Source organism: Propioniciclava sp. (assembly GCF_036744435.1).
GTDB lineage: Bacteria > Actinomycetota > Actinomycetes > Propionibacteriales > Propionibacteriaceae > Propioniciclava.
Genome location: NZ_DAIOIA010000001.1, coordinates 1 through 56,959, shown reverse-complemented (window position 1 = coordinate 56,959; position 56,959 = coordinate 1). Strand labels below are relative to the sequence as shown.

Genomic DNA, 56,959 nt, shown 5'->3' with positions numbered 1-56,959 from the left:
CGTCGCCATCATCACCTCGCCCTCGCAATACACCGCCCTCGAGGAGGCGCTGGTGGCAGGCGGCTTCACCGCTCACGAGCGGCGCGTGCTCGCCGCGCAGGCCTTCGCGCACACCGCGTCCTACGACACGGCGGTGGCGAGCTGGCTGACGTCGCAGACGGGCGAGGAGACCTTCCCGGGCTGGCTGGGCCGCGACTGGGAGCGCGTGGGCACCCTGCGTTATGGGGAGAACAGCCACCAGCCGGCCGCTCTGTACGCGGACGCGGGACGCAGCGCCGGCATCACCGGCGCGCGTCAGCTCCACGGCAAGGAGATGAGCTACAACAACTACACCGACGCCGACGCCGCCTACCGCAGCGCCTACGACTTCGACGCCCCGTGCGTCGCCATCATCAAGCACGCCAACCCGTGCGGCATCGCCGTGGGAGCCGACATCGCCGAAGCCCATCGTCGGGCCCACGCGTGCGATCCGGTGAGCGCCTACGGCGGCGTGATCGCCACGAACCGGCCCGTCACTCTCGCGATGGCCCAGCAGGTTGCCGACGTCTTCACCGAGGTCATCGTGGCACCCGAGTACGACGGCGGGGCGCTGGAACTCCTGGAGCGCAAGAAGAACATCCGCATCCTCGTCGCCCCTCCCTACGAGCACGAGGACATCGCCCTGCGCCCGATCTCCGGCGGCGTCCTGGCCATGGTCCCGGACCGGGTCGACGACACCGGTGACGACCCGGCGTCCTGGACGCTCGCCGCAGGCGAGGCCGTCGACGTCGCGACGCTGGCTGACCTGGCCTTTGCCTGGACCGCCTGCCGCTCGGTGAAGAGCAACGCCATCCTGCTGGCTCACGAGGGTGCCTCAGTCGGCGTTGGCATGGGGCAGGTGAACCGGGTCGACTCCTGCCGCCTCGCGGTCGAACGGGCCGGTGATCGCGCCGCAGGCAGCGTGGCGGCCTCGGACGCGTTCTTCCCGTTCGCCGACGGGCCGGCGATCCTGCTGGAGGCGGGCGTCGCTGCCATCGTCGAGCCCGGCGGGTCGATCCGAGACGACGAGACCATCGAAGCCTGCAAGCAGGCTGGTGTGGCGTTGTACTTCACCGGCACCCGGCACTTCTTCCACTGAGGGGTCTCATGACGGCACAACGACTCGACGGCAAGGCTGTCGCCGCGGCCATCAAGGCCGAACTGACCACCCGGGTGGCTGCGCTGCGAGGGCGTGGCATCGTGCCCGGCCTGGCCACCGTGCTCGTGGGGGAGGACCCCGCCTCGCAGAACTACGTGCGGATGAAGCATCGTGACTGCGACGAGGTCGGGATCGCCTCCCTGCGGGTCGACCTGCCCGGCGACGCGGATGCCGCAACCCTGCAGGCGGCGATCGCCGACCTCAACGCCGACGCGGCGTGCACCGGATACATCGTGCAGTTGCCCTTGCCGCGTCACCTCGACGAGAACTGGGCGCTCAGCCTGGTGGACCCCGACAAGGACGCTGACGGACTGCACCCGATCAACCTGGGCCGCCTGGTCCTGAACGAGCCTGGCACGCTGCCGTGCACCCCCCGCGGCATCGTGGAACTGCTGCGGCGCCACGGCGTCGCACTGGCGGGCGCGGAGGTCTGCGTGGTGGGTCGCGGCATCACGGTCGGACGCCCGCTGGGGCTGATCCTGACGCGGCGCAGCGAGAACGCCACCGTCACGCTGTGCCACACCGGGACCCGGGACCTGGCGGCGCACACCCGCCGCGCCGACATCGTGGTGGCCGCCGCCGGGGTGCCGGGCATGATCACCGCGGACATGGTCGCCCCCGGAGCGGTCCTCATCGACGTCGGCGTCAGCCGGGTCGACGGCAAGACCGCCGGAGACCTGGCCGCCGACGTGTGGGAGAAGGCGTCCTGGGTGACGCCGAATCCCGGAGGGGTCGGGCCGATGACGCGGGCGATGCTGCTGTCGAACGTCGTCGATCGTGCCGAGGCGCTGGCGGCGTCGCGGTCGTGACGCACGTTCCCGAGCCCGGCTGGAGTCCCGAGCAGGGACCCCGTGCGCCGCGTCCGTGGTGGGCGCAGATCGCGGGCCAGTGGCCGCTGGCCCTGGTGCTCCTGGGGTCGGCGGCAGGTGTGCTCTGGGCCGGGTCCGGGCACTGGAAGCGCGGCACCTTCCTCATCGGGGCGACGTTCGCGCTCGGAACACTGCTGCGCGCCGTGCTTCCCGCTGACCGGGTGGGATTGCTGGGCGTGCGATCGCGGGCCGTCGACGTCGCCTGTCTGGGCGTCGTCGCGGCCGGGATCATCGCCCTCGTCCTGGTGGTGCCCCCGCAACTGTGAGTCCGCGAGGCGCCCGCTTCAGCGGAAGTCGCGGTAGAAGAACTGGCCGACCGTGTCGCCCGTGGCGACGCGCTCCGCTTCTGCCGCCCGCAACTCCACCCTTCGGATCTTGCTGCTGACCGTCTTGGGTAGTTCGTCGGTGAACTCAAGGATGCGGACGAGCTGGTAGCCATTGAGATGCTCGCGGCCGTGGGCGAAGACCGAGCCGGCCACCTCCGCGCTGGCCTGCAGGCCGGGGCGCAGCACCACATAGGCCTTCGGGACAGCGCCACGGACGGCGTCCGGGGACGGAACCACCGCGCACTCGGCGACGGCGTCATGCAGCATCAGGGCGCTCTCCAGTTCGAACGGGGAGATCTTGTAGTCCGACGCCTTGAACACGTCGTCGGCGCGTCCCACGTAGGTGAGATAGCCGTCCGTGTCGCGCGAGGCGATGTCGCCGGTGTGGTAGAAGCCACCGCGGCAGGCGTACTCGGTGAGCTCCGGAGCGTCGTAGTAGCCGCCCATCAGCCCGGCGTTGTCGGCGGACAGGTCCAAGCAGATCTCACCCTCGCCCGGGCCTGCCACGAGGTCGCCGGTGACCGGGTCGAGCAGCGTCACCGCGTAGCCGGGCATGGGACGCCCCATGGCACCCAGTCGAACGGGCTGGCCGGGGGAGTTGCCCACACAACACGTCATCTCGGTCTGGCCGAAGCCGTCGCGAATGGTGTTGTTCCAGGCGGCGCGCACCTTGTTGATGACTTCCGGGTTGAGCGCCTCCCCGGCGCCGACGACCTCGCGGGGCGGGGTGCTCAACTGGGTCAGGTCGGCCTGGATCAACATCCGCCACACGGTGGGCGGAGCGCAGAAACTGGAGACCTTGTGATGCTCCATGATCGCCAGGAGGTCGCGGGCGTCGAACCGTTCGTAGTTCACGATGAAGACGGTGGCCTGCGCCAGGAACGGCGCGAAGAAGTTGCTCCAGGCGTGCTTACCCCAGCCGGGCGAGGAGATGTTGAGGTGGACGTCGCCGGGGCGGACGCCAAGCCAGTACATCGTGGAGAGGTGCCCGATCGGGTAGCTCGCCTGCGTGTGCCGGACCAGCTTGGGGTGCGCGGTGGTGCCCGAAGTGAAGTACAGCAACGAGGTGGCGTCGGCCGGGGTGGGCGCGTCCGGTTCGAAGGACGGGGACGCGGCGTGCCGCTCCGACCAGCCGATCCAGCCCGCCGGGACGTCGTGACCCACGCCGATGACCGTGGTCTCGGGGCGGACCAGGGCGAACCGCTCGGCCAGGGAGGTGGGGGCGATGGCCCACCCCGCGGACACCGTGTCGATGCGCCACGCCAGATCGGTTTCGCTGAGCAGCGTCGAGGTCGGGATCGCGACCGCGCCGACCTTCAGCAGACCCAGCAGGATCTCCCACAGGTCGATGGTGTTGTTGAGCATCACGACCATGAGGTCGCCCGGCTTCACCCCCAGTTCACGCAGCCAGGAGGCCACCTGATCGGAGCGGCGAGCCAACTCGCCGTAGGTCCAGGACTCGGACTGCTGGCCGGGCTGGGCGATCGTCACCGCGGGGCGGTCCGGATGCTCGCCGGCCACCACGTCGAACCATTCGAGCGCGAAGTTGAAGGTGTCGGGGTGGGGCCAGCGGAACCCGGCGACGGCGGCGTCGTAGTCGTGCGGGTGGTCCAGGAGGAAGTCGCGTGCGGCCCGCACCGCTTGCGTCGCGGGGGTCGCCGGGCGGCCGGGGTGCGTCATGAAGGCCACCCTACGCCCCTTGGCTACGGATGCGTAGGTTATGTCCAGCGACGGGGTGGCGACGCACGGGAGCCCCGCGACCCTGGCGGATCGCGGGGCTCCCGTGATGATGCGTTTGCCCTAGATGAGGCCCAGTTCGGTGACGGCCTTCTTCTCGTCGACGAGCTCGGCGACCGACGCGTCGATCTTCGCGCGGGAGAAGTCGTTGATCGACAGACCCTGCACGATCGAGTAGACGCCGTCGGCGGAGACGGTGCACGGGAAGGAGGAGATGACGCCCTCGGGGACCCCGTAGGAGCCATCGGAGGGGACCGCCATGGAGACCCAGTCACCCTCCGGCGTGCCGAGCACCCAGTCGTGCATGTGCTCGATGGTCGCGTTCGCGGCGGAGGCCGCAGAGGAGGAGCCGCGGGCCGCGATGATGGCCGCCCCACGCTTGGCGACGGTCGGGATGAAGTCGTTCTCGATCCAGGCCTCGTCGTTGACGGCCTCGGCGGCGTTCTTCCCCGCGACGGTGGCGTTGAACAGGTCGGGGTACTGCGTGGCGGAGTGGTTGCCCCAGATGGTCAGCTTCTTGACCTCGGTCACCGGGACGCCGAGCTTCGCGGCGACCTGGGAGATGGCACGGTTGTGGTCCAGGCGGGTCAGGGCGTTGAACCGCTCCGCGGGGATGTCGGGGGCGTTGCTCTGCGCGATGAGCGCATTGGTGTTCGCGGGGTTGCCGGTGACGAGGATCTTGATGTCGTCGGCGGCGACCGCGTTGAGTGCCTTGCCCTGGGCGGTGAAGATCGCGCCGTTGGCCGAGAGCAGGTCGCCGCGCTCCATGCCCGCGGTACGCGGCCGAGCACCCACCAGCATCGCGAGGTTCGCGCCGTCGAAGACCTTGTTCGCGTCATCGCCGATCACGACCTTGCTCAGCAACGGGAACGCGCAATCGTCAAGCTCCATGACGACGCCCTCGAGGGCCTTCAGGGCCGGCGTGATCTCCAGCAGGCGCAGCTCGACCGGCTGGTCGGGGCCCAGGAGTTCGCCGCTGGCGATGCGGAACAGCAGGCTGTAGCCGATCTGTCCGGCGGCGCCGGTGACAGCGACCTTGACGGGTGCTTGGGTCATGTTTCCTCCACTGTGAAGACGGCAGCGGGCAGCCCGCCCGCACGGTTCGAACCTAGCACCGAAGCGCCTGTGCGCGAGGGCGGCGCGAGCCTTCGGTGGCCGCCCCGGCCGTCGGCCCTGGCGGGAGGAGGCGAGGCGTCGCGCATCCGCCTAGGCTGGAGGCATGCGCTTGTTCCTGGTGAGGCACGGACAGACCGCCGCGAACGTGAACAGGCTGCTCGACACCGCCTGTCCCGGGGCCGACCTCGACCAGTCCGGGAGGGCCCAGGCGCAGGCCCTCGTGGAGCGCTTCGCCGGGATCAGCCTGGACGCCCTCTACACCTCCGATCGGGTCCGTACGCAGCAGACGGCGGCCCCCCTGGCGGCCGACCGGGGCTTGGCGCCGACGGTGCTGCCCGGGCTGGCGGAGATCGCTGCAGGCGACCAGGAACTGTGGCCGCGCTGGGAGGCCTACGTCGACGTGCTGACGGCCTGGGCACTGGGGGACCTCACGGTCACACGGCCCGGCGGCGAATCCGGCGAGGAGTTCTTCACCCGGTTCGACGACGCGATCGCGACGATCGCGGCCGCCGGGCACCCGACGGTCGCCCTCGTCAGCCACGGGGCCGCGCTGCGGATGTGGATCGGCGGCCGCGTCCAGGGAATCGAGCCGCGCGACGTCGCCACCCGGCACCTCGGCAACACGGCCGTGATCGAGGTGGAGGGAGACCCGGAGACCGGCTGGCGCTTCGTCGCCTGGGACCCGGGCACGGAACTGGACGATGGCCCCGACGCACCCGCCCCGCGCGGGGCGCCCGGGGCGTTCCTGCTGGACCGCGCCGAGGCGAACGGTGCCGCGCCCGGCTGGCGGCTGCTCCTGGGAAGGCTGCGCCTGGCCACCCGCTGGGCAGACCCGGCGGCCGCGCTCGCCTTCGTCACCCGCGTGGGGGAACTGGCGATCGCCCTGGACCACCCCATCGATCTCGACGTTCGCGGGACGATCGTCCTCATCGGGCTCTCCAGCACCGACGTCGGCGGCGTCACGCACCGTGATACCGCGCTGGCGTTCCAGATCGAAGCCCTCCTGCGGCGAGGCGGGGGCATCGCCGACGTGGCGGCCCTGACATCGCTGGAATTGGCGATCGACACGGCCGACCCCGACGGGCTGCGTCCCTTCTGGGCCGCCGTCCTGGGGGGCGTCGACGACGGCGAGACCGTGGTCGACCCGCTGGGGCTGGCGCCCGGGGTCTGGTTCCAGCGCAGCGACCCGGCCGGGCCGCAGCGCAACCGCATTCACGTCGACGTGACGGTGGCCCACGACGACGCCGGCCGACGCATCGAGGAGGCCATCGCCGCTGGGGGGCGCATGGTCAACGACGCCTTCGCCCCCGCGTGGTGGGTGCTCGCCGATCCGGACGGGAACGAAGCCTGCATCAGCACGTGGCAGGGCAGGGAAGAGACGGCGAACGCCTGAGGCGATAAGCGGAAACCGTCCGGAGTCGTCTCTCGCGGCACTCCTCCGCCCCGACCGCGCCCAACTCGGGGACGGCGGAACGGAGGAGCCCACAGCGGCGGGGCCCGGCCCGATCAGGCTCCGGTGCGGCGCCTGGTCACCATGAGCAGAACACCGGCCCCGACGCTCAGGACGCCGATCGTGGCGTAGGTCCACAAGGCTCCCGGTCCGGTGAAGGGAAGGGTGCCATCGTGGTGGTCGGGGATCCGGGCGTTCTCGATGGCCCCGAAGTCGGCCGTCAGATTGGTGCCGTCCACGACGACCGTGCGCTCGGTCGTGTCCAGCGCGAAGCCCTCGGGGGCCGTCCTCTCCGTCAGCGTGTACGTGCCCCACGGCACGCCGGTGAGCGCGAAGCCGCCGTCGGCGTCATTCGCGTCGATGCCCTGGTTGTCGGTGACGGTGACGCTGTAGCCGTGCGGTCCGCTGAGGCTCCACGTCGAACCGGCCAGGGCCGCACTCGTGCCCGCCTCGACCTTCGACCAGGCCAGTGATCCGGCCCTGCGCTGGTTGGCGATCGGGTCCAGCGTCACCGTCGGGTTCCCACGGTCCACCCGCGCCTGGTAGGTCCGGTCGCTGAGCTCGTACCCGGCCGGCGCCGCCGTCTCGGTCAGCGCATAGTCGCCCCAGGCCAGGCCCGACACGGTGATCGCACCGTGGGCAGGGTCGGTGTCGCCCTCACCGTTGTCGACGACGGTGGTGGTTCCCTCCGGGCCCGCCAGCGACCACGTGGTTCCCCCGAGCAGCCCTCCGGAGGTGGCGTCGATCTTTCGCCACGACAAGGAGGCGGGGATGCGGGCGTTCGTCAGGACGCCGAAACTGGGCTCCAGCGTGGAACCGCTCACCGTCGCGCTGAAGGTCGGGTTCGGGTCGGGCAGTTGGTAACCCGCCGGGGCCGTCGCCTCCTGCAGGGTGTAGTCACCCCAGCGGTCGGCGACGTTGACGCGGAACGCCCCGTCGGCCGGATCGAGGTCGTCCGCGGCGTTGTCCACGATGAGGGTCGTGGCACCACCGGGCGCGGTCAGCGTCCACGCGGATCCGCCCAGGCGGGTTCCGTCCACCGCGTCGGTCTTCTCCCACGTCAGGGCGCCGTGGCCGCGCTCGTTGAGGATCATGGGGGACGGCGGCCAGGATCTGGCCCCGGGCTCCGTCCGCGTCCCAGGCGGGCGGAGTGACGCCGCCGTGCCAGCTCGAACCCTCGATCTTGGTCTGGGTGGTGGCGTCCGCCTTCAGCCAGGAGATCAGGCCCGGGTAGGCGCCGTAGGTGACCGTGCAGTGGACGAAGTCGTAGGGGGTCAGCTTCGTGGCGTCCATGGTGAACGAATCCGCCTCGATGGCGTTCGGGAAGATGTCCTCCCTGGTTTCGCCGTTCACGTCGCACTTCCACGTGCGCGAGTAGCCGTGGAGCACATCGTTGGAGGCCTCGGTGGAATCTACGACCTGCCCCCACTGACCGACGATGGTGGCATCGGAGGTGGTGCTGCGCACGGTGGCGGACACCGTCGCCGCGGGATCGGTGGCGCTGGCCACGGCTGCGGTGGCGCTGACCCCGCTGGCATGGTCGACGCCCGTCGCGGTGGCGGCGAGCTTGCCGTCTCCGCCGAGGATCGTGGTGGTCACCTGGTTGCGCGCCAGCATGAAGCCGTACACCGACCCATTGCGGGAGGTCCCGTTGTAGGACTGCTGGATGTAGGTGGGCGAGGACGCCGCGAACAGCAGGTTGGAACTGGGCAGGTCGGGCGCGGTCTCCGACTCCTGGGTGAGGCCCTCCACGTTCGCGATGGTGCGGTCCCCGTTGTACTGCACCTTCTGGGCGAAGGAGCCGTGCACCCCCGAGTTGGGCGTGGTCAGCGCGCTGTCGGGGTGAGGGTTGACCTCATCGAGCAGCGACAGCGGCTGGTCGGAGCGGAACGAGTTGTACTCGCCGTGCTGGGTGTCCTCGGCGTCGGCGGCGACGAGGCCGAAGCTCGGATGCTGACCGTTGGGGCCGGTGACGACGATGTCGCTGATCGTCAGCTTGAACGAGGAGGCCGTCGGCTCAGCCCCGGCGTTCCAGAGGAACGGTTTGCCCGCGATGCCGGTGTAGGCGCTGTTGCCGAAGCTGAAGTCGGTGCGCACCAGGCCGCCGAAGTCGCCGGGGATCTCGTAGGCCTGAGGTGTGACGTAGGGCCCCAGACCCGGCCAGTCGGCATCGTTGACCGCGTCGGGGAAGTCGGAGAGGTCGGGGGCCATCGTCCGCACCGTCATGCTGGCCGAATAGCCGCTGCCGAGGTTGAGGGTGATCTGCTGCCCTGTCCGTCGCGGCCGTGGACACCGTGCTGAAGTCGATCCAGCAGATCGTGCTGGCGTACGTGCCGGATCCCTCGGCGGCATACGAGCAGCCCGACACGTCATCCGCAGCGTGTGCCGACGGGGCTGCGGCTCCCGCGGCGGCCCAGGTGAGCGTGAGCGCGGCGGCGGCCAGCGTGGCCCCGATTCGCCGCCACCGGGTGGTGCGTGGGCGTGTGTTCCTCACGGGTGTGCACTCCTCCGCCCGTGTCGCCGGGCGAAACCGATGCCATCGGCGGCACGCGCCACGGGTGGTCCCGGTCAGTGCGCGCCCGCGCTGTCGACGGGGAGCCGCGACCGAACCGCCTGGTGCCGGTGACGCGGTCGCGTCCCCTTCGCGCGCATGCTAGCAAGGCTGACGGCTAGGGCATTCACCGGTCACCCGTGGAGGGGACCTTCGTCGTGTGCGTCTTCGATCGCCTGTTCCAGACGCTCCAGCTTGGCGTCGATCTCGCCGTCGTACCCGGGGCGGATGTCGGCCTTGATGACGAGGGAGACGCGCGAGCCGAAGGGGAGGACGGCCTCGGTGGCGCGCTTGACTACGTCGAAGACCTGATCCCAGGTTCCCTCCACTTCGGTGAACATGGACGAGGTGCGGTTCGGGAGTCCGGATTCGCGGACGACCGTGACGGCGGCGGCGACGGCGTCGTGCACCGAACCATCCGCGCGGCCGTTACCCGAGGGGGCGACGGAAAAGGCGAGCAGCATGGTCATTCTCCTTGGCGTGGGCGCGACACCCGGTGCGCCGCGACGCCTTCACGCTAGTCCGCAGCGGACGCATGCGCGTCGGGGTCCGGCAGCCGACGCCGCCGGACCCCGATGGTCACCAAGCAGGAGGCGTCAGTGGTTGAGTGCCCCCGCCGCGCCCGCGCCGGTCATGGAACGGACCTCCATCTCGGCGGTCTTCGCCGGGTCGGATCTCTCCTTCGACAGCACGGTTCCCAGCCAGCCGGCCAGGAAGCCCAGCGGGACGGAGAACAGTGCTGGGTTGTCGTAGGGGAACCATGCGAAGCTGGCATTCGGGAACATGGCGCTCGCCAGGGGTTTCGCCGCGCCGATCGGGGTCGAGACGGCGGGGGAGAACGTGATCAGCACCAGGGCGCTCACCAGGCCCGTGTAGATCGACCACAGCGACCCGCGCGTGTTGAACCGCCGCCAGTACAGCGAGAACAGGATGGACGGAAGGTTGGCCGACGCCGCGACCGCGAAGGCCAGCGCCACCAGGAACGCGATGTTCATGCTCTTGGCGAAGATGCCGCCGAAGATGGCCAGGGCCCCGATCACGAGGACCGTGTTGCGTGCCACCTTGATCTCCCTGGCGGGGTCCGCTTTGCCGTCCTTCATCACGTTGTTGTAGATGTCGTGGGCGAAGGACGCGGAGGCGGTGATCGTCAGGCCAGCGACCACGGCGAGGATGGTGGCGAAGGCCACACCCGCGATGACCGCTAGGAAGATGGTTCCCGGGGTTCCCCCGCCAGGCAGGAAGAAGGCGAGCGCGGGGGCGGCCGCGTTCGCCTTGCCGGGCATCCCGCTGATGGCTTCCTGGCCACCGGGGACGAGCGCGGCCGCACCGTAGCCCAGGACGAGGGTGAACAGGTAGAACGCGCCGATCAGGCCGATGGCCCAGGTGACCGACTTGCGTGCCGCCTTGGCCGTGGGGACGGTGTAGAACCGCATCAGCACGTGGGGCAGCCCCGCGGTGCCCAGGACGAGGGCGATCGAGAGGGAGATGAATCCGACCGGGTCCTTGTACTTGTCGCCGGGCGCGAGCATCTGCGGATGGTTGTTGGCCTCCACCGCCTTGCCCATGAGCGCGTCGAAGTTGAAGCCGAAGAGGGCCAGTACCCACACCGTCATGATTCCGGCACCGGCGATGAGCAGGACGGCCTTGATCATCTGGACCCAGGTGGTGCCCTTCATGCCGCCGATCAGCACGTAGACGATCATGAGGACGCCCACGATGATGATGACCGTGTTCTGGGCGAACTCGCCGTTGAGCCCCAGCAGCAGTGAGACGAGGCCACCCGCGCCCGCCATCTGCGCCAGCAGGTAGAAGAACGACACGGCGAGGGTGGACAGCGCAGCCGCCAGCCGGACCGGCTTTTGCCGCATCCGGAAGCTGAGAACGTCGGCCATGGTGTAGCGGCCCGTGTTGCGCAGCGGCTCGGCCACCAGCAGCAGGGCCACGAGCCAGGCGACCAGGAAGCCGATGGAGTACAGCAGGCCGTCATAGCCGTTGAACGCGATCGCGCCGGCGATGCCGAGGAAGGAGGCCGCGGACAGGTAGTCGCCCGCGATCGCAAAGCCGTTCTGCGTCCCGGAGAACTGTGCGCCACCGGTGTAGAAGGAGGACGCCGCCTTGTTCTGGTTCGACGTCACCTTGATGACGACCGTGAGCGTGCCGACGACGAACAGGCCGAAGATGACGATGTTGAGGATCGGGTTCCCGAGGGCTTCCAGCGGCATCATCGCGCGCCTCCTTCCAGTTGGTCACGGATCTCGTTGGCCAGGGGGTCCAGGCGCGTCTTGGCCTGGCGAAGGTACAGCCAGGTGATGCCGAAGGTGGTCACGAACTGGAGCAGGCCGAGGAGGTGGCCGATGTTGAAGTACTGCATACCCGCCAGCGGCGTCGACATGAAGTCGCGGGCGTAGACGGACATCAAGACGTAGGCGAAATACCAGATGAGGAATGCCGCGGTCATGGGGAACGCGAACGTGCGGAAACGTCGCTGCAGCTCCTTGAACTGCGGCGATTGCGACATCTCGACGAAAGCCTCGGCGGGGATCTCTGCGGGGGTCGGGGCGGTGGCCCCGTGCTCCGGCGGGTCCACGGGCGTGTGATGCGGGGGAGTCGACATGAAACCTCCATTGGTCATGTGGATGCCAGCGGGCTGGCAGCGCAGACACTAACGGGTCAGCCGCACCCCGGCGCGACCCCGCTCGCGGGATCGTTGCCGAATCGTGTTGTTACTCGACGTCGAGATTCTTATTGGTCCTTGCGCCCGAAAAGGCGTGGTCAGGAGAAGATGACGGTCCGGGGGCCGTCGAGGAAGACGCGCCGCTCCGCGTACAGCCGGACGGCCTCGGCGAGGGTGCGGGTCTCCTGCTCCTGCCCCCGGGCGACGAGTTGGGGAACGTCGAGGCTGTGGTCGACGCGCGCGACGTTCTGTTCGATGATCGGGCCCTCGTCCAGGTCGGGGGTGACGAAGTGCGCCGTGGCCCCGATCAGCTTCACACCGCGTTCGTGGGCCTGACGGTAGGGGTTCGCGCCCTTGAAACCGGGCAGGAAGGAATGGTGGATGTTGATGGCGCGCCCCGCCAGTGCCTCGCACAGGCCGGGGGAGAGGATCTGCATGTAGCGAGCGAGGACGACCAGTTCGACGTCCTCGTCCTCGACCCTGCGCAGCACCTCCGCCTCGAAGGCCGCCTTGGTATCGGGGAGCACCGCGTAGTCGCGGAAGTCGATCCCGTAGAAGGTGGCCAGCGGGCGCAGATCGGGATGGTTGGCCATCACCCCGACCACCTCGATCGGCAGCAGACCGGACCGCTGCCGAAACAGCAGGTCGTTGAGGCAGTGTGCGGCCTTGCTGGCCAGGATCAGGGTGCGGCGTCGGCGACCCACCTCATCGAGGGTCCAGCTCGCCTGCAGGTACGCGGCGAGCGGGCGGAGCGACTCCTCGAAGGAGGACCGCTCGAACCCCGTCTGCACCTGGACCCGCATGAAGAAGCGACCCGTGTCGATCGAGGAGAACTGCTGCAGTTCGGTGATGTTGCCCTGCGCCGCGGCGACCGCACCGGTGACGGCATGCACGATGCCGGGGCGGTCGGGGCAGTCCAGGGTCAGCACCCAGTGGGACGAGGTAGTCACGGCGCCCGACTCTACTGGGCGTCACGGCTCAGACCCTGGACGGGTTGCCGTGGGCTCACAGGCCGGCCTCGTCGAGGGCGTGCGCCGCGGTCGTTCGCCCGATCTCGATGAGTTCCGCAGCCCGATGGAAGTCGAAGGTCGACGCCATGTCCTGGCCGAACTCGATCAGGGTGTCGGGAGGGCTGGCCGCCAGCCTGAATCGCGTGATCAGGGCTTCCGCGGTCTCCAGCGACAGCGAGACCACGTCGCCGAGCTTGAGCCCCTTGGGCAGCTCGCCGAAGTCGAAGTCGGGGCTGCGCTCGGTGGTGTCCCCGGCCTCCACCGCACGGGGTGCATCCGCGGGGAAGAACCGCTCGGTCCACCAATCGCGCCAGTTGCGCACCGCGCCGCTCTCCAACACGCCCCGGCGGAACCAGCCGGACAACTCGCCCATGAAGCCCTCATTGGAGGCCGTCTCGGTCACCGGGCGCCCCGTCAGGCCGCCGGCGCGGCGTCCGGCCAGGCTGACGGCGATGGTGCGGTCGGCGGGGACGCCGTGGAGGGGGTCCACCGGCACCGGGTTGAGCAGGCCGCCGTCGGCCAGCAGGCGGCCGTCGACCATGACCGGGGTGAACACGCTCGGGATGCCGATGGACGCCCGGATCGCCGTGGCGACGGAGCCCCGCTGGAACCACACTTCCCGGCTGTTGGTCAGGTCGGTGGCCACCGCGGTGAACGGAATGGGCAGGTCTTCGATCTGGGCGCCGTCCAGGATGTCGGCGACCCGTGACATGACGCGCTGGCCCCAGAACACGCCGGGCCCGGTCAGGGCGGGGTCCAGCAGGAGCAGGACGTCACGCTGGGTGAGCGTCGTGACCCACTCGGCGTAATCCTGCAGCTTTCCCGCGGCCTCGAGACCGCCGACGAGGGCGCCCATCGACGTCCCGGCGATCGCGACCACCTCGTGGCCGCGTGCGCGCAGTTCGTCGATGACGCCGATGTGGACATAGCCGCGGGCTCCACCGGAGCCAAGCGAGAGGGCGATCCGCATGTGAGCCAGGATAGGCGGGGGCCCCGCTAGAGTGGGATGAGCCACAGCGGATGGATAACAGGGTCTGTTCGCAGTCCAGGTAAAGGGGCAGGACAAGGTGTCAGCAGACCTCATCGTCGTCGGATCCGGGCTTTTCGGCCTGACGATCGCCGAACGTGCAGCCAATGATCTCGGCCTCAGGGTCGCGCTGATCGACCGGCGCAGTCACATCGGCGGCAACGCGTACTCCGAGAACGACCCGGCCACCGGCATCGAGGTGCACCGCTACGGTGCGCACCTGTTCCACACCAGCAACGAGCGGGTCTGGGAGTACGTGAACCGGTTCACGAGTTTCACCAACTACGTGCACAAGGTCTACACATCCCATCAGGGCGAGGTATACCCGATGCCGGTGAACCTGGGCACGATCAACCAGTTCTTCCGGGCGGCGTATTCGCCGTCGCAGGCGCGGGCGCTCATCGCCGAGCAGGCCGCCGAACTGGGGGACAAGACGCCCGAGAACTTCGTGGAGAAGGGCATCAGCCTGATCGGGCGTCCGTTGTACGAGGCGTTCATCAAGCACTACACCGCCAAGCAGTGGCAGACGGATCCCGAGCAGCTCGAGGCATCCATCATCAGCCGCCTCCCGGTGCGCTACACCTACGACAACCGCTACTTCAACGACACCCACGAGGGCCTCCCCACCGACGGATACACCGCCTGGCTGGAGCGCATGGCCGACCACCCGCTCATCGACGTGCGGCTCGGAACAGACTTCTTCGACGACTCCCAGGAGATCAACCGCGACAACGTGCGCGGCAACGTCCCCATCGTCTACACCGGCCCGGTGGACCGTTACTTCGGCTACTCCGAAGGGGAGCTGGGCTGGCGCACGATCGACCTGGAGGAGGAGGTCCTGCCCATCGAGGACTTCCAGGGCACCTCGGTGATGAACTACCCCGACGCCGACGTTCCGTTCACCCGGATCCACGAGTTCCGTCACTTCCATCCCGAGCGCGACTACACCAAGGACGCGACGATCATCATGCGGGAGTACAGCAGGTTCGCCGGCCGCGACGACGAGCCGTACTACCCGATCAACACCGACGCCGACCGCGATGGTCTGCTGAAGTACCGCGACCAGGCCAAGGCCGAACCGAACGTGCTGTTCGGCGGTCGCCTGGGCACCTACAAGTACCTCGACATGCACATGGCCATCGGTTCTGCGCTGTCCATGTTCGACAACAAGATCAAGCCGCACTTCGCCGAGGGTGTGGCGCTGGAAAGCGGAGGTGTGGACGCGTGACCGCCACGACGACCGAATCGGTGGGCACCCGCCCCTCTCCCGAGGCGAACTACCGCGTGCTGCAGCGCATCATCCTGCCTGCGGAGAACCAGCGGGACACCGTGGCGCTCTACGTCGACGGCGGCGCCGCGACCGGTCCGCTGAAGGACACCATGAACGGCAAGCGGTCGGTGCAGGCTCCGACGGTGGTGCGCGCATCCGAGGCGGTTCACGCCGAGGACATGGTGGATCGCCGGTCCATGACGGTCCGGGCCGGGGTGCGGCTGTCGTTCGGCACCTACTTCAATGCGTTCCCGGCGTCCTACTGGCGGAGGTGGACGGCGCTGGAGAGCGTCCGGCTGTCGGTGACGCTGGAAGGCGTCGGCGCGGTGATCGTCCACAAGTCGAACGCTCGGGGCGCGCTGCAGCGCGTGGAGTCCGTGCGCGTCTCCGGCGCCGAGACCGTGACCTTCGATCTGCCGTTGAAGCCCTTCGGGGATGGTGGCTGGTACTGGTTCGACCTGGTCGCCTCCAGCCAGCCCCTGAAGCTCATCGAGGCCTCGTGGCAGGGCCTGGACCACGGTCGGCCGCTGGGCGAGGTGACCCTCGAGATCACCACCATGAACAAGCCTGACTTCTGTGTGGCCAACATCACCTCGCTGGGGCAGTCTCCCGAGGCCCTGGAGCACGTCAAGGAGGTCCTGATCGTCGATCAGGGCTCGCAGAAGGTGTCCGACCAGGCTGGCTTCGAGGAGGCAGCCGCCCTGCTGAAGGGCCGGCTGCGGATCATCAACCAGTCCAACCTGGGCGGGTCGGGTGGCTTTTCGCGGGGCATGTACGAGGCCGTGCAGAATGGTTCCGACTACGTGCTCTTGTGCGACGACGACATCGTGATCGAGCCGGAGTCCATCGAGCGGCTGCTCACGTTCTCCAGCTACTGCGTCCGTCCGACCCTGGTCGGCGCGCACATGTTCGACCTCTACAACCGCACCGCCCTCCACACCATGGGCGAAGTGGTCAACCCGTGGCGTTTCCAGCCGGACAAGCCTGTCGCCGAACAGGTGACCGGCTACGACCTGGCCGTCACGAACCTTCGCTCCACGTCGTGGATGCACCGCCGTATCGACGCGGACTACAACGGCTGGTGGATGGAACTCATCCCCACGTCCGTGATCAAGGAGATCGGACTCTCCCTGCCGGTCTTCATCAAGTGGGACGACGCCGAGTACGGGCTGCGCGCCAAGGCGGCCGGCTACCCGACGGTCTCGCTGCCCGGCGCGGCCGTGTGGCACATCAGCTGGGGCGACAAGGACGACCTCGTCGGATGGCAGGCCTACTTCCATGAGCGCAACCGAGTCATCGCCGCGCTGTTGCATTCACCGTATGAGCGGGGCGGGCGGCTCATCCGCGAGTCCAACTACATGGACGTGAAGCACCTGATCTCCATGCAGTACTACACCGAGGCGGGCCGCATCATGGCCCTGAACGACATCCTCGCCGGCCCCGATCAGCTCCACGCCATCCAGCCGGAACGGATCAAGGAGATCCGTGCGCTCGCCGCCGACTTCACCGACGCCGTGTTCAAGCCGCGGGTGGACGAGTTCCCGGCCCCGGGCAGCAGCAAGCCGCCCCGCCGCGGGCAGAGCTTCCAGCAGCCGTCCGTGGCCAAGCTGGTGCCGTGGGCACTGAAGACGCTGGTGCGTCAGATCGGGCTGCCGGTCAGCGCCTCCAAGAAGGACCGCCCGCAGGCGGTCGTCGCCCATCAGGACAACAAGTGGTGGCGGATGTCGCAGTACGACTCCGCCGTGGTCAGCAACGCCGAAGGGACGGCGTCGTCGTGGTATCAGCGCGACCCCGGGGTGGTGCGCAAGAACCTGGTCGAGGCGACGCGCCTGCACGCTCGGCTGCTCATGGAATGGCCGCGGTTGCGGACCGCCTACCGTGAGGCGCTGCCGCGGATCACGTCGATCCCCGCGTGGGAAGCGACGTTCGCGGCGCACACCGATTCCGAGCTCACCCGCTAGTGAGCGCGCCCTTGGTCGCCCCCGGAAGGGGGCAAGGCCTGCGTGATGTGGTGCGGCACTGGTACCTCCTGCGGCTCATCGTCCGCAAGGAGGTCCAGGTCCGCTATCGAGGTTCGGTCCTGGGCATCGTGTGGAGCTACATCAAGCCTGCCGTGCAGTTCGCCGTGTTCTACGTGGCGATGGGCGTGTTCCTCGGCCTCAACAAGGGGATGCCGAACTACGCCGTCTACCTGTTCTCAGGCATCGCGGTGATGAACTTCTTCAACGAAGCGTTCGGCAATGCTGCGCGGTCCGTCGTCGGCAACGGCCAGCTCATCAAGAAGATCTACCTTCCCCGGGAGCTGTTCCCGGTCTCGTCGCTGTGGGTCGCAGGCATCCACTTCGTGCCTCAGCTCGTCGTCCTGCTGGCCGCCTGTCTGGTGGTCGGCTGGATCCCCGGGCCCGTCGAGCTGGCCGCGATCCTGGCCGGGGTGGCGATCGTCGCGCTGTTCTCCCTCGGGCTGGGACTGTTGTTCACCACCGCGAACGTCTTCTTCCGGGATGCGGAGAACATCGTCGACCTGATCGCGATGGTGGCCACCTGGGCCTCCCCGGTGCTCTACGTCTGGACGATGGTGCAAGCTGAGACCCCGGCGTGGCTGCTGAACCTGTACTTCATGAACCCGCTGACGGTGGCCGTGGAACTGTTCCACTACGGCTTCTGGGCGCCCACCGTGCCGCACCTGGGTAACTGGAGCATCCCGCCCCACCTGTTCACCCTCTGGACGCCGGTCGCGCTGGTCGTCTCCGCACTGCTGCTTGTGCTGGGGGACTGGGTGTTCCGCCGCCACGAGGGCCATTTCGCGCAGGAGTTGTGATGAGCGACGTCATGGTGCGGGTCCAGGACCTGAGCAAAGAGTTCGTGCTGCGGCACACGCGGTCGATGAAGGAAGCCGTCGTCTGGCTGCTGAAGGGACGCAAAGGCGACCTGTCGGCCAAGTTCAAGGCGCTGGACGACGTCAGCTTCGAGATCGGCGAGGGCGAGACCGTCGCGCTGCTGGGCTTCAACGGTTCGGGCAAGTCCACCACGCTGAAGCTGATCTCCGGGGTGATGCGCCCCGATGGCGGCGAGGTACTGGTGCGAGGCAAGGTGGCGGGCTTGATCGAGGTGGGCGCGGGATTCCATCACGACCTGCCGGGCCGCGACAACGTGTACCTCAACGGCGCGATCCTCGGCATGACCAAGGAGCAGATCGACGCCCGCTTCGACGACATCGTTGCGTTCTCCGAGATCGGCGAGTTCATCGACACCGAGGTGAAGTTCTACTCCTCCGGCATGTACCTGCGGCTCGCGTTCGCCGTCGCGGTGCACACCGACCCGGATGTCTTCCTCGTCGACGAGATCCTCGCGGTCGGGGACGAGCCTTTCCAGCGCAAGTGCATCGCCAAGATCAAGGAGCTCGTCGCGGCGGGCAAGACCCTGGTCGTCGTGAGCCACGACCTGGATCTCGTGGCGGACATCTGCGAGCGGGGGATCGTCATGGAGCGGGGGCGCAAAGTGTTCGACGGGCCCTGCGTGGAGGCCGTGGCCTTCCTGCGCGGCGTACGCGACTGACGCAGTCGCCTACCGGGGACGGACCATCCGCCGGTAGGCGCCCGACCGCAACCACACCGGCACGAGCCGGTACCCACCCCGCACGAGCACGTTGCGGGCGAACTGGCCGATGCTGGTGAATCCCGAGCGACGGAAGTGCCACTGCAGGATCAGTTCGCTGCGTAGCATCTCGAAACCGCCCCGACGATCGTAGGCGCCCGCTCCCACCCGGTACCGGACGAGGATCTGGTCGGTGTTCGCCACGGCGGCACCCGCCATGATCATCCGGGCGAACAGCCAGTAGTCCTCCATCTTGTTGAGGTGTTCGTACCCGCCGGCTGAGCGGACGGCTTCGCGGCGATACACCACGGTCGGATGGTTGAAGGGATCTCGGAAGCGGGCCATCGTGGCGATGTCGGCCGCGGCGACGGGCAGTTCACGTACGACCCCGTCGGGCCCGGTCTCCTCGGCGAACTCGACCAGGGCGCTGCCTACCAGATCCAAGCCTCCGGCCACCATCGGGACCTGCACGGCGAACCGGTGTGCCAGGGAGAGATCGTCGGCATCGGCGCGGGCCACGATCGAGTGCCGACAGGCGTCCAGCCCCTCCTCCAGAGCCAGGGCGAGCCCGACGTTGCCCGGCAGCGCCACCAGGCGGACCGGCACCGTGCCGGTCAGTTCCCCGGCCTCGACGCGGCGCAGCACCGCGGCGATCCCGGCGGGAACGGGGCCATCCACCACCAGCACCAGTTCCGACGGCGACAGGGTCTGTTCGGTGGTGACCGACGCGATGGCGGCGGCGAAGGCCGCCGGTCGGTCGCCTGCGTAGACCGACATCAGCACGCTGAACGGTTCAGCCACGCCCAGCACCCGCCTCAACCGAGGCCACATCGGGAGCCACCGGGGTCCCGGCGAGGACAGCCGTGGTGGTGCGCGGCGCCGCGGCGGCCTCGCGCAGCCCCTGGCGGCCGTACCCCAGCAGCGCGGAGCGATCCTTCGACCGGAGCACCATCCGCACCCACCTGCGCCCGGTCGCCCCGACGTAGAGGGGCCATTCGAGGGGCCCCAGCGCCCCCGAGCGGCCGAACAGCCACACCTTGTTGCGCACCTCGTGGGTGAACCGGGGACCCGGGTCGGCGTCCGAACTGCCGAACACCTTGGTCAGGTGGTAGACGCGGGAGGCGGGGACGTAGAGCCCGACGCCCTTGCGCAGCAGCCGGGCCGTGTACTCGAAGTCGTCATTCCACAGGAAGTAGTCGGCCAGCGGCAGACCGTGCGTCCGGATCGCGTCGGCATCCAGCAGGATCGACACGAAGGAGGCCGACCGGATGGGGATGCCGCCGACGAGCCGGGCCGAACGTCGCTCCAGCGTCGAGGTGCCCAGACGTTCCCGGGGCAGGTTCATGGGGTGCTCGCGGCCGTCGCGCCAATCGGCGCGGGAGGCCGCGAGCGTGACGCGACCGGGGTAGCGGACGCGGGCTCGCTGCAACTCCTCCAAGGCGGTGGGCGTCGGGACGGTGTCGTCGTCCATGATCCAGACCGCCTCGGCGCCATGCGCGATGATCGCCCGAGCGATGCCCGCGGCGAATCCGCCCGCGCCGCCGGTGTTCGTCGGCAGGGACACCACCTCGGTGACGACCGGATGCCGGGCGGCGAGCGCTGCGGAGTCGTCGGTGGAGGCGTTGTCGATGACGACGACCGCGTCCGGTGGCCGCGTCTGGGCTGCCAGCCCGGCGAGGTTCTCGGCGAGCAGATCGCGCCTGTTCCAGGCCACCACCACAGCCACGATGCGCTGGTCCACGGTCGCGTCGACACCCATGCCGGACACCCTAGACCAGGCCTACCCGCCACGCGGACGCCGGGCTCCACCCCGGCACCCGGGACGATCAGCCGGGGCCGCGAGCGGACCCCGGTACGATGACCGGGTGAACACGACCGTGTCGAACGCACTCTTGGTGCTGCTCTTCATCATCATCGGCGGTGTGTTCGCCGCGGCAGAGATGGCCCTGGTGTCGCTCCGCGACAGCCAGGTCAAGGCGTTGAGCGGCCGGGGCAAGCGCGGCGCGACCGTGGCTCGTCTGGCCGCCGACCCCAACCTGTTCCTCTCCGCGGTGCAGATCGGCGTCACGCTGGCCGGCTTCCTGGCGGCCTCGTTCGGTGCCGACAACTTCGCTCCGCTCCTGACGCCGGTGTTCCTCGGCTGGGGAGTCCCCGACGGGGTGGCCGGCGGGCTGTCGACGGTCCTGATCACGATCGTGATCTCCTACTTCTCCATCGTTTTGGGCGAGCTCACCGCGAAGCGGCTCGCCATGCAGCGCGCCGAGGCCTACTCCCTGACGCTGGGTCCGCTGGTGAATGTGATCGCGAAGATCATGCGTCCGGTGATCTGGTTCCTGGGCGTCTCGACCAACGTCGTCGTCCGGGTGCTGGGCGGGGATCCCCATGCGTCCCGCGAGGAGGTCACCGACGAGGAACTCCGCGCCATGGTGTCGAGTTCGGTGACGCTCGGCGATGAGGAACGCCACATCGTCGACGAGGTGTTCGCGGCCGGGCAGGTGACGCTGCGCGAGGCCATGGTGCCGCGCACCGAGGTCGACTTCCTGGATGCCGACATGGCGGCCAGCAAGGCGATCCGCGTGGTGCGCGACGGCGCCCACTCCCGGTATCCGGTCATCGGCACCGACGTCGATGACGTCATCGGCTTCCTGCACGTCCGGGATCTGTTCGACCTGGATCCTGCCACCCGCCAGGCCCCCATCCGGCAGCTCGTGCGTCCCATCCATTCGCTGCCCGGCACGGTGCGCATCCTGCACGCCCTGACCGAGATGCAGTCCCAGAACGACCACATGGTCATCGTGTCGGACGAGTACGGCGGCACGGCGGGCATCGTGACGATCGAAGACTTGGTGGAGGAACTCATCGGCGACATCACCGACGAGTTCGACCGGGAGGAACCCAATCCTCACGCCACGGACCTCGACGGGCTCACCACCTTGGAGGAGTTCGACGAGTCCTACGGCTACCAGATCCCCGAAGGGCCCTACGACACGGTGGCGGGCTACCTGATGGCCGAGCTGGGGCAGGTGCCCGCGGTGGGAGACCACGTGACCAGCCTGCTGTTCCACCCCGAGGGTGAGGAAGACGAGGGCGCGGAGTTCCAGTTCACCGTCACCGAGCTCGACGGCCGGCGTGTGGCCCGGGTGCGGCTCGATCGCCTCGGTGCGCTCAAGCCCGAGCCGGCGGCCGAGTAACAGGTTCGCCATGCCCGCCGACGACGGGGCGGAGCTGCTGACCGGGCCCCAGGTCGGGGGCTTGCTGGAGGCGGCGGTCCGCCACGCCGGGGGCCTGCTTCAGGAGTGGGAACTCGACCATGTCGATGCCCAGCCCCGTAGTTCGACCACCGCGACCTACGCGGCGCGCGTGGCCTGGCCCAGCGGGGAACGTCACGAACTGCTGGGCGTCAGCGCCCGGGTGCAGGGCCCGAGCGAGGCCGATGTCCGCGCCGAGATCTTCGCCGACGGGGATCGCGAGGTGGCGGTATGGCTGTACCCCAACGATCCCGAACTCCCCGGGCTTCCCCGAGCCGCCTATGCCGCCTCGATGGCCGCCATCCTGACGGACTATCGCGTCGTCGAGGGTCCGTTGGCGCCTACGGATCTGACGCTGGAGATGATGACCTACCGGCCCCGTCGACGGGCGGTCCTGCGCGACACGGTCGTCGATGGCGCGACCTTCTACACCAAGGTGCTGCGGGAGAGCACGATCGACCCGGTCGCCCGCCGTCACCGGCTCTTGCTGGACGCCGGCGTTCCCGCTCCGCCCGTCCTGGCCCGCACGCCGGACCACCTCCTGGTGCTCGGCGCCCTTCGGGGGGACTCACTGGCGCGCGCCCTGTTCCAGCCCGGCCGGTCCTGCACCGCCGAGCAACTCATCGGCATCCTGGACGCCATGCCGAGCGCCGTCGCAGGCCTGGAACGCCGCCCACCGTGGGCCGACGCGCTGGAGCACTATGCGGGCATGATCGCGACCGCGCTGCCGCAGGCTCGCTCGGCGCTGGAGTGGATCACCAAGGAGGTGCGCTCCGGCCTGCGCGGGCTGCCACCTGGCACCGAGCCCACCCACGGTGACTTCCATGAGGGACAGGTGCACGTCGCCGGGGGGAAGGTCGTCGGGATCCTCGACATCGACACCATCGGGCCCGGCCGGCGCGCCGACGATCTCGCCTGCCTGATCGCTCACATGAGCACCATCTCGGGCATGTCGGCTTCCCAGACGGCCGGTGTGCACGCACTGTTGCGGTCCTGGGTCCCCGTCTTCGACGAGCGGGTGGACCCGATCGAGCTGCGGCTGCGCGCGTCCGCGGTCGTCGTGTCGCTGGCCACCGGTCCGTATCGCGTTCAGGCGCCGACCTGGCGGGAGGAGACGCTCGCGATGATCGACGCCGCGGGGGCCTTGGTGCGTCAGGTCGCGTGACGTTACAAAGCGGTATCAACGTGGTGGTGCAGGGCTGGAAACCCTCGTCATCGGGCCCCGCAACGCTAGGATCGCTCGACTGGAAGGCCGCATCGGCCCCAAGAAAAATCCGTGCCAAGGAGGCATTCGTGAAGAAGTCCCTGATTGGTTCCGGCCTGGTAGCTGCGATGCTGCTGGCCGGTTGTGCGACCCCGCCCCCGGCCGCCACGTCCACTCCTTCGTCGTCGACCAGCGCGAGCAACTTCCTCGCCTGCATGGTCTCCGATGAGGGCGGTTTCGATGACAAGTCGTTCAACGAGACCTCGTACAAGGGCCTGAAGGACGCCGAGTCGCAGCTCGGCATCCAGATCCGGGAGCTGCAGAGCCAGACCATCGCGGACTACGCCGCCAACGTGCAGAAGATGGTGGAGGCCAAGTGCAACATCATCGTCACCGTCGGCTTCGCCCTCGGTGACGCCACCGCCGCCTCGGCCAAGGCCAACCCTGACATCGACTACGCGATCGTCGACTACTCCTACGAGGCCCCCGAGGCCAACGTGAAGGGCCTGACCTTCAACACCGCTGAGCCGTCCTTCCTCGCCGGCTACCTGGCGGCGTCCCTGTCCAAGACCGGGACGGTCGGCACCTACGGCGGCGCCCCGTACCCGACCGTGACCATCTTCATGGACGGTTACGCCCAGGGTGTGGCGCACTACAACAAGCAGAAGGGCACCTCGGTCAAGGTCGTCGGCTGGGATCGCGCCAGCAAGACCGGCTCCTTCATCCCCGGCAACCAGTTCTCTGACGTCGCCGGCGGCAAGCAGTTGGCCAGCAACCTGGTCGCCCAGGGCGCCGACATCATCCTCCCCGTCGCCGGCCCCGCCTCCGAGGGCGGGCTGCAGGTCGCGGCCGAGTCCAACGGCAACGTCGCATCCCTGTGGGTCGACTCCGATGGTGTCTTGTCGATGCCGAAGTACGCCTCCGTGATCCCCAGCTCGGTCGGCAAGGGCATGGACGCCGCGGTACTCGAGGCGATCAAGGAGTCCAAGGACAACACCTTCACCAACGAGGCCTACATCGGGACCCTCGCCAACGGTGGCGCCTACCTGGCCCCCTTCCACGAGTGGGACAGCAAGGTCTCCGATCAGACCAAGTCTGAGATCGAGCAGATGAAGAAGGACATCGAGGCCGGCACCCTCAAGGTCGAGTCCTAAGCATCCATCTGACGCAGCGGGGGGCGCGTTTGCGCGCTGCCTCCCGCTGCGTCGGCGTGAGCGCACCACACCCACAGGGGGGAACAGCATCGTGGAGCAGGACACACCCGTCGGCGGACTCGAACTGAGGGGGATCACCAAGCGATTCGGATCGTTCACCGCCGTCGATCAGGTCGATCTGGACGTCCGGCCTGGAGAGATCCACTGTCTGCTGGGCGAGAACGGCGCAGGCAAGTCGACGTTGATGAACGTTCTGTACGGGCTGCTGGAGCCCGACGACGGCGAGATCGTCATCGACGGCGCCGCGCACGTCTTCAACAACCCGCGCGAGGCCATGGCGGCCGGCATCGGGATGGTTCATCAGCACTTCATGCTCGTCGACGTCTTCAGCGTCACCGAGAACCTCATGCTCGGACGCGAGGGCGGTGCCCTGCTGAACGCGGCATCGGCGCGCAAACGCGTCCTGGAACTGTCGTCGCGCTACAGCATGCCGGTGGAGCCGGACGCCTTGATCGAGGATCTGCCCGTCGGCGTGCAGCAGCGGGTGGAGATCCTCAAGGCGCTCGCCAACGACGCGCGCTTCCTCGTCTTCGACGAGCCGACCGCCGTCTTGACCCCGCAGGAGATCGACGATCTGATGCGCGTCATGCAGTCGCTGCGCGACGAGGGCAAGGGCATCGTCTTCATCACCCACAAACTGCGCGAGGTCCGGGCCATCGCCGACCGGATCACCGTCATGCGGCGCGGCAAGATCGTCGGTCACGCCGAGCCGCACAGCTCCGAAGCCGACCTCGCCGAGCTGATGGTGGGCCGCGCCGTCGACCTGCGGGTCGAGAAGACACCCGCCCACCCCGGCGCCACCCGGCTTGCCGTCCGGGACCTGCGGGTGGCCAACCCCGCCGGCGGCATCGTCGTGGACGGGGTCAGTTTCGAGGTCGCCGGGGGCGAGATCTTGTGCGTGGCGGGCGTCCAGGGCAACGGCCAGTCCGAACTCGCCGACGCGATGCTGGGCAATGTTGCCCCGCTCAGCGGCGAGATCGTCATGGACGGCGTCACGCTGACGAAGGCGTCACCGCGGGCCACGATCGACGCGGGCATGGGCTTCGTGCCCGAGGACCGCGAGGTGGACGGCTTCGTCGGCAACTTCACGATCGCCGAGAACCTCATCCTCAACCGCGCCACCGATGCGCCCTTCGCGAAGGGAGTGGCCCTCAACTGGGGGGCGATCCTGGCCAACGCCGAGGAGCGCAAGGTCGAGTTCGACATCCGCGCGCAGTCGGTGTCCGACCCGATCTCCAGCCTGTCGGGGGGCAACAAGCAGAAGGTCATCCTCGCTCGGGAACTGAGCCGCCCCCTGGCGGTGTTGGTGGCGAGCCAGCCCACCCGCGGCGTCGACGTCGGGGCGATCGAGTTCCTGCACAAGCGACTCGTGGAGGAACGCGACCAGGGGACCGCCGTCCTGCTGGTCTCGACGGAACTCGACGAGGTCGAAGCACTCGCTGACCGTGTGCTGGTGATGTATCGCGGCAAGGTGGTGGGCATCGTGGCCCCGGACACCCCCCGCGAAGTGCTGGGCCTCATGATGGCGGGCGTCCCGTTCGAGGAAGCCACCAAGGTGGGGCAGGCCGGGCAGGCCGCCCCGACGAAGGAGGAGGATCATGGCTGAGGCCGCGAACGCGGCGGTGTGGCGTGAGCGGGGCAGGACGTGGGCGATCACGGCCGGCTCGATCGTGCTGGCGCTGATCGCCGGTGCGGTGCTGATGGTCGTGTCCGACCCGGACGTCATCACCCAGTACGCCTACCTGTTCACCGCCCCGGGGCTGCCGCTCGGCGCATCCTGGGCCAAGGTCTCCAGCGCCTACGGGGCGTTGGTCCTGGGGGCGGTCGGATCCCCGAACGCGCTCGCTGCGACCGCCTGGCAGGCGGCACCGCTGATCTGCGCCGGCCTCGGAGTCGGGCTCGGCTTCCGTGCCGGCCTGTTCAACATCGGCGCTCAGGGGCAGGCCATCTGGGGTTCCATCGCAGCCGCCTACCTGGGCTTCGCCCTCCAGCTTCCGCCGGTCATCCACCTGATCGTCGCCGTCATCGGCGGCCTGATCGCGGGTGCCATCTGGGGCGGCATCGTCGGCTTCCTCAAGGCGCGTACGGGCGCGCACGAGGTCATCGTCACGATCATGCTCAACTACGTCGCGCTGCAGGCGCTGTCGTGGCTGCTGTCCACGCCCGCCTTCCTGCGTCCGGGGCGCGTCGACCCGATCGCCCCGGTGATCCACGACACCGCCGCTTTCCCGATCCTGTTCCGGCAGCTCAATGTCGGCTTCCTGGTCGCCTTGGCGGCCGCGGTTGCGGTGTGGTGGCTGCTGGACCGGTCCACGCTCGGGTTCGCGATCCGCGCCGTGGGCGCCAACCCGGCCGCCGCAGGGACGGCAGGCATGAACGTGCCCAACGTCACCATGATCACCATGGCGCTCTCGGGCCTGCTCTGTGGCCTGGCGGGTGTCCAGTACGCGCTCGGTCCGGGCGCCGACCTGGTCGCCACGCCGTTGTCGATCGGGTTGGTCGGCACGGTCGGCTTCGACGCCATCACGGTCGCCCTGCTGGGGCGCAGCAAGCCGCTGGGCACCGTCTTGGCGGGCCTGCTGTTCGGTGGGCTGCACGCCGGTGGGCTGGCGATGCAGAGCATCGCGCAGACGCCGCTGACCCTGTCCACCGTCCTGCAGGCGCTCATCGTGCTCTTCGTTGCGGCGCCGGCCCTCGTGGGCGCGTTGCTGCCGAAGATCAAGGCCCCTGCCGCGACCAGCCTCGTCGGAGGTGAAGCATGACCACCGTTGACCCGATGGCGCTGATGGATGATGCGCCCATTGAACTGAAGGTCACCGAGTCCCGGGCTGCCCGGCGCGCCCGGCTGTCCACCGGCGGCCTGCTGGTGGGGCTCGGCGTCCTGCTGGCGATCTTGTCCTTCCGGGCCCGCGGCGACGCCGCGTTCGCCCTGTCGGACGCGTTCGCCGCGGTTCCGCTGCCCACGATCGTCGTTCCCGGCATGGCGACCGCGCTCGTGTGCGGGCTGATCACCGCCGTTGTCGGGGCGGGCTTCCTCAGCGGGCGACTCACGGGCTCGCTGCGGACCTGGTCCGCCGTCGTCGCAGGCTTCGCGGTGGCGTTCGGCTTCGTCGCCTGGGCGGGTTCCGGCAGCGCCTTCCCGTTCCCGGTGGCCAACCAGCTCTCGGGCACGATCGTGCTCGCGACCCCGCTGGTGTTCGGCGCCCTGGCCGGCGTGCTGTGCGAGAACGCAGGCGTGGTGAACGTGTCCATCGAGGGCGAGTTCCTCGTGGCGGCGTTCACGGCGGCCACCGTCGGGTCGATCACGGGCTCGCTCGTCGCAGCCATGCTGGCGGCGATGGCCGCCGGCGTCGCGATGGCGGCGCTGCTGGCCCTGTTCTCGATCAAGTACCTCGTCGACCAGGTGGTGCTGGGCGTCGTGTTGAACCTGCTGGCCTCCGGCGTCACCGGCTTCCTCTTCGACCAGCTCGTGCAGCCCAACAGCGCGACCCTGAACGCGGCGCCGCAGCTCTCGCGGGTGGCGATCCCCGGGTTGTCGGCCATCCCGCTGCTGGGCCCGGCATTGTTCAACCAGTCGCCCCTGGTCTACATCGCCTTGATCGCCGTGATCGTCGTGGCGTTCCTGCTGTACCGCACCCGCTGGGGGCTGCGCGTCCGGTCGGTCGGCGAGCACCCGGAGGCAGCCGACACGGTGGGCATCAACGTGCGTCGAACCCGATGGATGGCGGTGCTGGTGGGTGGCATGTTCGCCGGACTTGGCGGGGCCTACTTCACCATCGGTTCGACGGGCGGGTTCATCAAGGACATCACGGTCGGCAACGGCTTCATCGCGCTGGCCGCGGTGATCATGGGCCGCTGGCATCCGGTGCGGGCCGCGTTGATGGCGCTGTTCTTCGGATTCGTCACGCAGCTCGCCTCGCAGTTGCAGTCCCTGAACGCTCCGATGCCCAGCCAGTTCCTGCTGATGCTGCCGTACCTGGCCACCATCGTGGCCGTGGCCGGCCTGATCGGACGTTCGCGCGGCCCCAAGGCCGACGGCGTCCCGTACACGAAGTGACCGCGGCCGTGGTCGGCGACACCGCAGTGCCTCCGCCCGATTGGGAGGGGCTGCGGGCCGCGGCCCGGGAGGCCTGCGCGCGGGCCTACGCGCCCTACTCGGGCTATCCCGTAGGGGCGGCCGCCCTCGTGTCTGACGGTCGCCTCGTGACCGGGTGCAATGTCGAGAACGCCGGCTATGGCGTGACGCTGTGCGCCGAGTGCGGGTTGATCGGGGACCTGGTCAACGGCGGCGGCGGGCGGTTGCTCGCGTTCACCTGCTGTAACAAGGCGGGGGAGCGCATCATGCCGTGTGGACGCTGCCGGCAGTTGCTCTGGGAGCACGGCGGGGCCGCGCTCCTGGTGGACACCCCTGACGGAGTTTGGGCGATGGACCAGGTGCTGCCGCAGGCGTTCGGCGCCGACGATCTGAACCGATGACGCGGGCGGTCTCGGCTACAGCTTGAAGCCGAGGCCGTGCGCGACGATGACGGCGATACCGGCCACGACCGCCAGCCCCACGACGGCGTAGCTCGCGGCGGCCCAGGCGCGCTTTCCCGACGCCTGTGCGCGCACTCCGAGGCTGAACAGTGCGGGCAGACCCGCGCCCAAGACGAGACCCACGGCGGTCACCTTCCAGACCGCGTCCAGCGCAGCGAGCAGTTGCCCCATCAGGACGCCACCTTCTCATGTGCCGACTCCGACAGCGGGGCGGGGGAGTCGGGGACCTCCCAGGCGTCGTTGACGTTGTCGGGGCTGATCGGCGCCTGACGACTGTGCAGGAACATCCACAGGGCCAGACTGGCCATGACCGCCACTGTGAACAGCGGCCCCCACCAGTCGCCGAGCAGGTGGGCGCACAGCCACAAACCGGCGCTGACGGCGGCGGAGGCGGGCAGGGTGATGAGCCAGGCGATGGCCATTTTCCCGGCGAGTCCCCAGCGCACCGTCGCGCCTTTGCGGCCCAGCCCCGAGCCGAGGATCGAGCCGGTCGCCACGTGCGTGGTCGAGAGGGCGAAGCCGAGTTGGGAGCTCGACAGGATGACCGCTGCGGACGCGGCCTCGGCGGCCATGCCTTGCGGCGACGAGATCTCGACGAGGCCCTTGCCCATGGTCCGGATGATGCGCCAGCCCCCGATCCAGGTGCCCGACGCGATGGCGAGGGCGCAGGCGATCTTGACCCACAGCGGGATCTCATGGGTGTTCGTCCAGGTGCCCGACGCGATGAGCGCGAGCGTGATGACCCCCATCGTCTTCTGGGCGTCGTTGGCTCCATGCGCCAGGGAGACCAGTGAGGCGGTGCCGATCTGGCCCCAGCGGAAGCCGCGGTCCATGGTGGAGGCGGCGACGCCGCGGGCGATGCGGAACACCAGCCAGGTTCCGACGGTGGCGACCAGAGCCGCGATCACCGGCGAGGCGAGGCCCGGGAGGATCACCTTGCCGACGACACCGTCGAGGGTGGAGCCGCTGCCGACCCACTTCACGGATTCGACGCCGAGCCCGGCGATGGTGGCGCCCACCAGGCCGCCGAACATGGCGTGGGAGGAACTGGAGGGGAGCCCGCGCAGCCAGGTGAACAGGTTCCAGGTGATGGCACCCGCCAGACCCGCCAGCAGGACCAGCAGGAGCGAGTGCCCGCCGTCGGCCAAGAGGTCGGCACGAGGCGTCCCGTCGGCGTTTTGGATGCGCACGATCGCATTGGTGACGGTCAAGGCGACTTCCACGGACAGGAAGGCGCCGACCAGGTTCAACGCCGCGCACAGCAGGACGGCGACGCGTGGTTTGAGGGCTCCGGTCGCGATCGAGGTCGCCATGGCGTTGGCCGTGTCATGGAAGCCATTGGTGAAATCGAACGCGAGGGCGGTGCCCACCACAAGGATGAGAAGGACCAGCTCAGGGGTCACCTCATGATGGTAACCATTGCGACGTGTGCAGGTCATCTCCGTGACATATGAGGTCCATGTGGTTGCCGCTGTCGCGATGGGGGTCCGGGCCAGGCCATAGAATCCGGGCATGACTTCTCGGATCCTCACCTGTGCTGCGTGGCCGTACGCGAATGGCCCCCGGCACATCGGACACGTGTCCGGCTTTGCCGTCCCAGCGGACGTCTTCGCGCGGTATCAGCGCATGGCGGGCAAGGACGTGCTGATGGTGTCGGGCACCGATGAGCACGGCACCGCGATCCAGGTGAAGGCCGACGGCGAGGGGCTGACGGCGCGCGAGACGGCCGACAAGTACCACCGGATCATCGTCGAGGACCTTCAGGGCCTGGGGCTGTCCTACGACCTGTACACCCGCACGACCACGCTCAACCACGCCGCCGTGGTGCAGGAGTTGTTCCGGTCGCTGTACGACAACGGCTACGTGGTCGCTCAGCGGCAGTTGGGTGCCATCTCGCCCTCGACCGGCCGGACGCTGGCCGACCGCTACATCGAGGGCACCTGCCCGATCTGCGGCTTTGAGGGGGCCCGCGGCGACCAGTGCGACAACTGCGGCAACCAGCTCGACCCCATCGATCTGATCAACCCGCACAGCCGCATCAACGGCGAGGTGCCGGAGTTCATCGAGACCGAGCATTTCTTCCTCGACCTGCCCGCGCTGGCCGAGTCCCTCCAGGCCTGGCTGGGCACGCGCACCGACTGGCGTCCGAACGTGATCCGGTTCTCCACCGAGTTCGCCAAGGACCTCAAGCCGCGCGCGGTCACCCGCGACCTCGACTGGGGCGTCCGGATCCCCATCGAGGGCTGGCAGGACGCCGACATGAAGCGCATCTACGTGTGGTTCGACGCCGTGACCGGGTACCTGTCGGCGTCGGTCGAGTGGGCGCGCCGCGCCGGGCGCCCCGACGCCTGGAAGGACTGGTGGACGAACGCGGACGCGGAGTCCTACTACTTCATGGGCAAGGACAACATCACCTTCCACACGGTGATCTGGCCCGGGATGCTGATCGGCGCCAACGGGGAGGGTTCCCGCGGGGGCACCCCGAGCGCGTTCGGCGTGCTGGACCTGCCGACCGAGATCGTGAGCTCGGAGTTCTTGACCATGTCGGGGTCGAAGTTCTCCAGTTCGCGCAACAAGGTGATCTACGTGCGCGACTTCCTGGCCGAGTTCGGCCCCGATGCCCTGCGCTACTACATTGCCGTCGCGGGTCCCGAGAACCAGGACACCGACTTCACCTGGGACGAGTTCGTCCGCCGGGTGAACTTCGAGCTGGCCAACGAGTGGGGCAACCTGGTCAACCGATCGATCTCCATGGCGCACAAGAACGTGGGGGCCATCCCGGAGGCGGGGGAGCTCACCGCCGACGATGAGGCCCTGCTGGACGCGGCGCGCGCGTCCTTCGCGACGGTGGGGGCGCTGCTGGAGCGAGCCCGCTTCAAGCAGGGCATCGGCGAGGCGATGCGGCTCGTGTCGCTGGCCAACAAATACCTGTCGGATCAGGAGCCGTGGAAGAAGAAGGACGATCCGGTCCGGCGCGACACGATCCTCCACGTGGCGCTGCAGGCCGTGGCCGACTGCAACACGTTGCTGACGCCGTTCATGCCACATGCGGCCCAGAAGGTGTTCGAGGCGCTCGGCGGGTCCGGCGTGTGGGCGGCGCAGCCGCGGATCGTCGAGGTCGACGAGGAGGGTGGCCCCTCCTACCCCGTGCTCATGGGCGACTACGCCGGTGAGGCGGCGCGCTGGGAGTCGACCCCGATCCAGGCGGGGACGCCGTTGGCCAAGCCGACGCCGATCTTCGCCAAGCTTGACGACACCCTGGGGCAGACCGGGCCGGCATGGGCGCCGGTCGCTGAGGCCTGAGCGGCGCCCTCACGCGGACGCGGTCACTCAGCCTGCGGGCTGGGGGCCGCGTCAGCGTCCGCCTGACGCGCGTACCGGGTCGCCAGCCAGGAGCAGGCCATGAGTTGCGCCTGATGGAACACCATCAGGGGCAGCATGATGAGCCCGATCGGTTGCGAGGCGAACAGCACGGTCGCCATCGGTAACCCGGTGGCCAGCGACTTCTTGGTGCCGCAGAACTGAATGGCGATGGCATCGCCGCGGTTGAACCGCAGCCGCCGGGCGCCCCACCAGGTGAGCCACAGCATGAACCCGAGCATCACGAGGCAGACGGCGATCAGGGCGACGATGTCGCGGATGCTCACCATCCCCCAGATGCCCTCGCGGACGCCCTCGGAGAACGCCGAGTAGACCACGAGCACGATGGAGACCTGGTCGAACAGCTTGAGCTTCTTGTGTTTGGTCACGAACTCTGCCGTCCAGCGACGAGACAGTTGGCCGAGAATGAACGGCAGCAGGATCTGGCCCATCAGGTCGAGGATCGAGTCCAGGCCGACGTCCGCCTGCCCGGAGGTGTTCATCAGCGCGATCGCGAGCAAGGGGGTCAGGAAGACCCCCAGCAGGTTGGACGCGGAGGCGCTCACGATCGCCCCGGCGACGTTGCCCCGCGCGATGGAGGTGAAGTTGATGGAGCTTTGCACCGTCGAGGGGCACAAGGTGACGTAGACGAGGCCTGGGATGAGTGCGGGCGAGATCACCTGGGCGGGGAGCCGGGCGATCAGCAGGCCCACCAGGGGAAACACGATGAAGGTGCTCGCCAGGATCACCAGGTGGAGCCGCCAGTGTGTCAACCCGGCCAGCGCTTCGCGCGGGTGTAGGCGGGCGCCGTAGAGGAAGAACAGGCAGAAGATGGCGACCTTCGTGGCCCACGACAGCACGGTCGCGCCGGTGCCGGAAGCAGGCCAGAAGGTGGCGGTGACGGCCGCCGCGATGATCGCGAGCAGGAAGTAGTCGAGCTTGATTCCCCGGATGGCCACCCGGCAACCCTAGCCGCGAGGTACGTCCAGCGCGGCCAGATCGTCGGGGGTCAGCAGGTGCTCCATGAGCACCACCTGGTAGGGGTTCCAGGTGGAGAGCGTGTAGCGCAACCGGACGCCGCCGGGGACCACGGCGGAATCGTAGAGGTAGGGGGCGTAGGCACCACCCGGACGGCCCGCCTGGGCGGCGAAGATGGCGTCGCCGACCGGGTCGTCCTGCTCGAAGGCGCGGATGAACCGCCGTGATGGGTCGCCGAAGGAGAGACCGTCGGCGATCCAGTCGAACAGCACCCGGCGTTCACTCCAGGGCCCCCACGGCGTGGGGGAGGTGCGCAGCACGATCGAGCCTCCCGCCGAGTCCTCGGGGCCGCTCATGGACAGCAGGGCGTACGACGCGAGGGCGGGCACCCACCGGACGCTCACCTCGCCGAAGGAGCCGCGCACCAGCGCCATCGCGTCGGATTCGTGCGCCGACCAGGCCGGCACTCCGGCGTCCAGACCGCTCAGATACGCCAGCCTCGGCTGGGCGAGCCCCTGGGACGCATCCAGGACGGCGAACCGCAGATCATCGGCACGATACGACCCCGATCCCCACAGGCCGAACAACGGGGCACCGTCGGCGAACGGGACCTGCGCCGACTCCCGTGCGAGTGGTTGCACCGCAACGTTGATGAAGTACAGATCGGACACCTGCGCCAGGGCGGTGAACCGGAAGGGGCGGCGCGTCGCCCCGGTGATGGCGGAGACGGGGTCGTCGGCGCGGGCCAGGAGGGATCGGCCCATCACCTGGTGTCGCGCGAAGTGGTTGGACGAGGTGAACACGTACCAGCGGCCCTCATGGGTGAAGCCGTCCAGCGGGACGTCGTACTCGGTCATGGTCGTGCCCAGGCCCCGGAAACGCAGCGGCCCGCCATGGAACTCGAATGCGGGGTGGTCGTCGCCGGGGTCGCGGATCAGTGCCAGCGAGTCGCGGGTGGCCCAGCGGCCGCGATGCCAGTGGGTGTCGCCGAACAGCATCACCGAGGCGTCACCTACCTCGACCCGGACGCCCAGATCGGTGCCGCGGACCCCGGACACCGAATCGGAGCGGCTGAGCGTGGTGCGGGGGGCTTGGGCCCACGGCTGGGAGTCGGTCTCGCCGCTGACCTGCGCCACCTTGCGGGACGCCTGTGCCGCGCGGGGCGGCGGGGTGCCGAGGTGGACGCGGAGCGCGGCGGCGGGAACCCAGCGTGCATCGCGGTGATCACCGGGGGAGCCGCGCTGCTCGCGATGCCACAACACGATGGCCTCCTCGTCGGCGACCAGGGCCTGCAGCCAGCCGTCTCGCCGGCCCACCGCTTGCCGGGTGCCGCCCAGGTTGATTGCGCCCAGCCCGAGAGGGGAGGCGTCCACGCCGCTGCCGAGAGAGGTGGCGCACAGGGCGACCGCGGCCACGTGCAGGTGCGCGGCGAGGTCGGGCACCGCCGCCGGCATCGGCGTCCAGGCCGTCTCGGTGGCCGGTCCCTGCCACCACGCCAGCCCGACGCCCGGCTCGGGGACGGCCAGCACGGCACGGCCTCGCGAGAGGGGGGCCAAGGCGGGGACGTCGGACGCGGCAGGAATGTGGCCCAGGGACTCCCATCCGCGGCCGGGGCGTCCCGTGAGAAGGTGGACGTGGTCGTGGTGGGGGAGTGCCGCGAGGAGGCCACCCCCGGAGGCGAGGAGGGCGGGCGTCCCCGCCGCCGCCCCCACGGGGGCTCCTCCCTGCCAGGTGGCGGCGTCGAGGGAGACCCAGTGACGCACGATCTGGTCGTGCCTCACCAGGGCGTGGAGCGTTCCCGCCTGGGTGGTGAGAGCAACGCCCTCGCCGGGGCCCAGGTCGGCGACGCGACGCCACTGCACGGCGTCCGCGGCCGGATCGTGCGTCCACGCGGTGACTCTGCCCGGCTCGGGGACCAGCGCGACCATGACGCCGGGACGCCACCGGGGCGTCCAGCGATCGGGCAACTGCGCCAGGGCGGCGGGCGCCACGGAGCCCTCGGTGAGGGTCGCTCCTCGGGTCCAGCCACGGTCGGGGCGGCCCTGGGGACGGTGGTAGTGGTCGAGCAGCACGGTGCCACCGTCGGTGCGGCGCACCAAGGCGTCGAGCCGGGGCGCGCGCAGGAGCGCTCGCCAGCGGCCGGTGTCCCCGGGGACGGAGGACTGGATCAGACTGCTGGCGCCGAGCGGTTGCACGCCGCCAAGATAGCGGCGCGGTGGCCTGCGGCGCGTCCGGCGAGGGGGCCGGGACGAACTAAGGTGTCGCCCATGATCGAGGTGCAGGACTTCCGGGCCATGGGGGAGGCGCTCGGCGACGCCGGTGCCGTGTTGCGGACGAACGCGGCCAGCGCCGGGCTGAACGCAGCCGTCCCGACGTGCCCGGGATGGAGCGTTGCCGACCTGGTCGCCCACACGGGACAGGTGCACCGCTGGGCGGCCGATCGGCTGGAGCATCGTCCCGAGCGGCCAGAGGCCGAGGTGCTCGCCGAGGCGGCCCTGGTTCCCGATCTGCTGGGCTGGCTGGACGACGGCCTGGTCGACCTCCTCAACGTGTTGGCGACCACACCCGCGGACGCCGAGGGGGAGTTCTTCCTTCCCGGCGCCCCGGCGATGCGGGACGCCTGGCTGCGCCGGATGGTCCACGAGACGTCTGTGCACGCCCTCGACGCGATGGCCGCGCGGCTCGGCCGGGAGGTGGCGGCGTCGGAGGTCTGGCTGGCGCCGGGGCTGGCCGCCGATGGCGTGGACGAGTTCTTGACGGGCTTCTGGGTGCGGGATGCGCCGCTGCGCGCCACGCCTACCCGGCGGGTCCGGATGGACGCCACGGACGCTGGCCGTTCCTGGCTGCTGAGCATCGCCGGGGATCGGGCCGCCGTGACCCGGGTGGGCGCCGACGAACCGGCGGACGCCACCGTCTCCGGAACCGCGCGCGAACTGTACTTGGGCGTGTGGAACCGGGGCGGCGGCGCCACCAGTACCGATCCCGGCTGGTGGGACGCGTGGCGCGCACACGTGCGGGTCTTGTGACCTGATGTTGATCCCCGTCACCGACCCCTCCGATCCCCGGCTGGCCGACTACGTCGCGTTGCGGGACACGTCGCTGCGCAAGGCGATCGAGACGGAACGCGGCCTGTTCATCGCCGAGGGCGAGAAGGTCATCCGCCGCGCTTTGGAGGCGGGCTACTCGCCGCGCTCGTTCCTGCTCGCGGAGCGTTGGCTGCCGGGGCTCTCCGACGTGCTGGCGCCGCACGAGGACGTCCCGCTGTACGTCGTGTCGGAGGCGATGGCCGAGGCCGTCACCGGGTTCCACGTCCACCGTGGGGCCCTGGCCTCGCTGCATCGCCGACCCCCGACTCCCATGTCGGACTTGCTGGGGGCCCGAAGGCTCGTCGTCGCCGAGGACATCGTCGACCACACCAACGTCGGTGCTCTCCTGCGTAACGCGGCCGGGCTGGGCTGGGACGGCGTCCTGCTCGCCCCTCGGGCCGCGGACCCGCTGTATCGGCGGGCCGTCAAGGTCAGCATGGGCACCGTGTTCTCCCTGCCGTGGGCCCGCGTCGACGACTGGGCCACGGCGTTGCCGACGCTACGGCAGGCGGGTTTCACGGTGGTGGCGCTCGCGCTCACCACCGATGCGATCGACCTGGACGCGTTCGTCGCGGCCGGGGTCCCCGACAAGCTGGCCGTCGTCGTGGGCACCGAAGGCGATGGCCTCTCGGCACACTGGATCGCTCAGGCGGACGCCGTCGTGTCGATTCCGATGCAGCACGGCGTGGACTCGCTCAATGTCGCCGCTGCGACGGCGGTCGCCTGCTGGGCGCTGCGCTGAGGGACGCCTCAGTCGTCGGCGGTGACCTTCTTCGGATGCACGGGCCAGTCGTCGGGGTAGAGATGGGCGAGGTCGTTCTTCTGCTGCTCGAGCTTGCGGTAGGAGCGCGCCGAGAGCCGATCGCCGAACACGGTGCCGTTGAGGTGGTCGGTCTCGTGCTGCAGGCAGCGGGCCAGTAGCCCGGTGCCGTCCACGGTGATCTCCTCCCCCCACGGATCCTGGCCGACGCAGGTCGCCCGGTCCGGCCGGGCCAGCGGCTGATACCCGCCCGGGAACGACAGGCAGCCCTCCTCGGTCGACTCCAGGTGCCGATCCTTGCCCGACGGTGTGGTGACGACCGGATTGCAGAACGCCCCGGCCTGCAGCCGGTCGTCCCCATCGGGGCACTCGTACACGAACAAGGCGATGTCACGTCCGACCTGCGTGGCGGCCAGTCCGACGCCGTTGGCGGCGCGCATCGTGGCGAACATGTCGCGGATCAGGGCGCGCAGGTCGTCGTCGAACTCGGTGACCGGCGTGGTCTGCTCATGCATCACGGGCTCTCCCCAGCGGGTGATGGGTAGCACGGTTCCACCGGTCATCAAGTCGGTGATGGGCATCGCAGGACTCCTCGCGTGGCAGCGTTCGACAACCTGCCCATTCTGGCACGCTGGCGGCATGGAGCCGCAGCCGCCCGTGCCGAGCCGGGACGATGAGCAGCCGGGGGTTGGCGCTCAGCCTGCGGGCTCCCCGGCGGGGCTGTCGGCGACGGTGACGGCATGGGTGGAGCACCTGCACTGGGAGCGGAACCTGTCGGAGCACACCCGGCGGGCCTACGCCGGGGACCTCGATGACCTTGCGGGCTGGGCGGCGCGTCATGGCGTCGGTTCCTGGGAGCAGGTGGATCATCGGCTGCTGCGCGCGTGGCTGGCCGACCTGCATCGTCGTGGTGCGGAGCGCTCGACCATGGCGCGCCGGGCCGCGGCCGCACGCATGTTCTTCCGGTGGGCGCAGGCCCGCGGCCAGACCCCCACCAACCCGGCCAGCGCACTGGAGGCTCCTCGGGCGGATCGGGCGCTTCCGCCGACGTTGGATCGCGGTGCGGCCGCAGCGGTGTTCGAGTACCTGGAGTCGGCGGTCGCGGCGGCGGATGCCCCGGGGCCGGAGGCCATGGCGCGGCGCGACCTGGCGATGATCGAGGTGTTGTACTCCTCGGGGTTGCGGGTGGCCGAGTTGTGCGCACTCACCCCGGACCGCGTGGATTCGGAGCGTGGCCTGCTGCATGTGGTCGGCAAGGGCGACAAGGAGCGCAGCACTCCGATCGGACAGCCTGCCGAACGGGCATTGTGCGCCTGGCTCGAGGTGCGCCCGCGGCTGGCAGCCCCCGGAGTGGTCGAGGTCTTCGTCGGTGCGCGAGGCGGGGCGATCGATCCGCGGGTGGTGCGGCGGGTTGTGCACACGGCCTTGGCGGCCGTTCCCGACGCCCCGGACCTCGGGCCGCACGGACTGCGACACGCCATGGCCACCCACCTGCTGGAAGGAGGTGCGGACCTGCGCAGCGTCCAAGAGATGCTCGGTCACGCCTCGCTGGCGACCACCCAGATCTACACCCACGTCACCAACGAGCGTCTCCGGGAGGCGTTCCGGCAGGCGCACCCGCGCGCCTGATCGTCGGCCTCGGCGCGAGGTCATGGGCCGAGCCAGGGAAGCGGGTCGACGTGGCGTCCGTTCGCCTTGACGCCGAAGTGCAGGTGGCAGCCGGTCGACCAGCCGGTGCTGCCCATGGTTCCCACCGGCTGGCCGCGGGTCACCCGGTCGCCGGTGCGCACCCGGTAGCCCTGGGCGTGCAGGTAGACGGTCTGCAGGCTCACCCCGTCGACGACCCCGTGGTCCACCACGAGCCGCCAGCCTCCCGAGGAATCGAAGCCCATGTGGGAGACGGTGCCGTCGGCGGCGGAGAACAGGGGCGTGCCACACGCGTTGGACAGGTCGATGCCGGCGTGCAGGCGCCACTGCTTGAAGATCGGGTGAAACCGTGGCCCGAAGCGTGACCCGAGCCGCGCGTCCGCGGGCTGTCCGAGTGTTCCGGTCCCGACCGGGGCGGCGCCTGCCTCGGTGAGCGCTGCGGCGAGCCGGGCTGCCTCGGCGCGTTCCTCGGCCCGACGGCGCACCGTTTCGGCGGCGGTGTCGGGCAGCAGGAGCGGGGCCTCGCGGGTGCTCGGTACCGGATCCAGGTACTCCTCACCTCGTTTGAGGCCCCAGTGGAGGCAGGCCGCCGCCGGGCAGGGCTGATGGCCCGCGGCCAGGTGGCCCACCGGGTCCCCGGCTCGCACGCGCTGCCCGACCGCGACGGTCGCGGTGACCGGCTCGAGCGTCGTGCGGGTCCGCCCGTGGTCGATGACGAGCACCGGGCGCCCGGCCAGTACCTGGGCGTAGGTCACGACGCCCTCGAGCGGTGCGAGGACGACGTCGCCGGGCTCACCGGCCAGGTCGACCCCGCGATGGCCCGCATCCCACGACTGGCGGGGCGGATCGAACCCTCGTACCACGCCGCCCGGGAGCGGCCACCCTGAGGCCGCGGCCGCAGGCTCGGCCGCGCCGAGCAGCAGCAAGGTGACGACCAGCGCTCCGCTCGCCCCACGCCGCAGACCTGTGATGCCCATGGGACACCCTCCTCTCGCCCTCGCCGCAGGAAGGGCAGGAGCGGCCAGACGTTAGGCGAGGCGCGTCACCGTGCTTCCGAGCACGCAGGCTTCCCCGATCGCTCCCGTTGGGCCGTCGCCCGCCCACGGATTGGTGCGGCGCGGGCGACGGGTCATAAGATGGAGGCAGCGACTCGGCTGGTGCCGGGTCGACTACGCGTGCAGACCACCGACGCCGCGCCATCGGTCCCCGCGAGGGGCTGGCCCGGCTCGCTGCACCAGGCAGGACCGAAAGCCGGTCCTGAACAACCGAACTGGCATCGGTGTGCCCGCTTCAACGCGGGGCGATGCCGCAGAAAGGAACGGCCATGGCCGTCGTGACCACGCGTCAACTGCTCGAAAGTGGTGTCCACTTCGGGCACCAGACCCGCCGCTGGAACCCGAAGATGAAGCGCTTCATCCTCGGCGAGCGCAACGGCGCCTACATCATCGATCTTCGGCTGTCGCTGACCTACATCGACAAGGCCTACGGTTTCGTCAAGGAGACCGTCGCCCGCGGTGGCCAGATCCTGTTCGTCGGCACCAAGAAGCAGGCCCAGGAGGCCATCGCCGAGCAGGCCACCCGCGTCGGCATGCCGTACGTCAACCAGCGCTGGCTGGGCGGCATGCTCACCAACTTCGCCACCATCTCCAAGCGGACCGCGAAGATGAAGGAACTTGAGGCCCTCGACTTCACCAACGCCGCGGGCTCCGGCATGACCAAGAAGGAACTCCTCCAGGAGGAGCGCAAGAAGGACAAGCTGGAGAAGACCCTCGGCGGCATCCGCGACATGCACCGCCTCCCGCAGGCCGTGTGGATCGTCGACACCAAGAAGGAGCACCTCGCCATCGACGAGGCGCGCAAGCTGCACATCCCGATCGTCGGCATCCTCGACACCAACTGCGATCCCGATGAGGTCGACTACGCGATTCCGGGCAACGACGACGCGATCCGTTCCGTCGCGCTGCTGACCCGCATCATCGCCGACGCCGCCGCCGAGGGCCTGCTGCAGCGCAGCCAGGGCGGGGCGACCGCCGGCTCCACCGAGGCCGAGCCGATGGCCGAGTGGGAGCGCGAGCTCCTGGGGGCCGCAGCCGTGGAGCCCACCACCTCCGAGGCGGAGGCTCTCGAGGGCAGCGACGTCCAGGGCAACCAGCTCGTCGACGAGGTCGAGGGCGGGATCGCCCAGGCCGACGCCGTCGAGGCGGACGCCCCCGCGTCCGACGCCAAGTGACCCCACTTCACCCGTACAACGAAAGCGAGTTACGACGTCATGGCGATCACTGCCGCTGATGTGAAGAAGCTCCGCGACGCCACCGGCGCGGGGATGATGGACGCCAAGAAGGCCTTGACCGAGGCCAACGGCGATTTCGAGGCCGCCACCGAGATCCTGCGGATCACCGGTGCCGCCAAGGTCAGCAGCCGCGCCGACCGTGAGGCCAGCAACGGCCTCGTCGCCGCCGCGGGCACCACGCTGGTCCAGTTGGGTGCCGAGACCGACTTCGTCGCCAAGAACGAGGAGTTCGTCGCTCTCGCCGCCGCCATCGTCGACGCCGTTCAGGCCGCCGGCGCCACCGACCTGGAGGCCGCGAAGGCCGCCACGATCGGCGACGCCACGGTCGAGGAGGCCGTCGCGAGCCTGGCCGCCAAGATCGGCGAGAAGCTCGAACTGGCCCAGGTGGCCTCTTTCGAGGCGCCGTCGGCGGTCTACCTCCACCGGCGCAGCCAGGACCTGCCGCCGCAGGTCGGCGTCATGGTCGAGTACGAAGGCACCGAGGACGACGAGTTCGTGCGCGGCATCGCCATGCAGATCGCCGCCATGAGCCCGCAGTGGCTCGACCGCGACGCGGTCCCGGCCGACGTGATCGAGAAGGAACGCCACGTCGCCGAGCTCACGGCCAAGGAAGAGGGCAAGCCCGAGCACATCATCGGCCGCATCGTCGATGGGCGCCTCAACGGCTTCTTCAAGGACGTCACCTTGCTGGAACAGCAGTCGGTGTCCGACGACAAGAAGACCGTGGGGCAGTTGCTCAAGGACAACGGCGTGACCGTGAAGCGCTTCGTTCGCTTCTCCGTCGGCGCCTGAGGCCTGCGCGATCCACTACAGTGGCGTGCGCCTCTGGGGACGGTTCCCCGGGGCGCACGCCACCGCCGCATCCGGGCCCTCTGCGGGCCTGATCCGCGGCGTCCAGCCGCCGACGAAGGAGACCCGATGGCCGCGTACGACCGCATCTTGTTGAAGCTGTCCGGGGAGGCGTTCGGGGGCGGGGCCGTCGGCGTCGATCCCGACATCATCGCCGGGATCGCCGACGAGATCGCTGAGATCGCCCGCGGCGGCACCCAGATCGCCATCGTGACCGGTGGCGGCAACTTCTTCCGGGGCGCCCAGCTGCAGCAGCGAGGCATGGAGCGGCGTCGCGCCGACTACATGGGCATGCTCGGCACCGTCATGAACTGTCTCGCCCTGCAGGACTTCCTGGAGCAGGCAGGCGTCGAGACCCGCGTCCAGACCGCCATCACCATGGGGCAGGTCGCCGAGCCCTACATCCCGCTGCGCGCCGTTCGCCACCTGGAGAAGGGCCGGGTGGTGCTGTTCGGGGCAGGCTCGGGGATGCCCTTCTTCTCCACCGACACGGTCGCCGCTCAGCGGGCCCTGGAGGTCGGTGCCGACGTGTTGCTGATGAGCAAGAACGGCACCGATGGGGTGTACGACTGCGACCCCAAGACCAACCCTCAGGCCCGCCGCTACGACGAGCTGACGTACACCGATTTCCTCGCCCAGGACCTGAAGGTGGCCGACGCCACCGCGATCAGCCTTGCCCGTGACAACGGGCTTCCCATGGTCTTCTTCGACCTGGGTGTTCGCGGCAACATCGCCCGAGTGGTCAATGGTGAGAAGATCGGTACCACGGTCCACGCCTGACCACGATTCTTGACGAAGGGAACCGACGTGATCTCCGAGATCCTCTCCAGCGCCGAACAGAAGATGAAGGCCACGGTCGAGCATGCCAAGGAGGAGTTCGCCGCCATCCGCACGGGCCGCGCCCACCCGGCGATGTTCAACAAGATCATGGTCGACTACTACGGCAGCCCGACACCGCTGCAGCAACTGGCCACCTTCCAGGTGCCCGAGGCGCGCGTCGTGCTGATCAGCCCGTTCGACCGGGGCTCCATGAACGACATCGAGAAGGCGATCCGAGACTCTGACCTCGGCGTCAACCCGGCCAACGACGGCCAGCACGTGCGCATCGTGTTGCCGCAGCTCACCGAAGAGCGCCGCAAGGAGTACGTCAAGCTGGCCAAGTCCAAGGCCGAGGAGGGGCGGGTTGCCGTCCGCGGCAATCGCCGCAACGCCGTCGACGCCGTCAAGAAGCTCGAGAAGGACAAGGAAGTCGGCGAGGACGACGCCCGCAGCGCCGAGAAGCACCTCGATCAGCTCACCAAGAAATACGAAGAGCAGATCAACGAGCTGTTCAAGGCCAAGGAAGCGGAACTGATCGAGGTCTGATGACCGACGCCGCAGCCCCGCCCCCGCAGAAGCGATCAGCGGGGCGCGACCTGCCCGCCGCGATCGCCGTCGGGGTCGGGCTGGTCGCGGTTGTGGTCGCCACGTTGGCGTGGTGGCATTGGGGCTTCATCATCCTCGTGGCGGTCGCGCTGTCGCTGGGAGCCATCGAGTTGTCGAACGCCCTCGGGCGTCAAGGCATGCGCGCCGAGATCGTACCGATCGTCGTGGGAACGACCGCGATGGTGGTAGGCACCTACGCGGCCGCCACCGGAGTCGGCTTCCATCTGATGTCTTGGCACTCGGTCTTGCTGACGTTCCTGGGCGCCACGGTGTTGGCCGTGCTCATCGTGCGGTTCCCGCGCGGCCACGAAAACTTCGTTCGGGACGCCGCCGCCTCGGTCTTCATCATCGGCTACATCACCCTCCTGGGGTCCTTCACGGCACTGATCCTCGCCGGCGAGCACGGTGCCGCCCGCATGGTGACATTCCTGCTGTGCGTCGTGGCCAACGACACCGGTGGCTACGTGGTCGGCGTCCTGTTCGGGCGGCGACCCCTGGCTCCCGCCATCAGCCCGAAGAAGACCTGGGAGGGGCTGGCGGGCTCGGTGCTCTTCGCCTGCGTGGTCGGGGGACTGCTGGCCGCGTTCGTCCTGGGCGTTGCCTGGTGGATCGGCGTGATCATCGGGGTGGTGTGCGTGTTTTTTGGCACCTGCGGCGATCTCATCGAGTCCGCGGTCAAGCGCGACGTCGGCATCAAGGACATGAGCTCCTTCCTGCCCGGGCACGGCGGTGTCATGGATCGCATCGACGCGATGCTCGTCGCCGCGGCGCCCGCCTGGCTCGTCATGTACCTGCTGGTCCCCGGCGGGTAGCCTGTCTGCGCCATGACCCAAGACCTGACTCCCGCCGAACGCGCTCACGCCGACGAACTCGAGGCCCACGCGCGCGCCGGACGCGTCCTTCCGCTCGTCTTCGACGCGCCGCGTCGGGGCAAGCCGCCGCGCCACTGGGCCGACCTGGAACCCGACGAGCGTCGTAGCGCGGTGGCCACGGCGGGGCTGCCTGCGTTCCGCGCCTCCCAGTTCGATCGGCACTACTACGGGGCGGCCAACGCCGATCCCGACACCTGGACCGACCTGCCCGCCTCCCAGCGGGAGGTCATCAAGGCGACGTTCTTCCCGGATCTGCTCCACGAGGTCCGGGCGCAGACCGCCGACGACGGCACGACGCGCAAGACCCTGTGGCGGCTGCACGACGGCAACCTGGTGGAGAGCGTCCTGATGGAGTACGGCGTCCCCGGCAAACCCGCCAGCGGAACCGGTCGGCACCGCGCCACCTTGTGCATCTCCTCTCAGGCGGGCTGCGGCATGGCCTGCCCGTTCTGTGCGACAGGCCAAGGTGGCCTGCAGCGCAACCTGTCCACCGCGGAGATCGTGGCGCAGGTGGTGTCGGCCTCCTCGATCGTCCGGCTCAACAACGTCGTGTTCATGGGGATGGGGGAGCCGATGGCCAACTACGCCGCCATCACCGGCGCCATCCGCCGCATGGTGGGCGACCTGGGCATGTCCGCACGCGGCATCACCGTCTCGACGGTGGGGTTGGTGCCCCGCATCCGGGCGCTGAGTGACCTGGGCCTACCTCTGACGCTGGCCGTCAGCCTGCACGCCCCCGACGACGAGTTGCGTGACACCTTGGTGCCGATCAACACCCGGTTCTCCGCGGGCGAGGTCGTCTCGGCCGCGCACGACTACTTCGAGACGACCGGGCGGCGGGTGTCCATCGAGTACGCGCTGATCCGCGACGTCAACGATCAGGCATGGCGCGCCGACGCGCTGGCCGACCTGCTGGCCGGGCAGGGACGCGGCACCGGCTGGGTGCATGTGAACCCGATCCCGCTGAACCCGACCCCCGGATCCAAATGGACGGCGTCCCGCAAGCGCGACGAACACGAGTTCGTGCGTCGGCTTCAAGCGGCCGGGATCGCCGCGACCATTCGCGACACCCGCGGTCAGGAGATCGATGGGGCGTGCGGTCAGTTGGCAGCCAAGGAGCGCTGAGTCGATGCGGTTCGCGGACGCCTTCGCCGCCCGCCCCGTCGGTCCTGGGTTCGCCCTGTGGGGGCGCCGCCACCTGAGTGCGCTCGCGGTGACCTCGGCGTCCCTGACCGGCATCGTGGTGCTGGGGCGGCGGCTGGGGCCGCGTGGGCGGCGTCGGGTCCGCACGGTGCTCGCGTCGGCCCTGATCGGCCAGGAGGTGAGCTTTCACGCCTGGCGGGCGGCGTGTGGCACGTGGACTCCCCGCGAGATGCTGCCGCTCCACCTGTGCTCGGTACTCGTCTGGGGTGGGGCGGCGACGCTGCTGCATCCCACGCGTCTCGGCGATGATGTGGTCTGGTTCTGGGGGCTGGCCGGCGCTCCGCAGGCGCTCCTGACTCCCGACGTCGGGGAATACGACTTCCCCCACTATCGGTTCGTGCAGTTCTTCGTGAGCCATGGTCTGGTGCTCGCCGTGCCGCTGTGGCGGGTGTTCGTGGAGGGACGGCGTCCGACCGCGGCGGGGGGACGCAGAGCGTTCGTGGCGTTGTTGGCCCATGCTGGCGTCGTCGGCGCGGTCAATGCCCGGCTGGGCAGCAACTACCTGTTCGTCAACCGGAAGCCGGAGACGGCGAGCGTCCTGGACAAGCTGCCGCCGTGGCCGGGATACCTGCCGATCCTGGCGGGGGTAGCGGCGGGTGTGTTCTGGCTGGTTCAGGCGCCGTTCAGCCGACGCGGGCGTGCGTCCGTGGCGGACTGAGGCCCCGCCCTGCGGCGAGCGTCCACAGCTTCCCGACCCTGCGGGTCGCAGTCCTCGACCTCTCCAGGCTCAGTCCTCGGCGCTCTAGGCCTCAGTCCTCGGCGTCATGGGCCTCAGTCCTCGGCGGTCAGGCCAGGATGGCGAAGACGTCCTCAATGGTGTCCACGAGGTGAACCGAGGACTCCATCAAGCGGCCCGCGGCCAGGGCCCGCAGCAGGGGCCAGGCGGGGACCTGGGTCGTCCAGTAGTCGACGCCCAGCAGGATCATCGGCCGGATCTGGTGCCCTTCCAAGGCGTAGTAGTTCCGCGTGAGGGCCTGGAAGATCTCCTGCGTCGTGCCCGCCCTCCCCGGGACGTACACCAAGCCGGCACCGCACAGCCGCAGCAAGACGTCCTCCCGGATGGCGTTGTCGAAGTACTTGGCGATGCCCGTGCCGAACACGTTGGGCGGCTCATGGCCGTAGAACCACGTCGGCACGCCGACGTTGAGCCGGGTGCAGTCGAAGCGCTGCTTCACCGCCAGCCCGCGGGCGGCCCAGGGGCTCGGGTCGGGAGCGTAGGTGGGTACCTCGGCGAGCACCTGGCAGGCCTGCTCCAACTCGGCGTCCGTGCCGCGCAGCGAGGCCCCCAGGTTCGCGGCCTCCATGGCGCCCGGCCCGCCGCCGGTCAGGACGAGCAGCCCGCTCTCGGCCAGCCCGCGCCCCAGGGCGGCCGCGCGTGCGTAGTCGGCAGAGCCGCGGGCCACGTTGTGCCCTCCCATGATCCCGACCCCCATGCCAGGCGTGGTGACGACGTCGAGGAGCGCATCGCTGACGAAGTGGTCGTGGAGGGCCTGGGCGAGCGTCGCGTCCAGCAAGGAGGACCGCTCGCGCAGCGCCCAGTTGTAGATGCGCGCGTCCGGCGTCGCGGTGTAGCCGGCCGCCAGATCGGCGTACAACTCGGGGGCGGTGTACAGCGCGGGACGGTAGGCGTCGAACGGCACCTGCGGGAGCCGGGGGAACACGGCAGCGCCACGGGCCGCCAGATCCAGGGCCGAGCGATGCTTGAGCCGGCACCCCAGGAAGAACGCGTTGTGCACGGGCACGCGGGCGAGCACGTCGGCCCGACCCCGCAGGTCCAGCGACTGCGCCAGGCAGCCCGCCAGCGATCCCTCGGCCCTGATCTGTGCGTCGAAGCCTTCCAGGGTCTCGATCTCACGGCGCATGGTGAGAGACTAGCGGGGTGCGTCATGTGGTCATCCTCGGCAGTACCGGCTCCATCGGAACCCAGGCTCTGGAGGTGATCGACTCCCGCCGCGACCAGTTCGACGTCGTCGGCCTCACCGCGGGCGGCAGCCAGCTCGACCTGCTGGCCGCCCAGGTACGTGAGTTCGCCCCGCGTCTGGTCGCCGTCCCCACGGAAGCCGACGCTGCCGCGCTGCGCGCGCTGCTGCCCGGCACGACCACCGAGATCGTGGGTGAGGGCGGGAACGAGCGGGCCGCACGGATGCCGGCCGACGTGGTGCTCAACGCCATCACCGGCGCCGCAGGACTCCTCGCCACCTTGGCGACCATGGAGCAAGGCACCACGCTGGCCCTGGCGAACAAGGAGAGCCTGGTCATCGGCGGACGCCTGGTCACCGATGCCGCCGCACCCGGGCAACTCGTCGCCGTCGACTCGGAGCACTCCGCGTTCGCGCAGGCCCTGCGGGCCGGGCGGGCCGAGGAGGTCCGCCGCCTCATCCTCACCGCCTCCGGGGGGCCGTTCCGCGGCCGGACGCGCGCCGAGTTGGCCGACGTCACGCCTGAGCAGGCGCTGGCCCACCCGACCTGGACCATGGGCCGGGTCATCACCATCAATTCCGCAACCCTGATCAACAAGGGACTCGAGCTCATCGAGGCGGCGCTGCTCTACGGCGTCGACCTGGACGATGTGACCGTGGTGGTCCATCCCAGCAGCGATGTCCATTCGATGGTCGAGTACGTCGACGGTGCGACGATCGCCCAGGCGAGCCCCCCCGACATGAAGCTCCCGATCGCCTTGGGCCTCACCTGGCCCGATCGTGTCCCGGACGCGGCTTCAGGCTATGACTGGAGCGTGCCGCGTACCTGGTCGTTCGAACCGCTGGACGACGAGGCCTTCCCGGCCGTCGAGCTGGCCCGAACGGCGGGCAAGGCCGCCGGGACGGCCCCGGCCGTCTACAACGCCGCCAACGAGGTGTGCGTGGATGCCTTCTGCGCAGGCGACATCGGGTTCTTGGACATCACGGATACCGTAGAAGCCGTGGTGATGGAGCATCTGAGCGGCGAGCACGTCGCCGACGCCGATCTCACCGTGGAGGCCGTTCTGGCCGCAGACGCGTGGGCGCGGGCCCGCGCGACCGAGATCGTCGCTCGGGTGGCGCCCTGATGGAACTGGTCGGCACGGTGGCCTTCGGGCTGCTGTTCTTCGTGTTGCTCATGGCCTCGGTGGCGCTCCACGAGGTCGGGCACATGGTGCCCGCCAAGCTGTTCGGCGTCCGCGTCCCGCAGTACTTCATCGGGTTCGGCAAGACGCTGTGGTCGCGCCGCATCGGGGAGACGGAGTACGGGATCAAGCTGTTCCCGCTGGGCGGATTCGTGCAGTTGCTGGGCATGTACCCGCCCGAGAATCCGCGTGCGAAACAGACTCGCCTGCAGCGCTTCGCCGACGATGCCCGCTCCTTCGAGTGGGAGACCATCACCCCCGCCGACGATGGCCGGCTCTTCTACCAGCAGAAGGTCTGGAAGAAGCTCGTCATCATGGCGGGCGGTATCACCATGAACCTGCTCATCGCCTTCGCGATCCTGGTGGGGGTCTACGGATGGCACGGCACCTACCAGGACGCCCCGGTGGTGGCCTCGGTCCAGCAGTGCTATCTCACGCAGCAGCGCGCCGACACCACCTGCCAGCCGGGTGACCCAGCCACGCCAGCGGCCCAGGCCGGGTTGCGCGGCGGTGACCGGATCGTGTCGTTCAACGGCGCCGCCGTCACCTCCTCCTCGCAACTCACCAGTCTCATCTGGGCCAACGGGGACGGGCCGCTCACGCTGGTCGTCGAACGCGATGGCCAGACGGTCACGCTGCCCACGGTGAACACCATCACCGTCGCCGCGACGGATCCGGCCGACGCCTCGAGGACCATCTCGGTTGGCTATCTGGGGTTCGTGCGGGGTCGCGAGCTCGTCCGAGGGGGCCCGGTCGAGGTCGTCGGTGACATGGGCGCCATGACCACGCAATCCCTCTCCGCGCTGGTGCAGTTCCCCGTCAAGGTGTGGTCGGTCGCCGTGGACGTGGCCACCGGCCAGCCCCGCAGCGCCGAGGATCCGATCAGCATCGTCGGCGCCAGCGTCACCGCAGGCCAGGCCGCCACGCTGACCGACACCCCGTTGCCGGACCGGATCGCCATGTTCGCCAGCATCCTGGCATCGGTGAACCTGTTCTTGGCGCTGTTCAATCTCGTGCCGCTGCCGCCGCTGGACGGCGGGCACATCGTCGGGGCCCTGTGGGAGGGCCTGCGGCGCTCGTTCGCCACGCTCACCAGGCGGCCCGATCCGGGCCCGGTCGACACCGCCAAGATGGTGCCGATCGCCTACGCGGTGGGAGGATTCCTCCTGCTGTGCGGCGTCGTGTTGATCGTGGCCGACATCGTCAGTCCGGTGAAGTTCTTCTAAGGAGAGTCATGCCCGCCATCAACCTCGGAATGCCCGCCGCCCCCGCGCCGGTGCTGGCACCCCGCAAGCCAACCCGCCGGATCAACGTCGGCAAGGTGGCCGTGGGCGGGGGAGCGCCGGTTTCGGTGCAGTCGATGACCACGACCAAGACCACCGACATCAACGGGACGCTGCAGCAGATCGCGCAGCTCACCGCCGCAGGCTGCGACATCGTCCGGGTGGCCGTCCCCAGCCAGGACGACGCGGACGTGCTGCACATCATCGCGAAGAAGAGCCAGATCCCGGTCATCGCCGACATCCACTTCCAACCGAAGTACGTGTTCGCGGCGATCGACGCCGGCTGCGCGGCCGTCCGGGTCAACCCCGGCAACATCAAGCAGTTCGACGACAAGGTCGGTGAGATCGCCAAGGCTGCCACCGACGCGGGAGTGTCGCTGCGGATCGGCGTCAACGCAGGCTCGCTCGACAAGCGGCTGCTCGCGAAGTACGGCGGCCCGACCCCGGAGGCCCTGGTCGAGTCGGCGCTGTGGGAGGCGTCCCTGTTCGAAGAGCACGGCTTCCGCGACTTCAAGATCTCGGTCAAGCACAACGACCCGATCGTGATGGTGCAGGCCTACCGGCAGCTGAGCGCCGCCTGCGACTATCCGTTGCATTTGGGCGTCACCGAGGCCGGGCCCGCGTTCCAGGGAACCATCAAGAGCGCCACCGCCTTCGGCATCCTGCTCGCCGAAGGCATCGGGGACACGATTCGGGTCTCGTTGTCGGCCCCGCCCGTGGAGGAGGTGAAGGTCGGTCAGAAGATCCTGGAGGCCCTCAACCTCAAGCAGCGGCAGATGGAGATCGTCTCCTGCCCCGGCTGCGGCCGCGCTCAGGTGGACATCTGGGGGCTGGCCAACGACGTCACCGACGGGCTCGAAGGGCTGACCGCGCCGCTGCGCATCGCCGTCATGGGATGCGTCGTCAACGGCCCCGGCGAGGCCCGCGAAGCGGACCTGGGGGTCGCGGCCGGCAACGGCAAGGGGCAGATCTTCATCAAGGGCGAGGTCATCAAGACCGTGCCGGAGTCGGAGATCGTCGCCACCCTCATCGAGGAGGCCAACCGGTTGGCGGCTGACATGGAGCACACCGGGGAAGCACCCCAGGTCACCGTCGTCTGAGACGTCGCCGCCAGGGAACCGGCCCACGTCCGACCGGAACGGCACGCGGGCGGGTGCGGAGTGGCTAACGTGTGGGGCATGCATGCGCGGGTACTTGACAACAGCGACCGCGCGCTCGTGGCGGCCCTCCTGGACGCCGATCCGGTCGGCAACTGCTTCGTCGCCTCCCGGGTGGACGCAGGCCTCCTCAGCCTGGGCCCCGGCGAGTTGTGGGGCTACCCGGCCCAGCGTCCCCGCAGCCTGCTGCACGTGGGTGCCAACCTGGTGGCCGTCAACCCCGACGAGGAGGCGCTGGACGCGTTCGCGGAGGATCTCGGCGCATGGCGTCGGTTCGTGGCCATTGTGGGGCCCCGCGACGTCGCGCTCGGATTGCAGCGGCGGCTCACCCGGCTGTGGGGTCGTCCGTACGCCCACCCGCGGATCGTGCGGGAGCGGCAGTTCCTCATGGTCCGGTCGACGGAGAGCCCGGTCGCTCCCGACCTGCGCGTGACGCGCGCGCTCGCCTCCGACTTCGACAGCTACCTGGCCGGGGCGGTCGCCATGTACCGGGAGGAACTAGACGAGGACCCGCTGGTCACCAACGACGTCGGTTACCGGCGCTACGTGCGCTCCCTGATCGACACCCGGCGCGCGTTCGCCCTGCGTGAGGACGACGAGGTGGTGTTCAAGGCGGACCTGGGGGCCGTGACCGCGACGGTGGCACAGGTGCAGGGTGTGTGGGTGGCGCCGCGGCTGCGTGGACGCGGGCTGTCGGTGCCGGCCATGGCGGCGGTCACCAACGCCATCGTCGAGGAGGGCAGGATCGCGTCGTTGTACGTCAACGACTTCAATACGCCTGCCGTGTCCTGCTACCGCAGTTGCGGGTATGCGGTGGTGGACGAGTTGGCTTCTGTCTTGTACTGATACCCCGGGAGCGGCGGTGGTCCGAGCAGGCCGAGGGCCGCGCGGTTGGTAGGGTGATGGCCCGTGATCACGCGCATGACCAAGCTGTTCGTCCGTACGCTTCGCGAGGACCCTGCCGACGCCGAGTTGCCGAGCCACCGCTGGCTCGTCCGGGCGGGCTACATCCGCCGCGTCGCGCCCGGCATCTACAGCTGGCTGCCGCTGGGACTGCGGGTCCTCCACAAGGTCGAGGCGATCGTGCGCGAAGAGATGAACGCCATCGGCGCCCAGGAGGTGCACCTGCCTGCACTGCTGCCGCGGGAGCCCTACGAGGTCACGCATCGCTGGACCGAGTACGGCCCCAACCTGTTCCGCCTGCAGGACCGCAAGGGCTCCGACTATCTGCTGGGCCCCACCCACGAGGAGATGTTCACCCTCATGGTGAAGGACCTGTACTCCTCGTACAAGGACCTCCCCCTGTCGATCTACCAGATTCAGACCAAGTATCGCGACGAGGCGCGTCCGCGGGCGGGCCTGCTGCGCGGGCGTGAGTTCGTGATGAAGGACTCCTACTCCTTCGACATCGACGACGCAGGCCTCCAGGCGTCCTATGACGCCCACCGGGGCGCCTACATCAAGATCTTCGACCGGCTCGGCCTGGACTACGTCATCGTCAAGGCCACGTCGGGCGCCATGGGCGGCTCGGCCTCGGAGGAGTTCCTCGGGGTCGCGGCCAACGGCGAGGACACGTTCGTCCGCAGCCCCGGTGGCTACGCCGCCAACGTCGAGGCCGTCGCCCGTCCTCTGGCGCCCGCCCAGGACGCCTCTGCGGTGCCCGCGGCGCACGTCGAGGACACCCCCGACAGCCCCACCATCGAGGCGCTGGTCGACCTGTCCAATGCGCGCTTCCCGCGCGAGGACCGTGCGTGGGAGGCGGGGGACACCCTGAAGAACGTGCTCTTCATGCTGGTGCGCCCCGACGGCAGCCGCGAGCCGCTCGCCATCGGGCTGCCGGGCGACCGTGAGGTCGACACCAAGCGTCTGGAGGCCGCGATCGAGCCGGCCGAATTGGACGCGTTCATCGAGGAGGACTTCGCCTCCTTCCCGTCGCTGGTCAAGGGCTACATCGGTCCGGGGGCGCTCGGGCTGGCCGAGGACGGCACCGGCGTCCGCTACCTGACCGATCCCGCGGTGGCTGAGGGCACCCGCTGGATCACTGGCGCCAACCAGCCCGGCCACCACGTGTACGACCTGGTCGCGGGCCGCGACTTCGCCTCCGACGGGGTGCTCGACGTGGCGGAACTGCGCGAGGGCGACCCGGCCCCCGACGGCTCCGGTCCGCTGAGCCTGGCCCGGGGGATCGAACTGGGCCACATCTTCCAGCTCGGCCGCAAGTACGCCGACGCGCTGGGGCTGAAGGTGCTCGACCCCCACGGCAAGCTCGTGACCGTCACGATGGGCTCCTACGGGGTGGGCGTCTCGCGCGCGGTCGCCGCGATCGCCGAGGAGACCAGCGACGAGCTGGGCCTGGCCTGGCCCCGCAACGTCGCCCCCTTCGACGTGCACATCGTCGCGACCGGCAAGGATGCGGCCCCGCTGGAGTTCGCCACCGCGCTGGCCGAGTCGGTGTCGGAGGCGGGCTTCGAGGTCCTGCTGGATGACCGCAAGGCGTCCCCCGGCGTCAAGTTCGCCGACGCGGAGGTGCTCGGGATGCCGACCACCGTCGTGGTGGGCCGGGGCCTGGCCGACGGGGTCGTCGAGATCCGGGATCGTGCCACCCGCGAGAAGGCTGAGGTACCGGCCGACGAGGCGGTCGAGCGGGTCCTGGCGCTCCTGGGCCGGTGACCGGCCTGGAACTGCCGCTCCTGACGCTGGCGCTCCTGGTCGCCGCGTCCTTCGTGGCGGGATGGGTCGACTCGGTCGTCGGCGGGGGCGGCCTCATTCAGCTCCCTTCCCTGCTGATCGGGCTGCCCGCCGACACCCCCGTCCCGACCATCTCCGGCACCAACAAGCTCCCCAGCTCGCTGGGAACGGCCGCGGCCGCGCTCACCTACCTGCGGCGTGTGCCGATCAATCTCCTGCACGTCGTCCCGCTCATCGCCGGGGCGGCGTCCGGCTCGGCGGTGGGCGCGAACCTGGTGCAGTTGCTGGACCGGCGCGCCTTCAATCCGCTGGTGCTTGCCGCGATCGTGGGCGTCGGATGGTACGTGTGGCGGCGTCCCGAACTAGGACTGGTGGCCCGCAGCGGCCCGCGGGGTTGGTTGGCCGCGGCCCGCCTGCTCGGCATCGGCCTCCTGGTCGGGGTGTGGGACGGCTTCATGGGGCCGGGAACGGGCACTTTCTTCTTGATCCTGCTCGTGGCGGGCATGCGGATGGAGTTCCTTCCGGCCACCGCGTTGACGAAGCTCGCCAACCTGACCACCAACGTCGCTGCCCTCCTCGTGCTGGGGTTCTCCGGGCATGTGCTCTGGGGGCTGGGGCTGACGATGGGGGCTGCCAATCTGTGCGGTGGCCTGCTGGGGGCCCGGACCGCCCTCAAACAAGGCAATGGCTTCGTGCGGCGCGTCTTCCTCGTGGTGGTGTGCGTCCTGGGGGCCAAGGTCGCCTGGGACACCATCCAAGGCCTGCTCTAGCGCCGCTCACGCCAGCGGCAGACCCGGCCAGCGCTGCATCAGGCCGCCCCATCCGACCAAGGCGGTCGCCGACGCGTCGATCTGGGTCGCCAGGGCCGCGCGCAGCGCCGCGTCCCCGTGAGCGAGCGAACGCCCAAGAACCGGCAACGCGGCGGTGTGGAGCCGTGCTGCCAAGGCACGCGCCGCTGCCGCGTCGGTGACGCGTTCCACGGCGTACCACGGGGCGCCCGGGGTCGGCGCCGGGGAGGCGCTCGCTCCGGTCTCGGTGAGGTCGTCACGCACGGTCATCCAGGCGGCCCGCTGCTCGCGCAGGGCGGCGGCGTCAGCGGACGACAGCCCTGGTGCGCCCGCGGCGACCTCAAGCCCGTAGATGGTCTCCGAGGCCGCCCCGAGAGCGGACTGAATCGCCTCGGCAGCGGACTGGGCGGCGGGCGCCAGCAGCGTCCGGGCGGGCTCGAGGGAGGGCTGGGTGTCCCCGAGGTGCCCGGCCAGCGTCCGCGCCCAGGCGGACATGGAGGCCCACACGAGCGGCCGGGCGACGTCGCCCACCTGGGCCTGGGCTGCGAAGGCGGTGGCCGCAGCGCGAAGCGCCTCGGCGGCAGCGCTGGGAGTGGCGACAGCGGTGGGCGTCGCGGTGGCTCGGGGGGAGGCCGCGGGCAAGGAGATGGCGGCCAGGTGATCGTCGGAAACGGACAGGGCCCAGGCGAGGACGCGGGCCTGGGCGGGCTCCTGCTGCGCCGCTGCGGCGGCTTCCAGGGCTTCACGCAGGGCGAGAGTGGCCCGCTGTCCGGGGAGCAGATCGCCGGTCGGTGACGTGGCCGGCGTGGGGGCGGTGGAGGGAACTAGCGAGCACCCCGCCAGTGCCCCAGCAAGGACCCCGCCCAGCAATACGCGCCTGCTCACCACACGCGAAGGCTAGCCGATGCCTGCTCGGGTAGACTCCGGATCACAACTGCTCGTCACAACAGGAGGCTTCATGAACGAACACGCGATTGCGTCCCTGGTGGAGCCCCTCCTGGCCGTCGGTCGCCTGGAGCTCGACCGCTTGGAGATCGTGCGTGCAGGCAAGCGAAGCGTTCTGCGCCTGTACCTCGACGGTGACGGACCCGAGGGCCGGGGCCCCAGCCTCGACGAGATCGCCGACGCGACGCGCGCCATCTCCGTCGCCCTGGATGAGTCACCGGCGGTCGGCAACGCGCCCTACACCCTCGAGGTGAGCTCCCGCGGCGTCAGCCGCCCCCTCACCGAACTCAAGCATTTCCGGCGCAACGTGGGTCGCCTGGTGACCCTGACCCTGCCCGAAGGCTCGCTGGCGGGCCGCATCGTGGCCGTCGACGGCGACGCCGTCGAACTCGACGTGGACGGGGTCTCCCGCCTCGTGCTCGTCGCCGACATCATCACCGCCGTCGTCACGGCTGAGCTCCGCAAGGACGTTCCGGGCGACGACGACGCCGACGAAGAGGAGTGATCCGTGGACATCGACATGGCTGCCCTGCGCAGCTTGGAGCGTGACAAAGACATCCCCATGGGGGTCTTGGTCAAGGCGATGGAGGAGGCCATCCTCAACGCCTATGAGAAGTCTGCGCATCCCGTGAAGGGAGCCCGCGTCGAACTCGACACGAAGTCCGGCACGTTTTCGGTGATGGCGCCGGAGGCGGACGAGGACGGGGAGGTCGTGGGCTGGTACGAGGACACTCCGGACGGCTTCGGCCGGGTCGCCGCCGCGACGGCACGTCAGGTGATCTTCCAGCGGCTGCGCGAGGCCGAGGACGAGCAGAAGTTCGGCCAGTTCGCGGCCAAGGAGGGCGACATCGTGATGGGCGTCGTCCAGGCGGATCGCGACAGCCGCACCGTGCGCGTCGATCTGGGCGCGCTGGAGGCGATCATGCCCCCGGCCGAGCAGGTGCCGACGGAGACCTACCGGCACGGCGATCGCGTCCGCGTGTACGTGGTCGCCGTGCGCCGCGAGCCCAAGGGTCCCCAGGTGGTGGTATCCCGGACGCACCCCAACCTGGTCCAGCGGCTGTTCCGGATGGAGGTGCCCGAGATCGAGTCCGGTGTGGTCGAGATCAAGGCGCTGGCACGGGAGGCCGGCTACCGCAGCAAGATCGCGGTCACGAGCCACGACGCCAACGTGTCCGCCAAGGGCGCCTGCATCGGCCCGATGGGCCAGCGCGTACGCGCCGTGATGAACGAGCTGGGCGGGGAGAAGATCGACATCATCGACTGGTCAGACGACGGCGCCACCTTCGTGGCGGAGGCCCTGAGCCCCGCCAAGGTCAGCTCCGTGACCGTCACCGACCAGTTCGCCAAGGCGGCCCGCGTGATCGTCCCCGACTACCAGCTCAGCCTGGCCATCGGACGCGAGGGTCAGAACGCCCGCCTGGCGGCACGGCTCACGGGATGGCGGATCGACATTCGTCCCGATACCGCCGAGTAGTCAGCAGCACACGCGTGACGCGGCCGGTCCCTGAGGGGCCGGCCG

At 69.6% G+C, this 56,959-nt stretch carries 52 protein-coding genes (1 of these 52 cut by a window edge); 34 read left to right on the top strand and 18 right to left on the bottom strand.

Annotated elements, in window-relative coordinates:
* The 3 genes in view from purH to V7E09_RS00255 are tightly spaced (at most 8 nt apart) and all read left to right on the top strand, a layout consistent with a single transcriptional unit that may run on beyond the window.
* On the top strand, positions 1 to 1,117 hold the 3' portion of the coding sequence (purH, locus tag V7E09_RS00265; protein WP_324510488.1) for a bifunctional phosphoribosylaminoimidazolecarboxamide formyltransferase/IMP cyclohydrolase. It extends 428 nt beyond the left edge of the window; the window shows 1,117 of its 1,545 coding nt (coding positions 429-1,545); the start codon falls outside the window, past its left edge; the stop codon is at positions 1,115 to 1,117.
* A gap of 8 nt (positions 1,118 to 1,125) precedes the next feature.
* Positions 1,126 to 1,986: a bifunctional methylenetetrahydrofolate dehydrogenase/methenyltetrahydrofolate cyclohydrolase gene (locus tag V7E09_RS00260; RefSeq protein WP_324510489.1), complete on the top strand. Its 861-nt coding sequence runs from the start codon at positions 1,126 to 1,128 to the stop codon at positions 1,984 to 1,986.
* Positions 1,983 to 2,312 carry a DUF3017 domain-containing protein gene (locus tag V7E09_RS00255; RefSeq protein WP_324510490.1) on the top strand — a complete coding sequence of 110 codons (330 nt, stop codon included), beginning with the start codon at positions 1,983 to 1,985 and terminating at the stop codon, positions 2,310 to 2,312. Before V7E09_RS00260 ends, V7E09_RS00255 begins: the two co-directional genes overlap by 4 nt.
* An 18-nt stretch (positions 2,313 to 2,330) precedes the next feature.
* On the opposite strand, the gene V7E09_RS00250 is transcribed toward V7E09_RS00255, so the two are convergent.
* Positions 2,331 to 4,052, bottom strand: a complete 1,722-nt coding sequence (locus V7E09_RS00250; RefSeq protein WP_324510491.1) for an AMP-binding protein — start codon at positions 4,050 to 4,052, stop codon at positions 2,331 to 2,333.
* Between the two features lie 120 nt (positions 4,053 to 4,172).
* Positions 4,173 to 5,165, bottom strand: coding sequence for a malate dehydrogenase (locus tag V7E09_RS00245; RefSeq protein ID WP_324510492.1), 993 nt, complete (start codon positions 5,163 to 5,165; stop codon positions 4,173 to 4,175).
* Between the two features lie 163 nt (positions 5,166 to 5,328).
* Here V7E09_RS00245 and V7E09_RS00240 point away from each other — a divergent pair, with 163 nt between their 5' ends.
* Complete coding sequence (locus tag V7E09_RS00240) at positions 5,329 to 6,618, top strand: histidine phosphatase family protein (protein WP_324510493.1); 1,290 nt, start codon at positions 5,329 to 5,331, stop codon at positions 6,616 to 6,618.
* Between the two features lie 113 nt (positions 6,619 to 6,731).
* Here the strand turns inward: V7E09_RS00240 and V7E09_RS00235 are convergent, their stop codons facing one another.
* The 6 genes from V7E09_RS00235 to V7E09_RS00205 form a co-directional block, all read right to left on the bottom strand.
* The gene (locus V7E09_RS00235; protein ID WP_442956809.1) at positions 6,732 to 7,769 is read right to left on the bottom strand and encodes a SpaA isopeptide-forming pilin-related protein; all 1,038 of its coding nucleotides are present in this window, start codon (positions 7,767 to 7,769) and stop codon (positions 6,732 to 6,734) included.
* 1,591 nt (positions 7,770 to 9,360) lie between these two features.
* A complete protein-coding gene (locus V7E09_RS00225; RefSeq protein ID WP_324510496.1) occupies positions 9,361 to 9,690 on the bottom strand; it encodes a thiamine-binding protein in 330 nt (109 codons plus the stop codon).
* 132 nt (positions 9,691 to 9,822) lie between these two features.
* Positions 9,823 to 11,451 (bottom strand): solute symporter family protein, encoded by a 1,629-nt coding sequence (locus tag V7E09_RS00220; protein ID WP_442956808.1) that lies wholly within the window; start codon positions 11,449 to 11,451, stop codon positions 9,823 to 9,825.
* Positions 11,448 to 11,840 (bottom strand): DUF485 domain-containing protein, encoded by a 393-nt coding sequence (locus V7E09_RS00215; RefSeq protein ID WP_324510497.1) that lies wholly within the window; start codon positions 11,838 to 11,840, stop codon positions 11,448 to 11,450. Before V7E09_RS00215 ends, V7E09_RS00220 begins: the two co-directional genes overlap by 4 nt.
* Before the next feature lie 158 nt (positions 11,841 to 11,998).
* On the bottom strand, positions 11,999 to 12,850 hold the full coding sequence (gene purU, locus V7E09_RS00210; protein ID WP_324510498.1) for a formyltetrahydrofolate deformylase: 852 nt from the start codon (positions 12,848 to 12,850) through the stop codon (positions 11,999 to 12,001).
* Positions 12,851 to 12,905: 55 nt separating this feature from the next.
* Positions 12,906 to 13,880: a patatin-like phospholipase family protein gene (locus tag V7E09_RS00205; protein WP_324510499.1), complete on the bottom strand. Its 975-nt coding sequence runs from the start codon at positions 13,878 to 13,880 to the stop codon at positions 12,906 to 12,908.
* A 97-nt stretch (positions 13,881 to 13,977) separates the two neighbouring features.
* Between V7E09_RS00205 and glf the strand changes: the two genes are divergently transcribed.
* Genes glf through V7E09_RS00185 form a run of 4 tightly spaced genes read left to right on the top strand, consistent with a single transcriptional unit; the run spans position 13,978 to position 18,762 of the window.
* Positions 13,978 to 15,165 carry a UDP-galactopyranose mutase gene (gene glf, locus V7E09_RS00200; protein WP_324510500.1) on the top strand — a complete coding sequence of 396 codons (1,188 nt, stop codon included), beginning with the start codon at positions 13,978 to 13,980 and terminating at the stop codon, positions 15,163 to 15,165.
* A complete protein-coding gene (locus tag V7E09_RS00195) occupies positions 15,162 to 17,168 on the top strand; it encodes a glycosyltransferase (RefSeq protein ID WP_324510501.1) in 2,007 nt (668 codons plus the stop codon). The genes glf and V7E09_RS00195 overlap by 4 nt, the downstream gene beginning before the upstream one ends.
* A gap of 50 nt (positions 17,169 to 17,218) precedes the next feature.
* Entirely contained in the window at positions 17,219 to 18,025 is an 807-nt protein-coding gene (locus V7E09_RS00190) for an ABC transporter permease (RefSeq protein WP_324510502.1), read from the top strand.
* Complete coding sequence (locus V7E09_RS00185) at positions 18,025 to 18,762, top strand: ABC transporter ATP-binding protein (RefSeq protein WP_324510503.1); 738 nt, start codon at positions 18,025 to 18,027, stop codon at positions 18,760 to 18,762. The genes V7E09_RS00190 and V7E09_RS00185 overlap by 1 nt, the downstream gene beginning before the upstream one ends.
* 9 nt (positions 18,763 to 18,771) lie before the next feature.
* Here V7E09_RS00185 and V7E09_RS00180 read toward each other — a convergent pair whose 3' ends face one another.
* Together V7E09_RS00180 and V7E09_RS00175 are read right to left on the bottom strand one after the other, a co-directional pair.
* The gene (locus tag V7E09_RS00180) at positions 18,772 to 19,602 is read right to left on the bottom strand and encodes a glycosyltransferase (RefSeq protein ID WP_324510504.1); all 831 of its coding nucleotides are present in this window, start codon (positions 19,600 to 19,602) and stop codon (positions 18,772 to 18,774) included.
* On the bottom strand, positions 19,595 to 20,560 hold the full coding sequence (locus V7E09_RS00175) for a glycosyltransferase (RefSeq protein ID WP_324510505.1): 966 nt from the start codon (positions 20,558 to 20,560) through the stop codon (positions 19,595 to 19,597). Before V7E09_RS00175 ends, V7E09_RS00180 begins: the two co-directional genes overlap by 8 nt.
* Before the next feature lie 106 nt (positions 20,561 to 20,666).
* On the opposite strand from V7E09_RS00175, the gene V7E09_RS00170 reads away from it, so the two are divergent.
* The 7 genes from V7E09_RS00170 (at position 20,667) to V7E09_RS00140 (ending at position 28,943) form a co-directional block, all read left to right on the top strand.
* A complete protein-coding gene (locus tag V7E09_RS00170; protein WP_324510506.1) occupies positions 20,667 to 21,992 on the top strand; it encodes a hemolysin family protein in 1,326 nt (441 codons plus the stop codon).
* A 10-nt stretch (positions 21,993 to 22,002) separates the two neighbouring features.
* Positions 22,003 to 23,214: a phosphotransferase gene (locus V7E09_RS00165; protein WP_324510507.1), complete on the top strand. Its 1,212-nt coding sequence runs from the start codon at positions 22,003 to 22,005 to the stop codon at positions 23,212 to 23,214.
* Between the two features lie 128 nt (positions 23,215 to 23,342).
* Positions 23,343 to 24,407 carry a BMP family lipoprotein gene (locus V7E09_RS00160; RefSeq protein ID WP_442956806.1) on the top strand — a complete coding sequence of 355 codons (1,065 nt, stop codon included), beginning with the start codon at positions 23,343 to 23,345 and terminating at the stop codon, positions 24,405 to 24,407.
* A gap of 46 nt (positions 24,408 to 24,453) precedes the next feature.
* On the top strand, positions 24,454 to 26,073 hold the full coding sequence (locus V7E09_RS00155) for an ABC transporter ATP-binding protein (RefSeq protein WP_442956811.1): 1,620 nt from the start codon (positions 24,454 to 24,456) through the stop codon (positions 26,071 to 26,073).
* Positions 26,066 to 27,229, top strand: coding sequence for an ABC transporter permease (locus V7E09_RS00150; RefSeq protein WP_324510509.1), 1,164 nt, complete (start codon positions 26,066 to 26,068; stop codon positions 27,227 to 27,229). The genes V7E09_RS00155 and V7E09_RS00150 overlap by 8 nt, the downstream gene beginning before the upstream one ends.
* Complete coding sequence (locus V7E09_RS00145) at positions 27,226 to 28,524, top strand: ABC transporter permease (RefSeq protein ID WP_324510510.1); 1,299 nt, start codon at positions 27,226 to 27,228, stop codon at positions 28,522 to 28,524. The genes V7E09_RS00150 and V7E09_RS00145 overlap by 4 nt, the downstream gene beginning before the upstream one ends.
* A complete protein-coding gene (locus V7E09_RS00140; RefSeq protein ID WP_442956805.1) occupies positions 28,521 to 28,943 on the top strand; it encodes a cytidine deaminase in 423 nt (140 codons plus the stop codon). The genes V7E09_RS00145 and V7E09_RS00140 overlap by 4 nt, the downstream gene beginning before the upstream one ends.
* Before the next feature lie 15 nt (positions 28,944 to 28,958).
* On the opposite strand, the gene V7E09_RS00135 is transcribed toward V7E09_RS00140, so the two are convergent.
* Entirely contained in the window at positions 28,959 to 29,174 is a 216-nt protein-coding gene (locus tag V7E09_RS00135; protein ID WP_324510511.1) for a hypothetical protein, read from the bottom strand.
* Positions 29,174 to 30,406 (bottom strand): inorganic phosphate transporter, encoded by a 1,233-nt coding sequence (locus tag V7E09_RS00130; RefSeq protein WP_324510512.1) that lies wholly within the window; start codon positions 30,404 to 30,406, stop codon positions 29,174 to 29,176. The genes V7E09_RS00135 and V7E09_RS00130 overlap by 1 nt, the downstream gene beginning before the upstream one ends.
* A 109-nt stretch (positions 30,407 to 30,515) precedes the next feature.
* Here V7E09_RS00130 and metG point away from each other — a divergent pair, with 109 nt between their 5' ends.
* Positions 30,516 to 32,306 (top strand): methionine--tRNA ligase, encoded by a 1,791-nt coding sequence (metG, locus tag V7E09_RS00125; protein WP_324510513.1) that lies wholly within the window; start codon positions 30,516 to 30,518, stop codon positions 32,304 to 32,306.
* Positions 32,307 to 32,329: 23 nt separating this feature from the next.
* Here the strand turns inward: metG and V7E09_RS00120 are convergent, their stop codons facing one another.
* Positions 32,330 to 33,322, bottom strand: coding sequence for a bile acid:sodium symporter family protein (locus V7E09_RS00120; protein WP_324510514.1), 993 nt, complete (start codon positions 33,320 to 33,322; stop codon positions 32,330 to 32,332).
* A gap of 9 nt (positions 33,323 to 33,331) precedes the next feature.
* Positions 33,332 to 35,536: a DUF4185 domain-containing protein gene (locus V7E09_RS00115; RefSeq protein WP_324510515.1), complete on the bottom strand. Its 2,205-nt coding sequence runs from the start codon at positions 35,534 to 35,536 to the stop codon at positions 33,332 to 33,334.
* A gap of 72 nt (positions 35,537 to 35,608) precedes the next feature.
* Here V7E09_RS00115 and V7E09_RS00110 point away from each other — a divergent pair, with 72 nt between their 5' ends.
* Both V7E09_RS00110 and V7E09_RS00105 read left to right on the top strand, forming a co-directional pair.
* Positions 35,609 to 36,367, top strand: coding sequence for a maleylpyruvate isomerase N-terminal domain-containing protein (locus V7E09_RS00110; protein WP_324510516.1), 759 nt, complete (start codon positions 35,609 to 35,611; stop codon positions 36,365 to 36,367).
* A gap of 4 nt (positions 36,368 to 36,371) precedes the next feature.
* Entirely contained in the window at positions 36,372 to 37,169 is a 798-nt protein-coding gene (locus tag V7E09_RS00105) for a TrmH family RNA methyltransferase (RefSeq protein WP_324510517.1), read from the top strand.
* Positions 37,170 to 37,177: 8 nt separating this feature from the next.
* On the opposite strand, the gene def is transcribed toward V7E09_RS00105, so the two are convergent.
* Entirely contained in the window at positions 37,178 to 37,768 is a 591-nt protein-coding gene (gene def / locus V7E09_RS00100) for a peptide deformylase (RefSeq protein ID WP_324510518.1), read from the bottom strand.
* A 58-nt stretch (positions 37,769 to 37,826) separates the two neighbouring features.
* Between def and V7E09_RS00095 the strand changes: the two genes are divergently transcribed.
* On the top strand, positions 37,827 to 38,816 hold the full coding sequence (locus tag V7E09_RS00095) for a tyrosine recombinase XerC (protein ID WP_324510519.1): 990 nt from the start codon (positions 37,827 to 37,829) through the stop codon (positions 38,814 to 38,816).
* A gap of 20 nt (positions 38,817 to 38,836) precedes the next feature.
* Here the strand turns inward: V7E09_RS00095 and V7E09_RS00090 are convergent, their stop codons facing one another.
* Entirely contained in the window at positions 38,837 to 39,811 is a 975-nt protein-coding gene (locus tag V7E09_RS00090; RefSeq protein ID WP_324522891.1) for a peptidoglycan DD-metalloendopeptidase family protein, read from the bottom strand.
* A gap of 347 nt (positions 39,812 to 40,158) precedes the next feature.
* Here V7E09_RS00090 and rpsB point away from each other — a divergent pair, with 347 nt between their 5' ends.
* The 7 genes from rpsB (at position 40,159) to V7E09_RS00055 (ending at position 46,131) form a co-directional block, all read left to right on the top strand.
* Positions 40,159 to 41,064: a 30S ribosomal protein S2 gene (gene rpsB, locus V7E09_RS00085; RefSeq protein WP_324510521.1), complete on the top strand. Its 906-nt coding sequence runs from the start codon at positions 40,159 to 40,161 to the stop codon at positions 41,062 to 41,064.
* A 39-nt stretch (positions 41,065 to 41,103) separates the two neighbouring features.
* The gene (gene tsf, locus V7E09_RS00080) at positions 41,104 to 41,916 is read left to right on the top strand and encodes a translation elongation factor Ts (RefSeq protein WP_324510522.1); all 813 of its coding nucleotides are present in this window, start codon (positions 41,104 to 41,106) and stop codon (positions 41,914 to 41,916) included.
* A 126-nt stretch (positions 41,917 to 42,042) separates the two neighbouring features.
* Complete coding sequence (gene pyrH / locus V7E09_RS00075; protein ID WP_324510523.1) at positions 42,043 to 42,753, top strand: UMP kinase; 711 nt, start codon at positions 42,043 to 42,045, stop codon at positions 42,751 to 42,753.
* 63 nt (positions 42,754 to 42,816) lie between these two features.
* Positions 42,817 to 43,338 (top strand): ribosome recycling factor, encoded by a 522-nt coding sequence (gene frr, locus V7E09_RS00070; protein WP_442956810.1) that lies wholly within the window; start codon positions 42,817 to 42,819, stop codon positions 43,336 to 43,338.
* Positions 43,338 to 44,210 (top strand): phosphatidate cytidylyltransferase, encoded by an 873-nt coding sequence (locus tag V7E09_RS00065; RefSeq protein WP_324510524.1) that lies wholly within the window; start codon positions 43,338 to 43,340, stop codon positions 44,208 to 44,210. Before frr ends, V7E09_RS00065 begins: the two co-directional genes overlap by 1 nt.
* Before the next feature lie 12 nt (positions 44,211 to 44,222).
* Positions 44,223 to 45,395: a 23S rRNA (adenine(2503)-C(2))-methyltransferase RlmN gene (rlmN, locus tag V7E09_RS00060; protein WP_324510525.1), complete on the top strand. Its 1,173-nt coding sequence runs from the start codon at positions 44,223 to 44,225 to the stop codon at positions 45,393 to 45,395.
* A 4-nt stretch (positions 45,396 to 45,399) separates the two neighbouring features.
* Positions 45,400 to 46,131 carry a YwaF family protein gene (locus V7E09_RS00055; RefSeq protein WP_324510526.1) on the top strand — a complete coding sequence of 244 codons (732 nt, stop codon included), beginning with the start codon at positions 45,400 to 45,402 and terminating at the stop codon, positions 46,129 to 46,131.
* Between the two features lie 127 nt (positions 46,132 to 46,258).
* Here the strand turns inward: V7E09_RS00055 and V7E09_RS00050 are convergent, their stop codons facing one another.
* Positions 46,259 to 47,335 carry an LOG family protein gene (locus tag V7E09_RS00050; RefSeq protein WP_324522890.1) on the bottom strand — a complete coding sequence of 359 codons (1,077 nt, stop codon included), beginning with the start codon at positions 47,333 to 47,335 and terminating at the stop codon, positions 46,259 to 46,261.
* A 17-nt stretch (positions 47,336 to 47,352) separates the two neighbouring features.
* On the opposite strand from V7E09_RS00050, the gene dxr reads away from it, so the two are divergent.
* The 6 genes from dxr (at position 47,353) to V7E09_RS00020 (ending at position 54,474) form a co-directional block, all read left to right on the top strand.
* Positions 47,353 to 48,519: a 1-deoxy-D-xylulose-5-phosphate reductoisomerase gene (dxr, locus tag V7E09_RS00045; RefSeq protein ID WP_324522889.1), complete on the top strand. Its 1,167-nt coding sequence runs from the start codon at positions 47,353 to 47,355 to the stop codon at positions 48,517 to 48,519.
* Entirely contained in the window at positions 48,519 to 49,802 is a 1,284-nt protein-coding gene (locus V7E09_RS00040) for a M50 family metallopeptidase (RefSeq protein ID WP_324510529.1), read from the top strand. The genes dxr and V7E09_RS00040 overlap by 1 nt, the downstream gene beginning before the upstream one ends.
* A gap of 8 nt (positions 49,803 to 49,810) precedes the next feature.
* Positions 49,811 to 50,959 (top strand): flavodoxin-dependent (E)-4-hydroxy-3-methylbut-2-enyl-diphosphate synthase, encoded by a 1,149-nt coding sequence (ispG, locus tag V7E09_RS00035; RefSeq protein ID WP_324510530.1) that lies wholly within the window; start codon positions 49,811 to 49,813, stop codon positions 50,957 to 50,959.
* Positions 50,960 to 51,037: 78 nt separating this feature from the next.
* The gene (locus V7E09_RS00030) at positions 51,038 to 51,862 is read left to right on the top strand and encodes a GNAT family N-acetyltransferase (RefSeq protein WP_324510531.1); all 825 of its coding nucleotides are present in this window, start codon (positions 51,038 to 51,040) and stop codon (positions 51,860 to 51,862) included.
* A gap of 63 nt (positions 51,863 to 51,925) precedes the next feature.
* A complete protein-coding gene (locus tag V7E09_RS00025; RefSeq protein WP_324510532.1) occupies positions 51,926 to 53,686 on the top strand; it encodes a proline--tRNA ligase in 1,761 nt (586 codons plus the stop codon).
* On the top strand, positions 53,683 to 54,474 hold the full coding sequence (locus V7E09_RS00020; protein WP_324510533.1) for a sulfite exporter TauE/SafE family protein: 792 nt from the start codon (positions 53,683 to 53,685) through the stop codon (positions 54,472 to 54,474). The genes V7E09_RS00025 and V7E09_RS00020 overlap by 4 nt, the downstream gene beginning before the upstream one ends.
* A gap of 6 nt (positions 54,475 to 54,480) precedes the next feature.
* Here V7E09_RS00020 and V7E09_RS00015 read toward each other — a convergent pair whose 3' ends face one another.
* Positions 54,481 to 55,377, bottom strand: coding sequence for a DUF4439 domain-containing protein (locus V7E09_RS00015; protein WP_324522888.1), 897 nt, complete (start codon positions 55,375 to 55,377; stop codon positions 54,481 to 54,483).
* A 73-nt stretch (positions 55,378 to 55,450) separates the two neighbouring features.
* Between V7E09_RS00015 and rimP the strand changes: the two genes are divergently transcribed.
* Positions 55,451 to 55,942 carry a ribosome maturation factor RimP gene (rimP, locus tag V7E09_RS00010; protein WP_324522887.1) on the top strand — a complete coding sequence of 164 codons (492 nt, stop codon included), beginning with the start codon at positions 55,451 to 55,453 and terminating at the stop codon, positions 55,940 to 55,942.
* A gap of 3 nt (positions 55,943 to 55,945) precedes the next feature.
* Positions 55,946 to 56,914: a transcription termination factor NusA gene (gene nusA / locus V7E09_RS00005; RefSeq protein WP_324510536.1), complete on the top strand. Its 969-nt coding sequence runs from the start codon at positions 55,946 to 55,948 to the stop codon at positions 56,912 to 56,914.
* The last annotated feature ends 45 nt before the right edge of the window (positions 56,915 to 56,959 follow it).

Excerpts from the sequence above, each read along its gene's own strand:
- V7E09_RS00260 (WP_324510489.1), top strand. The coding sequence starts at position 1,126 with ATGACGGCACAACGACTCGACGGCAAGGCTGTCGCCGCGGCCATCAAG.
- V7E09_RS00150 (WP_324510509.1), top strand. The coding sequence starts at position 26,066 with ATGGCTGAGGCCGCGAACGCGGCGGTGTGGCGTGAGCGGGGCAGGACG.
- ispG (WP_324510530.1), top strand. The coding sequence starts at position 49,811 with ATGCCCGCCATCAACCTCGGAATGCCCGCCGCCCCCGCGCCGGTGCTG.
- V7E09_RS00250 (WP_324510491.1), bottom strand. The coding sequence starts at position 4,052 with ATGACGCACCCCGGCCGCCCGGCGACCCCCGCGACGCAAGCGGTGCGG.
- rlmN (WP_324510525.1), top strand. The coding sequence starts at position 44,223 with ATGACCCAAGACCTGACTCCCGCCGAACGCGCTCACGCCGACGAACTC.
- V7E09_RS00050 (WP_324522890.1), bottom strand. The coding sequence starts at position 47,335 with ATGCGCCGTGAGATCGAGACCCTGGAAGGCTTCGACGCACAGATCAGG.
- rimP (WP_324522887.1), top strand. The coding sequence starts at position 55,451 with ATGAACGAACACGCGATTGCGTCCCTGGTGGAGCCCCTCCTGGCCGTC.
- V7E09_RS00240 (WP_324510493.1), top strand. The coding sequence starts at position 5,329 with ATGCGCTTGTTCCTGGTGAGGCACGGACAGACCGCCGCGAACGTGAAC.
- V7E09_RS00055 (WP_324510526.1), top strand. The coding sequence starts at position 45,400 with ATGCGGTTCGCGGACGCCTTCGCCGCCCGCCCCGTCGGTCCTGGGTTC.
- V7E09_RS00105 (WP_324510517.1), top strand. The coding sequence starts at position 36,372 with ATGTTGATCCCCGTCACCGACCCCTCCGATCCCCGGCTGGCCGACTAC.
- V7E09_RS00175 (WP_324510505.1), bottom strand. The coding sequence starts at position 20,560 with ATGGGTGTCGACGCGACCGTGGACCAGCGCATCGTGGCTGTGGTGGTG.
- V7E09_RS00245 (WP_324510492.1), bottom strand. The coding sequence starts at position 5,165 with ATGACCCAAGCACCCGTCAAGGTCGCTGTCACCGGCGCCGCCGGACAG.
- V7E09_RS00090 (WP_324522891.1), bottom strand. The coding sequence starts at position 39,811 with ATGGGCATCACAGGTCTGCGGCGTGGGGCGAGCGGAGCGCTGGTCGTC.
- V7E09_RS00225 (WP_324510496.1), bottom strand. The coding sequence starts at position 9,690 with ATGCTGCTCGCCTTTTCCGTCGCCCCCTCGGGTAACGGCCGCGCGGAT.
- V7E09_RS00095 (WP_324510519.1), top strand. The coding sequence starts at position 37,827 with ATGGAGCCGCAGCCGCCCGTGCCGAGCCGGGACGATGAGCAGCCGGGG.
- V7E09_RS00205 (WP_324510499.1), bottom strand. The coding sequence starts at position 13,880 with ATGCGGATCGCCCTCTCGCTTGGCTCCGGTGGAGCCCGCGGCTATGTC.
- rpsB (WP_324510521.1), top strand. The coding sequence starts at position 40,159 with ATGGCCGTCGTGACCACGCGTCAACTGCTCGAAAGTGGTGTCCACTTC.
- tsf (WP_324510522.1), top strand. The coding sequence starts at position 41,104 with ATGGCGATCACTGCCGCTGATGTGAAGAAGCTCCGCGACGCCACCGGC.
- metG (WP_324510513.1), top strand. The coding sequence starts at position 30,516 with ATGACTTCTCGGATCCTCACCTGTGCTGCGTGGCCGTACGCGAATGGC.
- def (WP_324510518.1), bottom strand. The coding sequence starts at position 37,768 with ATGCCCATCACCGACTTGATGACCGGTGGAACCGTGCTACCCATCACC.
- V7E09_RS00065 (WP_324510524.1), top strand. The coding sequence starts at position 43,338 with ATGACCGACGCCGCAGCCCCGCCCCCGCAGAAGCGATCAGCGGGGCGC.
- pyrH (WP_324510523.1), top strand. The coding sequence starts at position 42,043 with ATGGCCGCGTACGACCGCATCTTGTTGAAGCTGTCCGGGGAGGCGTTC.
- V7E09_RS00165 (WP_324510507.1), top strand. The coding sequence starts at position 22,003 with ATGCCCGCCGACGACGGGGCGGAGCTGCTGACCGGGCCCCAGGTCGGG.
- V7E09_RS00235 (WP_442956809.1), bottom strand. The coding sequence starts at position 7,769 with ATGATCCTCAACGAGCGCGGCCACGGCGCCCTGACGTGGGAGAAGACC.
- V7E09_RS00135 (WP_324510511.1), bottom strand. The coding sequence starts at position 29,174 with ATGGGGCAACTGCTCGCTGCGCTGGACGCGGTCTGGAAGGTGACCGCC.
- V7E09_RS00145 (WP_324510510.1), top strand. The coding sequence starts at position 27,226 with ATGACCACCGTTGACCCGATGGCGCTGATGGATGATGCGCCCATTGAA.
- V7E09_RS00030 (WP_324510531.1), top strand. The coding sequence starts at position 51,038 with ATGCATGCGCGGGTACTTGACAACAGCGACCGCGCGCTCGTGGCGGCC.
- frr (WP_442956810.1), top strand. The coding sequence starts at position 42,817 with ATGAAGGCCACGGTCGAGCATGCCAAGGAGGAGTTCGCCGCCATCCGC.
- V7E09_RS00110 (WP_324510516.1), top strand. The coding sequence starts at position 35,609 with ATGATCGAGGTGCAGGACTTCCGGGCCATGGGGGAGGCGCTCGGCGAC.
- V7E09_RS00040 (WP_324510529.1), top strand. The coding sequence starts at position 48,519 with ATGGAACTGGTCGGCACGGTGGCCTTCGGGCTGCTGTTCTTCGTGTTG.
- V7E09_RS00220 (WP_442956808.1), bottom strand. The coding sequence starts at position 11,451 with ATGATGCCGCTGGAAGCCCTCGGGAACCCGATCCTCAACATCGTCATC.
- V7E09_RS00185 (WP_324510503.1), top strand. The coding sequence starts at position 18,025 with ATGAGCGACGTCATGGTGCGGGTCCAGGACCTGAGCAAAGAGTTCGTG.
- V7E09_RS00215 (WP_324510497.1), bottom strand. The coding sequence starts at position 11,840 with ATGTCGACTCCCCCGCATCACACGCCCGTGGACCCGCCGGAGCACGGG.